At 45.8% G+C, this 57,671-nt stretch carries 50 protein-coding genes and 1 riboswitch (1 of these 51 running past the window's edge); of the genes, 29 read left to right on the top strand and 21 right to left on the bottom strand.

The window, feature by feature from the left end:
- Positions 1-61: 61 nt before the first annotated feature.
- Both clpA and clpS read right to left on the bottom strand, forming a co-directional pair.
- A complete protein-coding gene (gene clpA / locus RJ47_RS10145; protein WP_005470436.1) occupies positions 62-2,332 on the bottom strand; it encodes an ATP-dependent Clp protease ATP-binding subunit ClpA in 2,271 nt (756 codons plus the stop codon).
- Between the two features lie 42 nt (positions 2,333-2,374).
- Positions 2,375-2,695, bottom strand: coding sequence for an ATP-dependent Clp protease adapter ClpS (gene clpS, locus RJ47_RS10150; RefSeq protein ID WP_005470535.1), 321 nt, complete (start codon positions 2,693-2,695; stop codon positions 2,375-2,377).
- Between the two features lie 465 nt (positions 2,696-3,160).
- Between clpS and cspD the strand changes: the two genes are divergently transcribed.
- Positions 3,161-3,382 (top strand): cold shock domain-containing protein CspD, encoded by a 222-nt coding sequence (cspD, locus tag RJ47_RS10155; RefSeq protein WP_005470476.1) that lies wholly within the window; start codon positions 3,161-3,163, stop codon positions 3,380-3,382.
- A gap of 90 nt (positions 3,383-3,472) precedes the next feature.
- On the opposite strand, the gene RJ47_RS10160 is transcribed toward cspD, so the two are convergent.
- Positions 3,473-5,698, bottom strand: a complete 2,226-nt coding sequence (locus RJ47_RS10160) for an NADP-dependent isocitrate dehydrogenase (protein ID WP_039483634.1) — start codon at positions 5,696-5,698, stop codon at positions 3,473-3,475.
- 289 nt (positions 5,699-5,987) lie between these two features.
- On the opposite strand from RJ47_RS10160, the gene RJ47_RS10165 reads away from it, so the two are divergent.
- Entirely contained in the window at positions 5,988-6,683 is a 696-nt protein-coding gene (locus RJ47_RS10165; RefSeq protein ID WP_039478473.1) for a pseudouridine synthase, read from the top strand.
- Between the two features lie 13 nt (positions 6,684-6,696).
- Here RJ47_RS10165 and RJ47_RS10170 read toward each other — a convergent pair whose 3' ends face one another.
- Both RJ47_RS10170 and aspS read right to left on the bottom strand, forming a co-directional pair.
- A complete protein-coding gene (locus tag RJ47_RS10170; RefSeq protein ID WP_039483636.1) occupies positions 6,697-7,731 on the bottom strand; it encodes a GGDEF domain-containing protein in 1,035 nt (344 codons plus the stop codon).
- 125 nt (positions 7,732-7,856) lie between these two features.
- Positions 7,857-9,635 carry an aspartate--tRNA ligase gene (gene aspS, locus RJ47_RS10175; RefSeq protein ID WP_038192007.1) on the bottom strand — a complete coding sequence of 593 codons (1,779 nt, stop codon included), beginning with the start codon at positions 9,633-9,635 and terminating at the stop codon, positions 7,857-7,859.
- Between the two features lie 275 nt (positions 9,636-9,910).
- Here aspS and RJ47_RS10180 point away from each other — a divergent pair, with 275 nt between their 5' ends.
- The 6 genes from RJ47_RS10180 to RJ47_RS10205 all read left to right on the top strand — a co-directional run bounded on the left by RJ47_RS10180 (position 9,911) and on the right by RJ47_RS10205 (position 16,163).
- On the top strand, positions 9,911-10,792 hold the full coding sequence (locus tag RJ47_RS10180; RefSeq protein WP_039483638.1) for a DUF72 domain-containing protein: 882 nt from the start codon (positions 9,911-9,913) through the stop codon (positions 10,790-10,792).
- Positions 10,793-10,903: 111 nt separating this feature from the next.
- Complete coding sequence (cmoA, locus tag RJ47_RS10185; RefSeq protein WP_038138861.1) at positions 10,904-11,641, top strand: carboxy-S-adenosyl-L-methionine synthase CmoA; 738 nt, start codon at positions 10,904-10,906, stop codon at positions 11,639-11,641.
- Positions 11,642-11,699: 58 nt separating this feature from the next.
- Positions 11,700-12,671, top strand: coding sequence for a tRNA 5-methoxyuridine(34)/uridine 5-oxyacetic acid(34) synthase CmoB (gene cmoB, locus RJ47_RS10190; protein ID WP_039483641.1), 972 nt, complete (start codon positions 11,700-11,702; stop codon positions 12,669-12,671).
- A 241-nt stretch (positions 12,672-12,912) separates the two neighbouring features.
- Positions 12,913-13,653: an ATP-dependent zinc protease gene (locus RJ47_RS10195; protein WP_038192013.1), complete on the top strand. Its 741-nt coding sequence runs from the start codon at positions 12,913-12,915 to the stop codon at positions 13,651-13,653.
- Positions 13,654-13,664: 11 nt separating this feature from the next.
- Positions 13,665-15,170: an inactive transglutaminase family protein gene (locus RJ47_RS10200; protein WP_038212959.1), complete on the top strand. Its 1,506-nt coding sequence runs from the start codon at positions 13,665-13,667 to the stop codon at positions 15,168-15,170.
- A gap of 3 nt (positions 15,171-15,173) precedes the next feature.
- Complete coding sequence (locus RJ47_RS10205) at positions 15,174-16,163, top strand: alpha-L-glutamate ligase-like protein (RefSeq protein WP_039483643.1); 990 nt, start codon at positions 15,174-15,176, stop codon at positions 16,161-16,163.
- Positions 16,164-16,302: 139 nt separating this feature from the next.
- Here RJ47_RS10205 and mukB read toward each other — a convergent pair whose 3' ends face one another.
- The 4 genes from mukB to cmoM are packed head-to-tail and all read right to left on the bottom strand — an operon-like array spanning position 16,303 to position 23,600.
- Positions 16,303-20,760 (bottom strand): chromosome partition protein MukB, encoded by a 4,458-nt coding sequence (mukB, locus tag RJ47_RS10210; RefSeq protein ID WP_039483751.1) that lies wholly within the window; start codon positions 20,758-20,760, stop codon positions 16,303-16,305.
- Between the two features lie 2 nt (positions 20,761-20,762).
- Positions 20,763-21,488, bottom strand: a complete 726-nt coding sequence (mukE, locus tag RJ47_RS10215; RefSeq protein WP_038138875.1) for a chromosome partition protein MukE — start codon at positions 21,486-21,488, stop codon at positions 20,763-20,765.
- Positions 21,469-22,806, bottom strand: coding sequence for a chromosome partition protein MukF (mukF, locus tag RJ47_RS10220; protein WP_039483645.1), 1,338 nt, complete (start codon positions 22,804-22,806; stop codon positions 21,469-21,471). The genes mukE and mukF overlap by 20 nt, the downstream gene beginning before the upstream one ends.
- A complete protein-coding gene (cmoM, locus tag RJ47_RS10225) occupies positions 22,806-23,600 on the bottom strand; it encodes a tRNA uridine 5-oxyacetic acid(34) methyltransferase CmoM (RefSeq protein ID WP_005470554.1) in 795 nt (264 codons plus the stop codon). Before cmoM ends, mukF begins: the two co-directional genes overlap by 1 nt.
- A gap of 113 nt (positions 23,601-23,713) precedes the next feature.
- On the opposite strand from cmoM, the gene elyC reads away from it, so the two are divergent.
- Complete coding sequence (elyC, locus tag RJ47_RS10230) at positions 23,714-24,520, top strand: envelope biogenesis factor ElyC (RefSeq protein WP_039483647.1); 807 nt, start codon at positions 23,714-23,716, stop codon at positions 24,518-24,520.
- A gap of 49 nt (positions 24,521-24,569) precedes the next feature.
- Here the strand turns inward: elyC and torR are convergent, their stop codons facing one another.
- On the bottom strand, positions 24,570-25,283 hold the full coding sequence (gene torR / locus RJ47_RS10235; protein ID WP_039483649.1) for a two-component system response regulator TorR: 714 nt from the start codon (positions 25,281-25,283) through the stop codon (positions 24,570-24,572).
- Between the two features lie 235 nt (positions 25,284-25,518).
- Between torR and torD the strand changes: the two genes are divergently transcribed.
- The 5 genes from torD to RJ47_RS10260 all read left to right on the top strand — a co-directional run bounded on the left by torD (position 25,519) and on the right by RJ47_RS10260 (position 29,584).
- A complete protein-coding gene (gene torD, locus RJ47_RS10240; RefSeq protein WP_039483652.1) occupies positions 25,519-26,166 on the top strand; it encodes a molecular chaperone TorD in 648 nt (215 codons plus the stop codon).
- A gap of 215 nt (positions 26,167-26,381) precedes the next feature.
- Entirely contained in the window at positions 26,382-27,389 is a 1,008-nt protein-coding gene (purR, locus tag RJ47_RS10245; protein ID WP_005470597.1) for an HTH-type transcriptional repressor PurR, read from the top strand.
- Positions 27,390-27,534: 145 nt separating this feature from the next.
- A riboswitch (cyclic di-GMP riboswitch) is annotated at positions 27,535-27,621 on the top strand.
- Positions 27,622-27,822: 201 nt separating this feature from the next.
- On the top strand, positions 27,823-28,416 hold the full coding sequence (locus RJ47_RS10250; protein WP_038138885.1) for a TfoX/Sxy family DNA transformation protein: 594 nt from the start codon (positions 27,823-27,825) through the stop codon (positions 28,414-28,416).
- A 170-nt stretch (positions 28,417-28,586) separates the two neighbouring features.
- Positions 28,587-29,282 carry a TVP38/TMEM64 family protein gene (locus tag RJ47_RS10255; protein ID WP_039483654.1) on the top strand — a complete coding sequence of 232 codons (696 nt, stop codon included), beginning with the start codon at positions 28,587-28,589 and terminating at the stop codon, positions 29,280-29,282.
- The gene (locus tag RJ47_RS10260; RefSeq protein WP_039483656.1) at positions 29,279-29,584 is read left to right on the top strand and encodes a putative signal transducing protein; all 306 of its coding nucleotides are present in this window, start codon (positions 29,279-29,281) and stop codon (positions 29,582-29,584) included. Before RJ47_RS10255 ends, RJ47_RS10260 begins: the two co-directional genes overlap by 4 nt.
- Here the strand turns inward: RJ47_RS10260 and RJ47_RS10265 are convergent.
- The 5 genes from RJ47_RS10265 to topA form a co-directional block, all read right to left on the bottom strand.
- A complete protein-coding gene (locus RJ47_RS10265; RefSeq protein ID WP_039483658.1) occupies positions 29,581-30,384 on the bottom strand; it encodes an alpha/beta fold hydrolase in 804 nt (267 codons plus the stop codon). The genes RJ47_RS10260 and RJ47_RS10265 overlap by 4 nt on opposite strands.
- 167 nt (positions 30,385-30,551) lie before the next feature.
- On the bottom strand, positions 30,552-32,012 hold the full coding sequence (gene glgA, locus RJ47_RS10270) for a glycogen synthase GlgA (RefSeq protein WP_038212934.1): 1,461 nt from the start codon (positions 32,010-32,012) through the stop codon (positions 30,552-30,554).
- Entirely contained in the window at positions 32,002-33,219 is a 1,218-nt protein-coding gene (gene glgC / locus RJ47_RS10275; RefSeq protein WP_038138894.1) for a glucose-1-phosphate adenylyltransferase, read from the bottom strand. The genes glgA and glgC overlap by 11 nt, the downstream gene beginning before the upstream one ends.
- A 387-nt stretch (positions 33,220-33,606) precedes the next feature.
- Complete coding sequence (locus RJ47_RS10280; protein WP_039483660.1) at positions 33,607-35,304, bottom strand: GGDEF domain-containing protein; 1,698 nt, start codon at positions 35,302-35,304, stop codon at positions 33,607-33,609.
- Positions 35,305-35,500: 196 nt separating this feature from the next.
- Positions 35,501-38,134 carry a type I DNA topoisomerase gene (gene topA / locus RJ47_RS10285; protein ID WP_039483662.1) on the bottom strand — a complete coding sequence of 878 codons (2,634 nt, stop codon included), beginning with the start codon at positions 38,132-38,134 and terminating at the stop codon, positions 35,501-35,503.
- Positions 38,135-38,501: 367 nt separating this feature from the next.
- On the opposite strand from topA, the gene RJ47_RS10290 reads away from it, so the two are divergent.
- On the top strand, positions 38,502-38,750 hold the full coding sequence (locus tag RJ47_RS10290) for a YciN family protein (protein ID WP_038138902.1): 249 nt from the start codon (positions 38,502-38,504) through the stop codon (positions 38,748-38,750).
- Positions 38,751-38,826: 76 nt separating this feature from the next.
- Here RJ47_RS10290 and aroA read toward each other — a convergent pair whose 3' ends face one another.
- On the bottom strand, positions 38,827-40,107 hold the full coding sequence (gene aroA / locus RJ47_RS10295; RefSeq protein WP_038212928.1) for a 3-phosphoshikimate 1-carboxyvinyltransferase: 1,281 nt from the start codon (positions 40,105-40,107) through the stop codon (positions 38,827-38,829).
- Positions 40,108-40,265: 158 nt separating this feature from the next.
- Complete coding sequence (locus RJ47_RS10300; RefSeq protein ID WP_039483752.1) at positions 40,266-40,721, bottom strand: glycine zipper 2TM domain-containing protein; 456 nt, start codon at positions 40,719-40,721, stop codon at positions 40,266-40,268.
- 16 nt (positions 40,722-40,737) lie between these two features.
- On the opposite strand from RJ47_RS10300, the gene aat reads away from it, so the two are divergent.
- The 3 genes from aat (at position 40,738) to infA (ending at position 42,453) form a co-directional block, all read left to right on the top strand.
- Positions 40,738-41,466, top strand: a complete 729-nt coding sequence (gene aat / locus RJ47_RS10305) for a leucyl/phenylalanyl-tRNA--protein transferase (protein ID WP_039483665.1) — start codon at positions 40,738-40,740, stop codon at positions 41,464-41,466.
- Positions 41,456-42,154, top strand: a complete 699-nt coding sequence (locus RJ47_RS10310; RefSeq protein ID WP_039483667.1) for an arginyltransferase — start codon at positions 41,456-41,458, stop codon at positions 42,152-42,154. Before aat ends, RJ47_RS10310 begins: the two co-directional genes overlap by 11 nt.
- Before the next feature lie 80 nt (positions 42,155-42,234).
- On the top strand, positions 42,235-42,453 hold the full coding sequence (gene infA, locus RJ47_RS10315) for a translation initiation factor IF-1 (protein ID WP_001040192.1): 219 nt from the start codon (positions 42,235-42,237) through the stop codon (positions 42,451-42,453).
- Positions 42,454-42,802: 349 nt separating this feature from the next.
- On the opposite strand, the gene RJ47_RS10320 is transcribed toward infA, so the two are convergent.
- Positions 42,803-43,381 (bottom strand): thymidine kinase, encoded by a 579-nt coding sequence (locus tag RJ47_RS10320; RefSeq protein ID WP_039483669.1) that lies wholly within the window; start codon positions 43,379-43,381, stop codon positions 42,803-42,805.
- A gap of 75 nt (positions 43,382-43,456) precedes the next feature.
- Positions 43,457-44,839: a cysteine--tRNA ligase gene (cysS, locus tag RJ47_RS10325; protein WP_038192910.1), complete on the bottom strand. Its 1,383-nt coding sequence runs from the start codon at positions 44,837-44,839 to the stop codon at positions 43,457-43,459.
- Between the two features lie 203 nt (positions 44,840-45,042).
- Between cysS and RJ47_RS10330 the strand changes: the two genes are divergently transcribed.
- The 4 genes from RJ47_RS10330 (at position 45,043) to RJ47_RS10345 (ending at position 48,139) form a co-directional block, all read left to right on the top strand.
- Positions 45,043-45,537, top strand: a complete 495-nt coding sequence (locus tag RJ47_RS10330) for a peptidylprolyl isomerase (RefSeq protein ID WP_038138919.1) — start codon at positions 45,043-45,045, stop codon at positions 45,535-45,537.
- Positions 45,538-45,590: 53 nt separating this feature from the next.
- Positions 45,591-46,322: a UDP-2,3-diacylglucosamine diphosphatase gene (lpxH, locus tag RJ47_RS10335; RefSeq protein WP_038192913.1), complete on the top strand. Its 732-nt coding sequence runs from the start codon at positions 45,591-45,593 to the stop codon at positions 46,320-46,322.
- A gap of 93 nt (positions 46,323-46,415) precedes the next feature.
- Positions 46,416-47,630 carry an EAL and HDOD domain-containing protein gene (locus RJ47_RS10340; protein WP_039483671.1) on the top strand — a complete coding sequence of 405 codons (1,215 nt, stop codon included), beginning with the start codon at positions 46,416-46,418 and terminating at the stop codon, positions 47,628-47,630.
- 14 nt (positions 47,631-47,644) lie between these two features.
- Positions 47,645-48,139, top strand: coding sequence for a YchJ family protein (locus RJ47_RS10345; protein ID WP_039483674.1), 495 nt, complete (start codon positions 47,645-47,647; stop codon positions 48,137-48,139).
- Between the two features lie 36 nt (positions 48,140-48,175).
- Here RJ47_RS10345 and RJ47_RS10350 read toward each other — a convergent pair whose 3' ends face one another.
- The gene (locus RJ47_RS10350; RefSeq protein WP_038138929.1) at positions 48,176-48,460 is read right to left on the bottom strand and encodes a YeaC family protein; all 285 of its coding nucleotides are present in this window, start codon (positions 48,458-48,460) and stop codon (positions 48,176-48,178) included.
- Between the two features lie 105 nt (positions 48,461-48,565).
- Here RJ47_RS10350 and RJ47_RS10355 point away from each other — a divergent pair, with 105 nt between their 5' ends.
- Positions 48,566-49,393, top strand: a complete 828-nt coding sequence (locus RJ47_RS10355; protein WP_038212910.1) for a DUF2989 domain-containing protein — start codon at positions 48,566-48,568, stop codon at positions 49,391-49,393.
- A 39-nt stretch (positions 49,394-49,432) separates the two neighbouring features.
- On the opposite strand, the gene msrB is transcribed toward RJ47_RS10355, so the two are convergent.
- Positions 49,433-49,837 (bottom strand): peptide-methionine (R)-S-oxide reductase MsrB, encoded by a 405-nt coding sequence (msrB, locus tag RJ47_RS20830; RefSeq protein ID WP_038192921.1) that lies wholly within the window; start codon positions 49,835-49,837, stop codon positions 49,433-49,435.
- Positions 49,838-50,172: 335 nt separating this feature from the next.
- On the opposite strand from msrB, the gene gap reads away from it, so the two are divergent.
- The 6 genes from gap to RJ47_RS10385 form a co-directional block, all read left to right on the top strand.
- Positions 50,173-51,168: a type I glyceraldehyde-3-phosphate dehydrogenase gene (gene gap, locus RJ47_RS10360; RefSeq protein WP_006878169.1), complete on the top strand. Its 996-nt coding sequence runs from the start codon at positions 50,173-50,175 to the stop codon at positions 51,166-51,168.
- 125 nt (positions 51,169-51,293) lie between these two features.
- A complete protein-coding gene (locus tag RJ47_RS10365; protein ID WP_039483675.1) occupies positions 51,294-52,169 on the top strand; it encodes a D-hexose-6-phosphate mutarotase in 876 nt (291 codons plus the stop codon).
- A 194-nt stretch (positions 52,170-52,363) separates the two neighbouring features.
- On the top strand, positions 52,364-54,115 hold the full coding sequence (locus RJ47_RS10370) for a sensor histidine kinase (protein ID WP_039483677.1): 1,752 nt from the start codon (positions 52,364-52,366) through the stop codon (positions 54,113-54,115).
- The gene (locus tag RJ47_RS10375; RefSeq protein ID WP_039483680.1) at positions 54,102-55,460 is read left to right on the top strand and encodes a sigma-54-dependent transcriptional regulator; all 1,359 of its coding nucleotides are present in this window, start codon (positions 54,102-54,104) and stop codon (positions 55,458-55,460) included. Before RJ47_RS10370 ends, RJ47_RS10375 begins: the two co-directional genes overlap by 14 nt.
- A gap of 222 nt (positions 55,461-55,682) precedes the next feature.
- Positions 55,683-57,125: an SLC13 family permease gene (locus tag RJ47_RS10380; RefSeq protein ID WP_039483683.1), complete on the top strand. Its 1,443-nt coding sequence runs from the start codon at positions 55,683-55,685 to the stop codon at positions 57,123-57,125.
- A gap of 73 nt (positions 57,126-57,198) precedes the next feature.
- On the top strand, positions 57,199-57,671 hold the beginning of the coding sequence (locus tag RJ47_RS10385; protein ID WP_039483684.1) for an NAD-dependent malic enzyme. 1,225 nt of this gene lie beyond the right edge of the window; only the first 473 of its 1,698 coding nucleotides appear in the window; its start codon is at positions 57,199-57,201; the stop codon falls past the right edge of the window.

A 57,671-nucleotide genomic window follows, 5' to 3' on the forward strand; every position in this document is an offset into this window, starting at 1 on the left:
TTAAGTGAACGGCATTAGAGTAAATACTCTGGCTTTTGCCTTACGCTTAAACAGCTACGTTTTAGTGAACAGCCGCTTCTTTCTCGCTCAGATACTCAAACTTGAGTTCTTCACCTTTCAGATTGACTTTCACTGTACCGCCATCGACTAAGCAACCAAACAGCAACTCATTCGCCAACGGCTTCTTGAGTTTCTCTTGGATGACTCGTCCCATTGGTCGGGCGCCCATCGCTTTGTCGTAGCCTTTCATCGCCAACCAGTGGCGAGCATCATCTGAAACTTCCAGTGACACACCGCGAACATCCAGTTGAGCCTGCAACTCGACAATGAACTTATCCACCACCTGATGAATAACATGCTCATCTAGGCTATTAAACCAAATGATGTTATCCAAACGGTTACGAAATTCCGGTGTGAACACTTTCTTAATTTCTGACATCGCATCATGGCTGTGATCTTGCTGGATCAGACCGATCGATTTCTTCTCAGTCATTTGTACGCCAGCATTGGTTGTCATCACCAATATGACATTACGGAAATCAGCTTTACGTCCATTGTTGTCTGTAAGCGTACCGTTATCCATAACTTGAAGGAGCAAGTTAAAGATGTCTGGGTGCGCTTTTTCGATCTCGTCTAGCAACACGACGGCATGAGGGTTCTTAATGACCGCATCAGTCAGCAAACCACCTTGGTCGTAACCGACATAACCTGGAGGCGCACCGATCAATCGGCTTACAGAGTGGCGCTCACCATACTCAGACATATCAAAGCGCAATAGCTCGATGCCAAGCAGTTTGGAAAGTTGTACCGTCACTTCCGTTTTACCCACCCCTGTAGGGCCAGCAAACAAGAAAGAGCCGACTGGTTTATTCTCGGCACCCAGCCCCGCACGGGTTAACTTAATCGCCTCACTTAGCACATCAATCGCATCATCTTGCCCAAATACCAACATCTTCATCTTCTCATCAAGATTTTTTAGGATCTCTTTGTCTGATGAAGACACTGACTTCTCGGGGATACGCGCCATTTTAGCGACCATGGCTTCAATATCAGCGACGCCGACCGTTTTCTTACGACGACTTGCTGGCGCTAAACGGCTACGAGCTCCCGCTTCATCAATAACGTCGATAGCCTTATCCGGCAGGTGGCGTTCATTAATGTATTTGGCAGACAGCTCAACCGCGGCACGAAGTGCTTTGTTGGTATAACGAACTTCGTGGTGCGCTTCATACTTGGTTTTAAGACCCATCAAAATCTTGGTCGTGTCATCAACCGAAGGTTCAACCACGTCAATCTTTTGGAAACGACGGGACAACGCACGCTCTTTTTCAAAGATGTTGCTGTATTCTTGGTATGTAGTCGAACCAATACAGCGGAGTTTGCCACTACTTAGAAGAGGCTTGATTAGGTTTGCTGCATCGACTTGCCCGCCTGACGCAGCACCCGCACCAATGATGGTATGGATTTCATCAATGAAAAGAATCGCATCGTCTTCTTTTTCTAGCTGCTTGAGAATCGCTTTAAAACGTTTCTCAAAGTCACCACGGTATTTCGTACCTGCGAGCAAAGAACCGATATCTAGCGAGTAAATTACGCTATCTTGGATGATTTCAGGTACTTGCCCTTCTACAATTCTCCACGCTAAACCTTCCGCAATGGCAGTTTTACCGACCCCAGCTTCACCAACCAAAAGTGGGTTGTTTTTGCGGCGACGACACAAGACTTGAATTGTTCGCTCAAGCTCTTTATCGCGACCAATCAATGGATCAATTTGGCCTTGCTTAGCCACTTGGTTTAGGTTTGTAGCAAAACTTTCTAAACGCTCCTCAGAGCCGCTTTCTTCAACATTATCACTGCTGAATGAGTCATGGGATGAGGCATCATCGCCTGCACTAGAGGCCTTAGTGATGCCGTGGGAAATGAAGTTAACGATGTCTAAACGACTAACATCATTCTTCTTGAGTAAGTAGGCAGCGTGAGACTCTTGTTCGCTAAAAATAGCGACCAAAACGTTAGCGCCAGTCACTTCGCTTCGACCAGAAGATTGGACGTGGAAAACCGCTCGCTGTAGCACACGTTGAAAGCTCAGCGTTGGTTGGGTTTCTCGAGTCTCATCATTTTCTGGGATAAGAGGCGTTGTTTGGTCAATAAAAATATCGAGCTCATTTCTGAGAGCCTCAATATCGGCCTGACAAGCTTGAAGAGCTTCTCTAGCTGCATCATTTTCCAGCAATGCTAGCAGGAGGTGCTCGACAGTCATAAACTCATGTCGCTTGTCTCGAGCTCGAGAGAACGCACTGTTCAGGCTCGACTCTAATTCTTTATTTAGCATAAGTACCTCCTTCAACAACAACTCAGGTTGTACGAACAAACCTCACGCTTGTTCCATTGTACAAAGCAAAGGATGCTCATTTTCCTTGGAATACATCGTGACTTGGGCCACTTTGGTTTCAGCAACTTCTGCAGTATATGTGCCACAAATCGCTTTCCCTTCATAATGCACTTGGAGCATCACCTGGGTTGCTTTGTCCGCATCCATTGAAAAAAAACGTTCCAGAATTTCAATTACAAAGTCCATCGGCGTGTAGTCATCGTTATTTAGTACGACGTTATACATGGATGGTGGTTTAACTTTTGTTTTTTCTAACTCCAGTAAATCTGAGTCTGGAGTCACCCATTCAAAATGCTTGCTCATGATCTATCAACGTTGATGTACGACTTGCTTTAATTTTACCACTATAGTGAGCAGAAGTTTTGAATTTAGCTCTTAGATTTTGGGGCATAAATCGATAAGAAACGTTTTGCCCTTACTTAGAGACTAATGCAGCAATTGAGTGGCTGCAAATAAAAGATTCTTCCGGTTTGGATTTATCTATCTAATTGATTAAAAAGAAACCAAAAACCATTCAAGACAAAAATGGGTTACACGTGAATATCGCTCACATAGTTATAAAAATGTAAATCTCAAAAGTGATTTGTTTGCAAATATGTAGAGTCTAAGACCTTTTTCTTATTGACTGTGCTCAATCATTGGCTAAATTGGTCAAATAGTGACTGAAAATTTGGCAGCGGCTGAATGGAAATTCACTTTTTGTTCACAATGGAAGAACTGTGAACGTTCAAACAACATCAGTAACAAAATGCATGAGGGATGTATAGCATGGCTACAGGTACAGTAAAATGGTTTAACAACGCCAAGGGATTTGGTTTTATCTGTCCAGAAGGTGAAGACGGGGATGTGTTTGCACACTACTCCACAATTCAGATGGATGGTTATCGTACTCTGAAAGCAGGCCAACAAGTCAACTTTGAAGTGGAAGAAGGTCCAAAGGGTTCTCACGCAAGTGTTGTAACACCAGTGGAAGCTCAACTAGCTAAATAACCGCTGCCATAGTGAAATAACCACTAAACACATATATCAGTAAAGAAAAAACCCGCTAAGTAGCGGGTTTTTTGTTGTTCTAAACCACCATTATCGATTGATGATGCTGTTTAGTGTTGTGCTTGGACGCATTAGTGGCGCTGCTTTCTCAAATTCAGGCGCGTAGTAACCACCAAGGTCTGCCGCCACCCCTTGAGCATCGTTTAGCTCGGCAACGATCTTTTCTTCATTCGCTACAAGTGCTTCTGCAATTGGAGCGAACTCAGCCGCTAGATCTGCGTCAGCGGTTTGACTTGCAAGTGCTTGCGCCCAGTAAGTTGCTAAGTAGTAGTGGCTACCACGGTTGTCTAGCTCACCAACACGACGCGATGGCGACTTGTTGTTATCTAGGAAATCACCGGTCGCTTTATCTAGTGCATCAGCAAGAACTTGCGCTTTCGGGTTGCCAGCGACTGTGCTCAGATGCTCTAGTGATGCCGCAAGAGCTAAGAACTCTCCAAGAGAGTCCCAACGTAGGTGGTTTTCTTTTTCTACCTGTTGAACGTGTTTCGGAGCAGAACCACCAGCACCCGTTTCAAATAGACCACCACCGTTCATTAGCGGAACGATAGAAAGCATCTTCGCCGAAGTACCCAGCTCTAGAATTGGGAACAAGTCAGTTAGGTAATCACGCAGTACGTTACCAGTGACTGAGATAGTGTCTTTACCTTCTTTGATACGAACAAGAGAGAACTGACACGCTTCTAGCGGAGCCAAGATCTTGATTTCTAGCCCTGACGTATCGTGCTGTGGAAGGTATGCGTTTACTTTCTTGATGAGCTGAGCATCGTGTGCACGGTTTTCATCGAGCCAGAAAACGGCTGGTACACCAGTTGCACGAGCACGTGTCACCGCTAGCTTAACCCAATCTTGGATTGGCGCGTCTTTCACCTGACACATACGGAAGATATCGCCTTCTTCTACCGATTGCTCAAGTAGCACTTCGCCAGACGCATCAACAACACGCACTGTGCCCGCAGCATCTAGAATGAACGTCTTATCGTGTGAACCGTATTCCTCAGCTTTTTGAGCCATTAGACCCACGTTTGGCACACTACCCATTGTGGTTGGGTCAAAGGCACCGTTTTCTTTACAGAAGTCGATAACCGCTTGGTAAATACCTGCATAGCTGCGATCTGGAATCATTGCTTTGGTATCTTTCTGCTTACCATCTGGTCCCCACATTTGACCAGACGAACGCAGCATTGCCGGCATAGAAGCATCAACGATGATGTCGCTTGGTACGTGTAGGTTGGTGATACCACGATCAGAATCAACCATCGCTAATGGTGGTTGAGTTTCGTAAACAGCCTGTAGCGCCGCTTCGATTTCTTCTTTTTGAGCGGCAGGAAGGGCTTGGATCTTAGCGTATACATCGCCGATACCGTTGTTTACGTCAACGCCTAGCTTGTCAAATAGCTCACCGTACTTCGCGAATACGTCTTTGTAGTAAACCTTAACCGCATGACCGAAGATAACTGGGTCAGACACCTTCATCATGGTCGCTTTCATGTGAAGTGATAAAAGAACGTCTTGCTCTTTTGCTTCAGCGATTTGCGTTTCAAAGAACTCGACCAACGCTTTCTTGTTCATGACTGAACAGTCGATGATTTCTTTGTCTTGTAGTGGGAAAGCGCCCTTTAGCTCTTTGACTGCACCATCCGCGCCAACGAATTCAATCTTAACTTCTGTTGCGCCGTCTACTGTGTGTGATTTTTCACTGCCAAAGAAGTCGTTGTCAGACATGCTAGAAACGTGAGATTTAGAATCTGCAGACCATGCGCCCATTGAATGAGGATTTTTCTTCGCGTAGTTCTTAACTGATAGAGGTGCACGACGATCTGAGTTACCTTCACGTAGAACTGGGTTTACCGCACTGCCTTTGATTTTGTCGTACGTTGCTTTGATCGCTTCTTCTTCGTACGTGCTTGGCTCTTCTGGGTAGTTCGGCAGGTTGTAACCCTTCTCTTGCAGCTCTTTGATCGCAGCTTTCAATTGAGGAATTGAAGCAGAGATGTTTGGCAGTTTAATGATGTTTGCTTCTGGAGTTTTCGCAAGCTCGCCAAGCTCTGATAATGCATCGCCGATGCGTTGCTCTTCGGTTAGGTGCTCTGGGAAGTTAGCAATAATACGCCCAGCTAGAGAGATATCACGTGTATCAACGTTAATACCTGAAGAAGCAGTAAATGATTGGATAATCGGCAGTAGTGAATAAGTTGCTAGCGCAGGTGCTTCATCGGTAATTGTATAGATAATTGTAGGTTTTTCTGTAGGCATGAAATTTCCCTATTGTTCTGACTGGACCGTTGGTGATTGGTCCTATGTGTGTGTTCGCTAACAAGTTATGAATAATCCCCTCACTTGTTGCGCTTTGCCCGTCTCTTTATTTTTTCGTCGCCAGCGTGCGACATCCTTGAGAGCGTTTCGTTATAATTAAACAAATTTGGCAGAATAGTCTATTATCTTGTTCGCCAATCCTGTTTTTGGGCGCGCAAATGGTAGCTTATTCCGCACTTGGTTAAAAGTTTTACCCACACTTCATTTACATTTTTGCAAGGTAGTTAACATGTCACCACGCTCACGTCGTGAGTCTAGCTCTTCGTCCGTTCGGAATGGAAAACCCGGTTTTAAACGTCCATCTAGTCACAAAACAAGCACTAAGCATTCTTCGCGCAATCGCAAAAAAACCGCCAGCAGTAAACCCAAAATCGCGCCAGAGGATCGCAAGGTGATCGCGTTTAACAAGCCATTTGATACCTTAAGCCAATTTACAGATGGAGACGGGCGCAAAACCCTAGCTGACTTTATTCCAGTGAAAGATGTTTATGCCGCGGGCAGACTGGATCGAGACAGTGAAGGATTGTTGATTCTCACCAATGATGGCGTTCTCCAAGCGAAATTAACTCAGCCGAAATCCAAATCTCCAAAAACGTATTGGGTGCAAGTTGACGGCGCTCCGTCAGAAGCCGATTTAGACAAACTGCGAAAAGGGGTAGAACTAAAAGATGGTATGACACTCCCCGCTCAGGTCGAGGTGATGGAAGCCCCTGAAATTTGGGAGCGTAACCCGCCAGTGCGTTTCAGAGCGAACATTCCAACCACTTGGTTAGCGATCACCATCATTGAGGGACGAAATCGACAAGTTCGTCGTATGACCGCCAATATCGGCTTCCCTACGCTGCGTTTGATTCGCTACTCGATGGGGGACATCAAGTTAGGTGATTTACAACCTGGTGAATGGAAAGAAGTACACGTCGAGTAAGAGTTAAACACCGTCAAGAAAGCACTTCTCCTTGATAGTAAGTGCTTCTCTTGCCCGCTTTTTTTGCAAGATAGAGATCGTGATCCGCGTTCGACAGAGTCTTATCTAACCCTTTATTTTTCAAGTACTGATCAATGCCAGCGCTAAAAGTCACCTCAAGTTCGTTACCCTGAAAAAGAATTGGTTTTGCAACGATGCAGCCCTGCAACTTGTGTGCAAGAGTAGAAAGCCCTTGATGCTTGACGATCTTATTAGGGAGCACCAAGACAAACTCTTCACCTCCCATACGAAAAATATTTTGCTCTCCAACCAAGCTCGATAAACGGCTAACGACTTGTTTTAGTACATCATCCCCCGCCGCATGACCGTAACTGTCATTGATAACCTTAAAATCATCAATATCCAACGTTAATAAATAACTTCCATTGAGTTGTTCCCCTTTTTGGTCAAAGGTGGTGACAAGTGACAGACGGTTCTGTGCCCCGGTCAAAGCATCTTGATGGGCAAGAGAGTTCAGCCTATCCACGCCTTTCACCCTGCTATCTTCATAGACATGGGATATGGTCCAGACAAAAACATAGGCAAGGACAAAGTTGAGGAAAACGGCAGGTCGCATCAATTGCGAGTCAGTCATTGCGCTGTTAAGCACCAAGAGTTCGATAAGAAGACAAATCAAGCTCCAGTAGAAGCCAACACGCAACCCAAGAGCTAAGTAGAAAACGGTTGGTAACGCTATTGCCCACAAGTAAACGGAGCTCTCTATACGACTGGCATAAGTGCCGTAGCAGATCAAAGCGGTGAGGACCGCGCAATGAAAGACAAGAAACCAACTTGGCGGCTCATTCCTCCAGACATACCAAAGCATTGAAAACGATGCAATCGAGTAAACAATTTCGATCATGCCCAGCGTATTGGCTCGAGCGTCAAAATAGAAAAGATTCGCGAGCCCAAACAACAAACCAACGATTCCAAGAACGACACACATACCGATTAGTACTTTGCGCCTCAATTGATGCGTGGCATTACAGTGAACTGGGTGGTTACTCATGTTTTTATCATTACTTGTATAGCGTTACGTATCTTTTAACACATCAGCAACAAAACTCCATACTTCAGAGACAAAAAAACCGCTTCAATCGAAGCGGTTTGTCACAAAAAGTTTCAATGAGAAGCTTACTCTTCGTCTTTCTTCTCTGCAGCTTTTACGGCAATCGCTAGCTCTTCTAGAGCCGCTGGGTTAGCAAGGCTTGGTGCGTCTGTTAGTAGACACGCCGCCGCTGTTGTTTTAGGGAACGCGATAACATCACGGATGTTCTCTGTACCACATAGCAGCATCACTAGACGGTCTAGACCGAAAGCAAGGCCAGCGTGTGGAGGCGTACCGAATTTTAGAGCGTCCAGTAGGAAGCCGAATTTCAGTTGTTGCTCATCAGCTTCGATACCCAGAATGTCAAAGACTGCCGCTTGCATTTCTGCATCGTGGATACGAACAGAACCACCGCCCACTTCGTAGCCGTTTAGAACCATGTCGTAAGCGTTAGAGTTTGCCGCTGCAGGGTTCGCTTTTAGCTCTTCCGCAGTCACACCTAGAGGTGATGTGAATGGGTGGTGCATTGCGTGTAGGTTGCCTTCGTCGTCTTCTTCGAACATTGGGAAGTCTACAACCCATAGCGGCGCCCATGCGTTCTCGTCTGTCAACTCTAAATCTTTACCTAACTTAAGACGAAGTGCGCCTAGAGCTTCAGCAACGATGTTCGCTTTGTCTGCACCGAATAGGATGATGTCGCCAGATTCCGCTTGAGTGCGATCCAAGATACCGTTGATCACGTCTTCGCTTAGGAACTTAGCAACTGGAGATTGGATACCTTCCAAGCCTGCAGCGCGGTCGTTGACCTTCATCCAAGCTAGACCTTTCGCACCGTAGATGCCTACAAACTCACCGTAACCGTCGATTTGCTTACGAGTCAAAGATGCACCACCAGGAACGCGGATTACCGCAACGCGACCTTTCTCATCGTTTGCAGGGCCTGAGAATACTTTGAACTCAACGTCTTTCACTAGGTCAGCAACGTCGACTAACTCTAGCGGGTTACGTAGATCTGGCTTGTCGCTACCGAAACGACGAATTGCTTCGCTGAACGGCATTACTGGGAATTCACCTAGGTCGACGCTCAGTAGCTCTTGCCACATATCGCGAACCATTTTCTCAGTCGTTGCACGAACTTGGTCAGCCGTCATGAATGACGTTTCGATATCGATCTGAGTGAATTCTGGTTGACGGTCAGCACGCAAGTCTTCATCACGGAAACACTTAACGATTTGGTAGTAACGGTCAAAACCAGACATCATTAGAAGCTGTTTGAATAGCTGTGGAGACTGAGGAAGCGCGTAAAAGCTGCCTTTGTGCACACGACTTGGTACTAGGTAGTCACGAGCGCCTTCTGGTGTCGCTTTAGTTAGTACTGGTGTTTCGATGTCTAGGAAGCCGTTGTCATCTAGGAAACGACGAACAAAGCTAGACGCTTTAGCACGTAGCTTGATGCGGTCGCTCATTTCTGGACGACGTAGATCTAGATAACGGTACTTCAGACGCTGCTCTTCTGAGTTCTTCTGGTTGAAGTCCAGAGGTAGCACATCTGAGCGGTTGATGATCTCAAGGCCTTTAGCGATGATTTCAACTTCACCGGTTGCCATGTCTTTGTTTACTTGGCTGTCTGGACGAACGCGAACTTCACCCGTTAGCTTGATACAGAATTCATTACGCAGTGTGTTAGCCACCTCATACGCGTCTGCCATATCTGGATCGACAACTACCTGAACAACGCCTTCACGATCTCGCATATCGATAAAAATAAGACCGCCTAAATCACGACGACGGTTAACCCAGCCGCAAAGTTCTACAGTTTGTCCTGCAAGGGACTTGTTCAGGTGACCACAGTAATGGGTACGCATAATGAAATTCCCAATCTCTTAAAATTTGTTGATTACTATCTATCGATGTTAACGTTATCGATAGAGCAAAAGTCCATTTATACGCTGAAAGTGGGATGAAATCGACCACCTAGCGTACAATTTATTGCGATTTATTATCCATTGATGCTTTTTAAACCAATAACGGCTTAAAACAGTCGCAATATGGAAAAATAGCTGCAGATTATAGCCTTATTGCAAGCCTCTGGGCAAAGCTCTGATGAGCTAAAAATAGACACTCACAACGATAACGAGATATGGACAGTTTACCCCTTCGACTTGGCCTCACAATGTGGTCGCACAACAACTGGCAACAAAGCTTTTACGGCAGCGGTACCAAGCCTGCCGAACGCCTTGAAAAGTACGCGCAGGTATTCCACACCGTTGAGGGGAATACCACCTTTTACGCTACGCCAAGTTCAAGTACGGTGAACAACTGGAAAGCCGCCACCCATGAAGACTTCCGTTTCACCTTTAAATTGCCGCAAGCGATAACCCACCAACACATGTTGAAAGGCTGCCAAGCTCAGTTAAAAGAGTTCATGCAAATTATGGCACCTCTACACGAGCGCATAGGTCAGTGGACGATTCAACTGCCAGCCGCATTTGGCCCACAAAACTTGGATACACTGAAACGTTTTTGCACCTTATTCCCACCCAATTTTCCAATCGGTATCGAAGTACGTCACCCCGATTTTTTTGCCAAAGGGGACGCAGAAAAAGCACTCAACCAGTGGTTAATAGAGCAACAATACGACCGGATTATTATGGATAGCAGGCCTGTTTTTTCAGAGCAAATCACGCCCTCGCATCCGCACTATGAATCGCTATTGGACGCGCAAAAGAAAAAACCCAAAGTCCCTGTACACGCCATAGCCACATCCGACCATCCAATGATTCGTTTTATTGGCCACCCTGTAGACGAGAAGAACGATAGTTTTTTCTCACCTTGGCTAACGAAACTTCCTGAGTGGATAGCGCAGGGAAAACAGCCGTACTTATTCATCCATACATCGGATAACTTGATCGCCCCAGAGTTGGCTCTCAAACTCTATCAACGATTGCAGCAACACTGTCAATTACCCAATTTAACTCGCTTTCCAGCAGACGATGGCAACACTCAAATACAGATGTTCTAAACTGAATGACCGCAAAGCATGACATAGGCGCGAATTTCCCCTAAAATACGCGCCTTTTTAATGTCTGTAGACCACGCAAACTTCGTGTTTGTGCCTGATGAGAAATGATTTATGAACCCTAAGAGCAATCCAGATACTATTTTTTCGGCTCCAATCGATAAAATTGGGGATTTCACCTTCGATGAGCGTGTGGCGGAAGTCTTTCCTGACATGATTCAACGTTCAGTGCCGGGTTACAGCAACATCATTTCTGCAATTGGCATGCTGGCAGAACGGTTTGTAAAACCACACTCAAACATTTATGACCTTGGTTGTTCGTTGGGTGCGGCAACACTTTCAATGCGTCGCCATATCAAACAAGAAGGTTGTCAGATTATTGCTGTCGATAATTCTTCAGCGATGGTAGAGCGTTGTAAGCTTCATGTGAATGCCTACCGCAGCGACACGCCGGTCAATGTCGTGGAAGCTGATATTCGCAATATTGATATCGAAAATGCGTCCGTTGTCGTCTTAAACTTCACCCTTCAGTTCTTATCACCAGAAGATCGCTACACGCTGTTAGAAAAGATCTACGCAGGCCTGCGCCCTGGCGGTATTTTAATTCTATCTGAAAAATACGTATTCGAAGATCAGGTCTCAAATGAGCTCCTTATCGATCTTCACCATGATTTCAAACGCGCCAACGGATACAGTGAACTCGAGATCAGCCAAAAACGGAGCGCAATTGAGAACGTCATGCGCCCAGACTCGAAAAAAGAGCACAAAGAGCGTTTCGCTCAAATTGGCTTCAGCAGCTACGATGTTTGGTTTCAGTGCTTTAACTTTGGCTCGATGTTCGCTATCAAATAGAAACAGAACACAGCCCGCTCTTTGCTATATTTTTTAATTACTTACTCAGTGAAAAACTATGTTTAATTTTGCTAATTTTTATCAGTTAATCGCGCAAGACACGCGTCTTCAGCCGTGGCTAAATGTACTACCTCAACAATTAACCGATTGGGCAAACGCAGAACATGGCGATTTTGGTCGCTGGGTAAAAGCACTCAACAAAATCCCTGAAGGGTCGCCTGATCAGATCGACATCAAGAACTCCGTCACCATCGCCAATGATGTACCATTCCACACTGGTGAATTAAAAAAGCTGGAGAACCTGTTGCGCACTTTTCATCCATGGCGTAAAGGTCCTTACACCGTGCACGGCATTCATATTGATACTGAATGGCGCAGTGACTGGAAATGGGATCGCGTGCTGCCGCATATCTCACCTCTTAAAAACCGCAGCGTATTGGATGTTGGCTGTGGCAACGGCTACCACATGTGGCGCATGCTCGGTGAAGGCGCTCGACTCACTGTCGGTATCGACCCTTCTCACCTATTTCTTATTCAGTTCGAAACCATTCGTAAATTGATGGGGGGCGATCAACGCGCTCACTTATTACCCCTTGGTATTGAGCAACTACCTAAACTTGAGGCATTTGATACCGTCTTTAGTATGGGCGTGCTTTACCATCGAGTCTCTCCTCTTGAGCACCTTATCCAACTTAAAAACCAACTCGTATCTGGCGGAGAACTGGTACTTGAGACGCTCGTCATCGAAGGAGATGAGAATGCGGTGTTGGTCCCAGTCGATCGCTACGCTCAGATGCGTAATGTCTACTTCTTCCCTTCAGCGCGTGCGTTAAAAGTCTGGCTGGAAAATGTTGGCTTTGAAAACGTACGCATTGTCGACGAAAACGTCACCACGACGGGTGAGCAGCGCACGACGGAGTGGATGACTCACAATTCGCTTCCCGACTACCTTGATCCAAACGATCCAAGTAAAACCGTCGAAGGGCATCCCGCACCTCGCAGAGCTGTCTTGGTTGCAAACAAACCATAATGATAGCTTGAGATTCACAGCCGATGATTTGACAAAGAGTTAACCCATTTTCAGCGATTAAAGGTTACTCTGCGCAAACATCGATATTTCCTAAATAGGGGTGCGTTGCGCCCTTATTTTTTGTAATCACTTATCAATCCTTACAGGATGAGAGCTCTGTCTCAACTGTTGGTTGTGAGGGATTCGGTTAATACGCTAAACTTCTTATTTCAAACTACTTTAATCAATGTCAGGTTTATTCATGCTAACCAGATTGACTCCCGTTGTCGCATTAGTCTTGCTTTCAGGCTGCGCGCTGACAAAAGGCGAGCAGTACCACAATGAAACGCTCGCAGCCATTCAAGCTTCTGAATCTAACTTCTCGAACAAAATGGAGAGCCTCTCGCTCCAGATCAATAACCAAAACGATTACATCGAAAGCCTTGAAGCTCAGATTGATACGCTCGATCGTGAGTTGGCCACGTTTAAAGATGAAATCATGGCGGAAGTAAAAATTAAAAATAAACCCGTCGTTATTCCAGCGCCTGCTCCTGTAAAAGCGACGCCAACACATCAGATTGTCCTTGGGGAAGTAGAAAAGGTGACGATAGATGCTATCAAGCAGTCATTCGATGCACGTGTTGATACTGGTGCGGCAACATCGTCGCTCAATGCTGTGGATATTGAAGAGTTTGAGCGCAACGGAAAAAACTGGGTCCGTTTCCACTTATCTGATGGTGAAACACCGCTTACAGACGAGAACTGGATTGAGTCCCCTATTCTTCGTTATGTAAAAATACGCCAATCCACCAACGAAGAAGTCGAAAGACGCGCGGTGATTGAATTGTGGGTGAAGCTAGGAAAACTCCATGAAAAAGCGCAATTTACCTTGGCAGATCGCTCTCAAATGAGTCATCCTGTGCTTCTAGGCCGCGAGTTCATTCGCGACATTGCAGTGGTTGATGTAAGTAAAAAATACATCCACACGGACGTCCAAAAATAATAAGGTAGCTTATGACATCCAAAGTCCCTTTTTATATATCGGTTGTGCTACTCATTTTAGCCGGTATAGCGCTCAGCATGTTCCGTCATCAAACATACGGTGTTCCTTGGACTCCAGGTGAAACCCGTCAAGTGTGGGATATTGAAGCGCGAGTTGAGTTCAATGCCCAAGCCAAGCCAGTTAAGGCATCATTGGCAGCACCTCATACCCAAAACGGCTTCACATTAATTGATGAATCCTCCTCTTCTCCAGGCTACGGCGTCTCTTACGTCAATACCGATTCTGGTCGTCGCGCAGAATGGTCTATTCGCCAAGCGACTGGCGCTCAAACCATCTACTACAAAGTGAAGTTTCTTGTTGACCCGCAAGCTAAGGTCGACGCGATTCCGCCAAGCCAAGAAATCACTCAACCCACTTTCGATGGACCAACAGAAGCCGCTGCGATTGCCTTGATTGAACGAGCCAATCAGCGTTCAGCCGACGATGTCACTTTTACTCGTGAACTGGTCAAGACTATCAACGATTCAGAAAGCCAAAATGCTTCTTTGATCCTTAACAAGATGTCGAAAGTCGAAGCGATTGATAAGATGCTGGCTTACGCCAAGGTTCCAGGAAAGGTTGTTGGTGTTATCGAGCTGGAAGATGGTCGCCGCCGTCAATCCATTCAGCACATGAACCAAGTATGGGACGGAAAGCAGTGGGTTCTGTTTAACCCAGAAAAGGCAGACCAAGTTATTGCAGAAAATATCTTAGTTTGGGATGAGTCAAATGTGTCGCTGCTTGATCTTATGGGTGGGCAAAACAGCCAAGTTCACTTCTCGATGATTGCTCAAGAGGTTTCCCCGCAGCAAGCAACCAACGACAAAGTCTCAGCCGATGGTTTGATCAACTTCTCGATCCACAGCTTACCGCTTGAAGAGCAAGCGATGTTTAAGACCATCATGCTCATTCCTATTGGTGCTCTTATCGTGGTCTTCTTGCGTGTCATTATTGGTCTGAAAACATCTGGCACCTTCATGCCTGTTCTGATAGCGGTTGCTTTTGTTCAGACTCAGCTGATCACGGGTATCGTCGGATTCTTGCTGATTGTGGGCACTGGCTTGGTCATTCGAAGTTATCTATCAAGGCTTAACTTACTACTCGTTGCTCGGATTTCGGCGGTGATAATCACGGTTATCATGATTATCTCTGTCTTTACTGTGGTGGCGTTTAAGATCGGCTTAACCGAAGGTCTATCGATTACGTTCTTCCCAATGATCATCTTGTCATGGACCATCGAACGTATGTCGATTCTATGGGAAGAGGAAGGCGCCAAAGAAGTGGTTCTGCAAGGTGGTGGTTCACTACTGACTGCTGTACTGGTTTACCTAGCAATGACTAACCCGTACATCCAGCACTTAACCTTTAACTTTATTGGTCTACAGCTGATTGTACTATCCGGTATTTTACTACTTGGTACCTACACCGGTTACCGTTTGACAGAGCTACGCCGCTTTAAGCCACTTGCGGAGGACTAAACGATGTTCTCACGTTTTACTTCGCAATTTACGTCGCCGGGCAAACTCCGCCATAAGGGAATCATGGGCATGAACCAACGTAACCACAGTTACATTGGTCGTTACAATGATCGTGCAAAATACCCTTTGGTGGACGACAAACTAAAAACCAAAATCATCGCCCAACAACATGGTGCGACCACACCCGAGCTTATCGGCGTGATCAGTAATCAGGCCGAAGTCAAAACCATTCACAATATGGTGAAAGACTGGCCAGGCTTTGTGATTAAGCCAGCCCAAGGAAGTGGTGGTAAAGGCATTTTAGTTATCACATCGCACAAAGATGGTATCTATACCAAACCTTCTGGCTCGACCATTAACCAAGAAGATGTAGAACGCCATATCAGTAACGCGCTCGCTGGTCTTTTCTCGTTAGGGGGTAAGAACGATGTGGCGGTTGTCGAGAACCTGATTAAGTTCGATGACTGCTTCGACGGTTTCAGCTACGAAGGCGTACCTGATGTTCGGATCATCGTTTTCAAAGGCTACCCTGTCATGGCGATGATGCGCTGCTCGACGGCGGCATCTGATGGGAAAGCCAACTTGCACCAAGGCGCTGTCGGTGTGGGCATTGATATCGCGACAGGACGTGCTGTGCGAGCCGTTCAGTTTGATCAACCCATCACCCATCACCCTGACACAGGAAAAGAGCTCGCCACACTGCAAGTCCCCCACTGGGAGCGCCTATTGGTTCTCGCTTCCAGCGCTTGGGAGATGACCGGGCTTGGATACATGGGCACCGATATGGTTTTGGATAAAGAGGAAGGTCCCATGGTACTTGAGCTCAACGCAAGACCGGGGCTAGCAATTCAAATTGCCAACGGCGCAGGATTATTGCCAAGACTGCATCATATCGAAAGTTTAGGATTAGGCGCAGACTACCCTAAACCCGAAGAGCGAGTCGCTTATGCTGCCAAACAATTCGGTATTTTTGCCAAAGAGCTGACCACATAACCACTCCCAGCAATCAAAGCCCGCTTAACTAGCGGGTTTTGTCATTTAGATAGTTCGACCATTACTCGAAACTACACAATAAAAAAATCCCGCAGCTTATCACTGCGGGATTTTTTAATGAAAGACTTGAAGTACAGTTCTAGAGCGTTTCGATTAGCTCTTGCACTTCACTTTTAGGTTTCTCAGTTTGACCAAAACCACGCAGACCCACTACGTGTACGTGCTCATGGTCTTTAAACACCTTACGCACCAGTTTGTAGGTCGTACCTTTTTCTGGGCTGATGTTTTCTGGTGCTGCGATAAGAAGCTGCATATCCAGACGGTCACACAGTTCGAATAGCGTTGAGATAGACTTAGCATCCAGACGTGCTGCCTCATCCAAGAAGAGCAAACGACAAGGCACGATGTCTTTACTGCGCAGACGGCGTGATTCTTCTTCCCAGCTTTGAACAACCATCAGTAGGATTGACTGACCAGTACCGATCGCTTCACCCGTTGATAACGCGCCAGATTCTGCTTGTAGCCAACCGTCAGAACCACGGTTCACTTCCACACTTAGCTCTAGGTAGTTACGGTAATCCAGCAGCTCTTCACCCAGAACCTGAGGAGAACGTTGACCCATATCGATGTGTGGATTCACGCGTTGGAACAGCTTCGCCATTGCTTCAGAGAAGGTAAAGCGAGTCGATTCAAACAGATCTTTGTGCTGCTCTTGCTGTGTAGCCAGACCGTTCAGTAGCACTTCGTGACTTTCACGGATCTTCACGTTTAGACGAACGCCCTTCACCTGACCGAACGAGATGTTCGACAAACCTTGGTTCAGCATACGAATACGGTTTTGCTCACGCTGAATCGTCTTCTTGATGATGCTCGCTACTGACTCAGAGCTGATCGCTAGGCGGTTTTCACGTTGCGTTAGCTCTTCCGTTAGACGTGCTAGCTCTACTTCCATCTCTTCGATCGCTTCAACTGGATCATCAGTACGGATGATATCCTGACGAATACGCTCACGAAGGTGCTGGTATACCGCAATGTAGAACAGAACTTTACGCTCTGGACGTGCATTGTCTTCTGACAGGCGCAGCGCATCACGCAGGTCGTCATTGTTCGCAACCGCTAGACGCAGCGCACCCAATGATTTATCCGACATCGAACGCAGTTCATCCGCGGACATGTAAGCCAGTTCACGCTTGTGTAGACGACGCTCAACATCGTTCTCGCGCGCCAGACGAAGTACCGAGCACCAGCCAGCTTTCGCTGCAACAACGAAAGTACGCAGCTCAACGTATTCTTTCTGAACTTTCTTCAGACGTTTCGCCAAGCCTTTCATCTCTAATTCAGTAGAGGTGATCGTGCGCTCGTATTCGCTCTTACGGCTACGAGACGTGTGTAGACGCTCATGCAGTTCGTCGCGACGACGCATTGCACGCTCTTCTGCACCTTCGTCCGCGTTCACGCCAAATTCTTGAAGTTCTTGTTTGAACTCTTGAACCGTTTCCAGTTTCGCTTGGTGTGAGCTCTTCAATGATGCCAATACTTGGTTGTATTGGTTCATTTGACCTTGCGACTGTTTCAACTCTTCACGAGAGCGTGTACGCATTTGTTCAGCTTGAACCAATTTCGCTTTTAGCTGCTCGCTCAGTTCACTGCTCTTGTTCAGTAGATCTACTGAATCTGAGTAAGCGAAGTAGTGACGACGTTCAACAAGATCTGAAAGTGCAAAGATTTGTTTCTTAAGATCTTGTAGCTGTTCGTCTGCCGCTTTGTATTCTGCTTCTAGCGCATCGAATTGCTCTGGGTCAGCATCTAGAGCAACTGCGACTTTTTCCAGTTCCGCCACCGCTTTCGCGTGGTTATTTAGGAAAGCTTTTGCTTCTGAAAGCTGGGCGATTTTCTCTTCCAACTCGTCAAAGCGCGCTTGCAGCGATTCATCTTCAATCAACGCAATGTTTGGTGCTAGCTTGTCTAGAGAAGACAACGCTTGCTTGCTGGTTTGAAGCTGAGAACGTTGTTGTTGCTCTTTCGCATCCAGGTCAGCCAGTACGCGAGCAATTTGGTTACGCTTGTCGCGAATGGTTGCCAATGATTGCTCTGGGTCTGCTTCAAATGCTACTTGAATGTGGCTTGCCACAAACTGGTTGAACGCTTGGTATAGACGCTGCATTTTTTGCGAATCGAAGGCTGCTTTCGCGTGCTTCTCAACCACTTCTTCACGTTCGTTACGCAGTAGCTCTAAACGCTGCTCACGTGCCGCACGACCGAACAGTGGGATTTCAGGCAAGCGAGAGTAACGCATTTGGCGATCGTTCATACGAACGCAAACCGCGCCTTCTAGTTCTTCTGCGTCGAATGAGCTGTCATCAAAGGCATCGATGTCACCTTCAATGATGTACAAGTCTTCTGGACAGTCGTCTAGCTCTACCAGTTTCTCTTCGATACCAGATAGGTCAGAAACAACGATAGCGTGACGAGCCGGACCGTACATCGCACTGAAGTAAGGCGCGTCATCAATCGTGATGTCATCGTAGATCTCAGACAGCAATACGCCGCCTAGAGTATCTGCCAAGCCTTTCAGGCGAGGGTCGTTCGAACCACCAGGAGAAGCAAGACGCTCAATCTCAGTGTCGAGTTGGCTGCGACGCTCTGCCAGTTTGTCTTTCGCCAGAGAAAGAGTTTTCTCTTGCTCAAGCACCACTTGCATTTGGCTCATGACTGACTGGCTATCTTCTAGCTCAGCGCCACTTTGTTCACGCAGTTTTTCTAGCGCATCGTTCGCCGCAATCCAAGTTGGAGCAATGGCTTCTAGCTTGTTGATTTCCGCGGCCGCATCTTGCTCTAGACGACGCTGTTCGCTGCGTTGCTCACGCACGTCTTCCTGCGTCATTTCTAGCGAGTCAATTTGCATCGCGTGACGCTCACGTTCTTGTTCAAACGTGATTTCGTCAGTCAGTTCAACATGGAACTGCTTCTGGTATTCGTTGACTAGCTCGCGCACTTGACGTTGCTGGTTAAGGCTACGTTCAAGATCACGGTGCTGTGCACGCCATTGTTGTTCGTTTTGCGCAACTTGCTGAGATTCACGCGCTTTCGCAATTGCGGTTTTCGCATGTTCAGACGCGTCTTTGCGCTCAACTTGACCAACGATGCTTTGTACCAGTTTAAGTGCCGTTTCGAACTGCTCTGCTGCTGCAGAAGACATGTCCAGTTTGTGCTTAACCGATAGCAACGCGTTGGTGCTTTCTAATTCTTTGCTCTTAAGCTCAGAGACAAGCGCTTGTGCCGATTCTGCCGTTAGGCTGTCATCGCCAAGTAGCTGTTTCGCTTTCTCCAGCGCTTGAACCGCTTGTTGGTATTGAAGTGCACGAGTTTGCTGAACGTCGAGTGCTTGTTGGTAGTCCGCCAGTTGCGTCTTAAGGCTATCCACCTCTTCTTCTGCAACGGTCGCTTGCTCTTCTACCATCATCACGCGTTCTTGCGCTTCTTCCACTACCATCACCTGTTCTTCAAGACGCTCACTTAGCTCTTCAAGATCTTCTTGGTAGCGTTCGATCTTCTCTTGCTGGCGCAATGCGTTTTGCACCAGTTGCAAGTGATCCGAAGCCGCTTGGTAATCTTGCTCTAGTGCAGATTCCGACTCAATCAACAGTTCTAACTCTTCTTGAACGCGGTTAAGCAGGTTGTTTTGCTCAACGAGTTTTTCACGAGAACCGAACAGCTCTGAACGCAATGACAGCGTTTTATCCAGCTTGTTACGACGATCGTTCGCGTGACGCATGTAGTCCGCAGCCACGTAGTTGGTCGACTCTGTGATCAAGTGTTTGAACAAGTCACGGTCTGCTTGCGTGGTTTTGATCGCTTCTAGCGTCATGCGGTTTTCACGCAGTGCTGATTCCATATCTTGGAACGCTTTCTTCACGCCGCCGTTTTGTGGCAGAAGGTAGTCACGAAGCGAGCGTGTAATCGCACTTGAGATACCACCGTAAAGCGATGCTTCGATCAGGCGGTAGAACTTAGAACGGTCACCAGAGTTACGCAGTTTCTTCGGAATCACACCGAATTCAAACATTTGTGCGTGGTAATCCACGATAGAAGAGAACGCTTTGAATTGAACACCTTCAAATTCTGCGATCGATTCTTTTACTTCGTTGATTTGACGTACACGAGCTTGAGTCGCTGATACGCTTTCAATCAAGATATCCGTTGGTTTCACATGGCTTGGAAGACCTTGGATAACAAACGGTTTGATGTCTACTTTCTTATCACGACCCGCAACTTGCTGCAGTTTTACTGCGAACAATAGGCGTTGGTTACGTGAGTTCACCACGTCTAGCGCCGCATAACATGCGCCCGGCTGTAACTTACCGTACAGACCTTTATCGCGAGACGATTGGCTGCTGCCTGCTTCTGTGGTGTTACGGAAGTGCAGTAGCGTTTGGTCAGGAATCAAAGCGGTGATGAACGCCGCCATTGTGGTTGATTTACCGGCACCGTTACCACCTGATAGCGTGGTAACCAGACCATCGATGTCAAACGTACGGGCAAAGAAGCCGTTCCAGTTGACCATGGTCAGCGATTGGTATTTACCGCGTTCAATCATGCTCATGCTTCACCCTCTTCTGTTGTTTCTTCTTGGGCTTGGTCGTCTTGATCTTCTTCAGACAATAGGCTGCCTTGGCTTGGCTCTTTGGTGTGCACAACCGCTTCACCGTCACGGATCAGACGCAACTGCGCTTCACGCATATCATCGCCAACACGTACATCGGCACCAAAACGGAATACCGACTCACTGATGCTGAACTTACCGGTTTCACCGATGTTGATGATCATCCCTAGACGACGCAGACGACGAAGTGACGTACGCACTTTTTCAAACAGCTTTTCTTTATCTAGGTCAGAGCCGGTAGCACGGTTGGTTACTAGCTTCATCAACTTCGCTTCATCGGCAAGCGCCAACAGCTCTTCATAAAGTTCTTGGTTAGTGAAGATGCCTTCGTGCGCAAGACGTTCTGGGCTCAGGTAAAGGAAACACAGTACCTTACCCACCAGCATATCCAACTCGGAAAGCACGCTACGGCCAATCAAAGAGGTTGAACGTGGACGAAGGTAAAAGAAACCTTCTGGCGCTTTCACCAATTCGGTGTTGTAACGCTGGTAGAAAGAAGAAAGCTCTACCTCAAAATCAGAGAGTAGTGCGTGGTTATCCAAGTCTTCACTTGAGATATGACGCCCTGCTCGAAGCATACTGTCGAGTGCTGGGAACAGAGGGTTAGAGAGTGCTTTGACCAGATTCTCTGGCATGTATTCATTAGTATCTGTCGATGACATTTGCTTGTACCTTTGCCCCAAAATCGTTGATGGCTTGCCAATCTGGCTGAATCGCTTGGTAATCCGATTCTGAATAACCAAGGCGGACGGCTTGGTCTACAACGATTCGGGCTAAATCGAAATGATGAGTGCGAGGATGCTGTGCGAGGTAATCGCGTAACACAACCCCAAGATCAATCGGTGAGCCTTGCTCTTTGTGCGCTTTGAGCATGTCACCAATACGCTCAGACAGCTCATCATTGACTTGTTGAAATTCTTCGTATTCCACTTCCAATGGCACTTGACCGGTAACCTCGTCATCACGTAGGACTAACGCTTCATCACGCAGGTCAGTTAAACGCTCAGCATCGGCATAGGTGAGATACCAAGGCGCGTCAAAATAGTCTTTGACCGACTGGCGCAGACGCGAGCTAAACGCACGGTTCTTATCCATATCAATAGCGGTACGGATAAACTTGTGCACGTGACGGTCGTAACCAATCCAAAGGTCGATCGCTTGCTGGCCCCAGCTTGTGATTCGGTCTAGTTTCATCTGCAGACCAAACAAGGCTTCTTCGATGAACTCAAGCTCAGGATCGCCGTAAACAATTTCTTGAATATCTAGGATCTGAGTTTGCAGTTCATCACTGGCCGCTTGCAGCGTATCTTGAAGTTCACGCAACGTGCTGGATGTTTCTGACAGTAGCGCTTCACAGTTGTTGATTGCTTCACGCCAGTCTTTGTTTAACAGGTCTGCGATTTGTTGTTTCACAGACTGTTGCTGCTCATCCATCACACGTTGGTTGAGGTCGATTTGATCGAAGATTTCGCCTACAGAATATTTCAAGATCCCGTATACGTTTTTCTTCCAGTGGCCCGGTGTGCCACCCTTTTGTGCCGCCTCAATCGCTTTCGCCATTTCATCCGCGACCATAGACAGCTGGATAGAAAGACGCAGTTTTGAAAACTCACGATGACGTACGTAGTAGTCGGTAATACCTACCGCTAATGGAGACAAGCGGTATATGGCGGCTCCGTCAGTAATCTCACTGACAAAACGGCTAATAAGACGCTGCTTAACCATCTCATTGATGGCATTGTTGGCACGAAACGCGGAAGCGTCTCCTGTCTCTTCAAATAATCGAGTGACGATTGTAAACGCATCATGCAGTTCACCTTCACCCAATTCTTCATCAAACCTTTCGTTACTGAGTACCGCGATAGCAATCAAAAATGCCAACCGCTCTGTCGTCAGGTTTAATGAGAAATCGTGCTGCTTTACCCAGCCCACCAATTCATCGATTGGTTGCTCTGCAGCATTGAGAGTTATCTCACTCATTATTGTTCCTGTTTCTGTTTCTTTTTGGCCCATACATGAATGTAACGGCCTAATGAGAGGTATGGCTCTTGTCGACACAATTGTTTTTCTAAAGCCAATACATCTTCATACTGGTAATCCCCTGTGTATTCCATATTCCCTATGTAATCACTAAAACAACGAATTCCAGATTTGCCACAGATTTCAAACCCAGCATCTTCTATCCATTGGTAGACGTCTTCTGGTTTTAAGCCTTTCTGTGGCTGTAATTTAAATCGTTTCCGATGTGGCATACCCTCAAGAACATGAGGAATATTGCCACAAACCACATTTTTGTAGACCAAGCCGTGATGGTTGTAGAACATGATGGATGCCGCGCCATCAGATTTCACTTGCTCTAGTACTTTTTCTAGCGCCGTTTTCGGGTCGACTAACCACTCCATCACCGCATGGAACATCACCATATCAACTGGACTATCGAGATGTTGACCAATTTCTTGGACTGGAGAATGAATCAAGCGATACTGCTCAAGCAAGTTATTTTTTTCAATATCCTGTTTCGCCAGTTGCAGCATTTCCGAAGATAGATCACATAACGCGACTTGGTGTCCGAGCTTGGCAAGCTTTTGCGACATTTGTGCTAATCCACCACCTGCATCCAATATCGTTAATGCACGTTTGTCACCGTCAATAGAAGACAGGAGTTGCTCTAAGTCTTCCCAAACAATGACTTGGCGAATCTCTCCTTTATCGGAGCCGTAAATATTTTTTGCAAATTTGTGGGCAATATCGTCGAAATTACGGTCTTCAGTCACAGCAGCTTAGGGTATCATGTCCAATCGTGCTGCTATTCTGTCACAAGAAAAGCAGGAATAAAGAGGGTTTCTCTTAAAAAATAATCAACTGATGTTTTTTCGGACTATTTAGTATGTTTGAGCTGAAAAAAGTGGTCTCTTCTCTTCTGATGCCGCTACCGGCAATGCTTATCATCGGCCTATTGGGCTTGATGTTGATCATGTTCACTCGAAATCAAAAGACCGGCTGTTTTATCGTTCTTTTCTCTTTTATTGGTATGTTCCTTATTGCGTTTCAGCCAGTCTCCTCACGGCTATTGATGCCACTTGAGCGTCAATATTCTGCGTTCTTTCCCGTTGACGAGTCGATTGATTACGTGATGGTACTAGGCGGCGGCCATGTGGTGGATGACAAAATCCCACCAACGTCCGAGTTGAGCCGTACAGGTTTGATGCGCCTTGCTGAAGGCATTCGTGTTATGCGTATTTATCCTGGTTCGAAGCTCATATTGTCGGGTTATTCGGGAGGATCAGACATAAGCAATGCTCGCATGATGGCCAAAGTGGCGCTCGCTCTCGGCGTGTCTAAATCTGATATTATTTTGCTTGAGACGGCAAAAGACACATGGGAAGAAGCACGACAAGCTGCCGCCTTTGTGAAACATAAGAAAATGGTCGTGGTGACTTCCGCCAGCCATATGAAACGAGCATTAAACGAGTTTCACTCGGCGGGCTTAAAACCCTACCCTGCACCAACAAACTACTTAGCTCACGATAACGTTACAGAGCCTTGGTCTAAGTACACGCCTAAGGCCGTCTACCTAGAGCAAACAGAACGCTACTGGCATGAGACATTAGGAATCTTGTGGCAAAAGCTCAGAGATTGGGCGTCGGAGTATGAGGAACAACACGTTATCGAAGCTCCAGAAAGCCAACTATAAAACAAAAAAACCGAGGCACAAGCCTCGGTTTTTTTAATCAATTCAAGGGTTAGTCCCCAGCAAACATGTAACCTTCACCATGAACCGTCACAAAAATTTGAGGGTTCTTAGGATCAAATTCCATCTTAGCGCGCATGCGACGAATGAGAACATCGATCGTACGATCGTTTGGTGCATCCACTCGATGGCTAATCATGTTCAGAATGCGCTCACGGCTCAATACTTGATTTGGGTAAGACGACAGCGCAACAAGCAGTTCATACTCAGCTTTAGTCAACTTAACTGGTTCACCAGCACGACTTAATGCTCGTCGTTGAACATCAAATGTCCACTCGCCAAAGCGTACTATGTTGCCATCTTGTTTGTCCGCATCGACCGTGCCTGTTGAATTTCGCGCCGCCGAAATACGCCATAGCAAATTTTTGACACGAACTAACAACTCTCTTAGCTCAAATGGTTTTGTGACATAATCGTCGGCGCCCATTTCTAGACCGACAATCTTATCAATGCTATCCGTGCGTCCTGTAACCAGGATAATCCCAATGTCTGACTGACTGCGAAGTTCGCGTGTTAGCATCAAACCATCCTCTCCAGGAAGATTGATATCCAACATCACTAAATCTATCGCATTGTTTTGTAGTGAATCACGCATTTGCTCGCCACTTTCGGCTTCGCTTACGTGGTAACCTTCATTCTGAAAGTAACCAACTAGCTTGCTGCGAGTTACTGCGTCATCTTCTACAACTAATACGTGATAGCTCATTTACACCACTTATTTACATTGGTCATCGTTCTAACGAGTATTCTATTCATAAACAGTAACATTTCTAGTATTTGTTACTTTAAAACCAAGAAAGATGATTTTTTCTTGATTCAAGACAAACCTAGGTCATCTGTTCATATTTTTCCATTTTTAGACTCAATTCTATACAGCTGACATTATCGCTGTTCATCTTTATTGGGTACACTAAGCGCAGTTATTTTAGGAGCCTGACCTAATGCAAGAAATTAAATCATTCAATGAAAAACGCGCAGAAATCTATTGGTGGCTATCGAGCTTATTGGCGAAAGAGCTCACTCAAGAGGCGTTAGACCAATACCATTCAGCCGAGATTCGTTCGTTTCTCTCTGGGCTTGGCGACAACCCAGATCTAAAACCTTCTGTCGACAACTTAGTTGATGCACTAAATCGACTTATGGACCGTGAAGACGCGCAGCTTGAATTAGCCGCAGATTTTTGTGACTTATTCCTTAAATCAGACAGAGACTCTGCCCTTCCATATGCGTCGATGTATGTAGGCAAAAGCGGACTGCTTAACGATGAGCCGGCGAGAGAAATGGAAGCACTAATGCAAAAGCATGGCGTCCAAGTTGATGAAAACCTAAATGAACCTGCGGATCATATCGCGATTGAACTCGACTTCCTTGGTAATCTGATTATTCGCTCGAATGGACTTGAAAGTGATGTTGAAATGGAAAACGCACTTGAAGAGCAAGACAAGTTCATCAACCACGCACTACTTAATTGGGTGCCAAAGTTCGCCGCTAAGTGCAAAGCTCTAGATGATTTCGGATTCTACTCTGCCATTGTGACGTTAATGGTTGCGTTTATGGAACTTGACTCTCGCTACCTAAAAGGCGAATAAATACGAGCTTTTGTGACCACGAGCAGGGAACAAAAACCTTTTTATTTGCGCTTAGTTTGTTTGCGGTCTAGAATCGTGACCGCAAACGATAAAAATGAACGAATTAAATACAAACCGCTAATTATAAGCGGTTTTTGTGTTTCTGATACTTTCTGCCAGATTATCCTACACTTAGGAATATTGTTTCGTGGCAGTCATCGACAGGACAAAACCTTATGGCCACCATAAAAGACGTAGCGCGCTTAGCCGGCGTATCAACAACTACTGTATCTCACGTAATTAATAAAACGCGTTTTGTTGCCGAAGCGACCCAAGAAAAGGTCATGGAAGCAGTAACAGAGCTGAACTATGCGCCTAGTGCCGTTGCTCGAAGCTTAAAGTGTAATACAACACGAACGATTGGCATGCTGGTGACTCAATCAACAAACCTCTTCTTTTCAGAAGTTATTGATGGTGTTGAGAGTTACTGTTACCGCCAAGGTTACACGCTGATTTTGTGTAATACCGGCGGCATCTATGAGAAGCAACGCGACTATATCCGCATGCTTGCAGAAAAGCGCGTAGACGGCATCTTGGTCATGTGTTCTGACCTCACAGAAGAACTCAGCGAAATGCTTGACCGTCATAAAGACATTCCTAAAGTGGTCATGGACTGGGGCCCTGAGAGCTCACAAGCTGATAAGATCATCGACAACTCAGAAGAAGGCGGCTATCTAGCGACTAAATACCTGATTGAGCGTGGCCACAAAGATATTGCTTGTTTGAGCGGGCACTTCGAAAAAGCAGCATGTCAGGAGCGTATCGCAGGCTTCAAGCGAGCAATGAACGAAGCGAACTTGGCAGTTGATGAAGACTGGATCCTTGAAGGTAACTTTGAATGTGACACTGCAGTCCTAGCCGCAGACAAGATTGTTGCAATGGATAAACGCCCGAGCGCCGTTTTCTGCTTCAACGATACGATGGCACTGGGTCTAATGAGCCGCCTACAACAAAAAGGTATCCGCATTCCAGAAGATATGTCCATTATTGGTTACGACAACATCGAGTTAGCGGAATACTTCTCTCCACCGCTCACGACTGTTCACCAACCGAAACGACGTGTCGGTAAGAACGCGTTCGAAATTTTGTTAGAGCGTATCAAGGACAAAGAACACGACAAGCGAGTGTTTGAGATGCACCCTGAAATTGTCGAGCGCTGTACCGTGCGCAACCTCAACAAATAACATCATCACTCAGCGCCTGACTCTTTGATTAATTATCAGTCAGGCGCATATAACCCGCCAAATTACTGAACTAAGATCACATTTACTCACTACAAGTGTGATACTTACCTCAAATATTATTTATTCTTAACTTGTTCGATCAATGCCACGAACAGGGCAAACCATTTCGAAAGGATGGGACGCAAAGCCTCCGGCCTTAAGTATACTTATACAAGGTAGCGGGGTTGCCGATGGCAAAAATGCAAAACTAGTACATTAAGCTTTCTCGTAAACTGGACGCGTCTCAATACTGAGTATGAGCAGACATGGAATTCGTCGAGATTTTACGAAGTGTTTTCTTGTATGACACCTTACTGACAAAATTTCTGCATTATTTTGCTAATCTCTCGGACCTGAATTGGTGGCGTATACATATACACCGAGAAAATACAGCATGGATAAACCAATACTTAAAGACTCAATGAGACTATTTGAGCAACTTGGTCAAATTAAGTCTCGTTCAATGTTTGGCGGCTTCGGCATATTCGCAGATGAGACGATGTTTGCTTTAGTGGTCAACGATAAGCTTCATGTAAGAGCGGATGCTCAGTTAATCAAACAGTGCAATGCCCTTTCTTTGGAACCCTACGTCTACAAAAAACGTGGTTTTCCCGTTGTGACTAAATATTTTGCTTTGAGCGATGACATTTCCTCAGACAATGAAAAAACACTGGCATTGGCAAGACAAGCGCTGATCGCAGCAAAAGAAGAGAAAAAAGTACAATCGAAAGCGAAACCAAATCGCTTGAAAGACCTACCCAACCTGCGCTTGGCAACAGAAAGAATGCTAAAGAAAGCGGGGATTGACGATGTCGAGTCACTGGAAGAAGCGGGCGCTGTTAAAGCGTACAAGGCAATTCAATCGACACACTCAGCAGAAGTGAGCGTTGAACTGCTGTGGGCACTAGAGGGAGCAATCAAGGGCACACATTGGTCTGTTATACCGCAAAGCCGAAGACAAGAACTACTGAATAAATTGAGCAACTAGCTCAATCAATCGATGAAAAAGCCAGCACTTGCTGGCTTTTTTAGTCTCTAAGGAAATATTTTCTTCTCGCTCTCGTTCTTATTGTCTATATCAATCATTCCCTATACTAACTTAAGTATGTAACTATAGGGTCAGAGTTATCCTTGCGAAGAGTATTAAAGGACGCGATTATGAATAAAAAATTGATCTTGGGGATAGTCTTAGTTGCGCTTATCGCCTTTCTGGCGATGAACTTTGGGCAATACCTGACGCTCGAAAACGCGAAAGCTCAGCAGCTTGCACTCTCAGATTACATCAGCAAAAACTTCGTCTTCGCCGCATTGACTTACTTTTTCGCGTACGTCGCCATAACCGCGTTTTCCATTCCTGGAGCAGCCGTTGTTACGCTTCTGGGCGCTGCGCTCTTTGGGTTTTGGACAAGTTTGCTGTTGGTCTCTTTTGCCAGCACCATTGGTGCCACGCTCGCCTTTTTAAGCAGCCGTTTCCTATTGCGAGACTGGGTGCAAGGAAAGTTTGGCGATAAGCTGAGTGCGATTAACCAAGGTGTAGAGCGTGATGGGGCGTTTTATCTATTCTCACTAAGGTTGATTCCTGTCTTCCCTTTCTTTCTTATTAATTTACTCATGGGATTAACGCCTATTTCGGTAGCTCGATTCTATTTTGTCAGCCAACTAGGTATGTTACCCGGCACCGCCGTTTACTTAAATGCGGGTACTCAGTTAGCGCAAATTGAGAGCCTGTCTGGCATTGTCTCGCCTTCCGTCTTAGCGTCATTTGCTTTACTGGGTCTTTTCCCAGTCATTGCGAAATGGGTCATGAATAAAATTAAGTCATCGCCATCCGCACAAAATGGCTCGACGTCATGAAAATCTACTCAGCGAGTAATCCCCCCGAAGCTCACATTGTCTGTGAGCTTTTAAAGTCTCAAGACATCAGCTGTGAGGTTCGTGGTGAAGGGATATTCGGGTTGCAGGGAGAAGTCCCATTTGGTGAAAACAGCGAGCCTTATGTTTGGCTTTTAGAACCAAATAAGCGCAATAAGGCGAATGAGATCATCGACCAATTTAGGACAACGCAAAATGGTAGCGACTGGCACTGCAGTCAATGTGGAGAAGTCAACGAATCACAATTTGGGGTTTGCTGGCAATGCGGCACCGCGGCAGATTAAGTCGCCTTAATTTGCTGTTGTATAAAGGCAATCGAATGCTGATTGAACTCTTCCGGACGCTCTACATTACACACATGTCCACAATCAGGAATCTCAAGCAATTGACTCTGCTGGTGAACGGCAACCATCTCTTTCACTGGCTTAATAAACATGTAGTCTCGCTCTCCCATTAGATACAGCGTCGGAATTGGCAATTCTCTATCTTTGAAATACTTCATTAATGGGTTTACTTCTGCCGTGAGTATAAACCAGCGCTTAAACTCTTTCTGACACAGTTTTTTAGCTTCGCGGATAAACAGGTGACGTGATTCTTTCTGTGTTCGCTGTGGCATCACAATATAAGCAAACAAGCTGTATAACCACATATAAGGCACGATGTGTTTACATAAGTTGCCCAGACGCACCAATACTTGTGAACGCGTGTTCAGGCGTGTTACTGCCCCACCCAGCACCATGGATTTCACTCGCTCCGAAGCAAGCTCTGCGATATTTCTTACGATGATCGTTCCTAAAGACATCCCAACGAAGTGTGCTGACCGAATCTTGAGATGATCCAGAACTTGGAGAATGTCTTGCGTGACCGCCTTAAACGTGTAGCTGTTCGCCATGATCTCCTTTAGTAGCTGATTTGATCGTCCGTGCCCTCTTAGGTCTATGAGCAACAAATTGAAGTGCTGCTTGTACGCTTTGATTTGTTTGAACCAAATAGACGAACTGCCTCCGGCTCCATGCACAAAAACCACCCACTCATTGCTTGTTGGGTGTTCAAATGTTTTGTGAAATAGCATTTCAGAGTTCATAGTGACGTTCAGAGTTTCTTACTGGAATAACTTGGAAGCAGAAGATTAGCACAAACTAATGCAATTTTAATTCAGCTTATGTCATTTCGTGTTACTTATCTTGTCTAAAACTGAAAAAATACAAAAAAAGGCGTCATACGACGCCTCAATATGCTTAGCTTGTTCCCTTACCCATTGAGCGCACTGTGGTAAAGCGTCAAATACTCATCTGCCGCTTTGCTCCAGCAGAAATTTTGCTCCATTGCGTATAGTTGCACGCGTTTTACTTCGTTAGGTTGTTGTGCGTAAAGTAACAGCGAGCGCTGTAAAACAAGAAGCAACGCAATCGGTTCAGGTTCATCAAATACAAAACCCGTTGCGATCGCAGGGTTCTCATCGTAGTCGTTAACGCTATCTTTCAACCCTCCAACACCTCGGACGATAGGCAAAGTGCCATAAGCCATACTATAGATTTGGTTTAAACCACAAGGCTCAAACTCCGAAGGCATCAAGAAGAAATCCGAACCCGCTTCAACTAAGTGGGCTAACCCATTGTCATAGGCCTCGACAAACTTGAATTTGTCGCTGAACAGCGCTTCCACCTCTTTCAGGCGCGAAGCCAATACTGGGTCACCGGTACCAACAATGACAAGTTGAACATCGTGCTTCAAAAACTGTGACAGGATAGGCAATAGGTAATGCACACCTTTTTGATTGGTAAGGCGACACACCATTCCATACATAGCGACATCTTTTTCAGCCAGTCCTACCGTTTCCTGCAAGCTGCGCTTACACGCTCGCTTCCCCCTAACCATACTTTGGCGGTTAGCTCGATAGTTGGCAGGCAGGTATGCATCCGTTTCAGGGTTCCAAGCAGAATAATCACATCCGTTCAAAATCCCCACTAGATCATCCGCACGACGCTGAAACTCGGCGGCCATGCCATGGCTACCCAGTTCAGTTTTCAGTTCGTTTGCGTAGCTCGGACTCACAGCATTAATTTTATCTGCATTTAGCACCCCAGCTTTTAGCATGGTGACGTGCGAAGGGCTCACCGCCGCATCAGGTGCGTAACGAGCATGAAACTCAGGTAGGCATTGCAACTCATCATAGCTAAACACACCTTTAAAGACTGCATTGTGAATCGATAAAACACTTTTAGTTTTAGCGAAAAATGGACAAGAGCCATAACGATGTGTAAGCAAAAACGGGACCAGTCCAGTGTGCCAATCATTGGCGTGAACAATATGCGGTTGAAAATCAAGCTTTTGCAGCATATCTAGAGACGCAGCGCTGAAAAAGGCAAATCGCTCACCATTGTCGGAGTAAGCTTGGTTATTCTCAGCGTACATTTCAGGACGGTCAAAATATTGCGGACAATCGATCGCATAAACAACGACACCAGAAATCGACAGTTCACGAACTTTATACGAGGTATGCGGCCAGTGCTCTAGCTGTGTTTCCAGAATGACTTGCGCTTGCTCTATCCCTTTTACATTTCGATAAGCGGGTAACGCTAAACGAACGTCTTGATTGAGTTCTCGGAGCGCTTCAGGAAGCGCCTTGGCCACGTCCGCCAAGCCGCCACTTTTGATCAATCCTTCGACTTCCGATGCTACGAATAGAATAGATAAATTCTTAGTAGCCAACACGAGCTCCTTTTGGAATAACTACGATGCCTTCATCGGACACATGGAAGTGCTTTTTATCTTCTGTAAGGTTCACACCAATTTGAGTGCCCGGTGCGATATCAGCATCTTTATCGACAATTACACGACGCAATACACAGCCTTCGCCGACTTTCACGTCGCCCAGAAGGATACTTTCACTGATATCACACGCCGATGCAATATTACTGCGGAAGCCAAGCACACACTTCTCGATTCTTGAACCACGCACATAGCTGCCGTTACATACTAGACTATCGATGATTTGCACACGCCCGTTATCTGAGTCAGTGAACGTTGCGGGTGGTAATGGTGGGTAGTAAGTGTGTAGCGGCCACTTGCGGTTATAGAGCGAGAAAGGTGCATCTTTTTCCAACAAGTCCATATGTGCTTCCCAGTACGCGCCAATCGTACCTACATCACGCCAATATACTTCTTCCTTTTCACCCGTGATTCGGTTGGTGCTAAAGTCGTAAACGTAAACGTCTCCGCATGGGAACATTTTTGGAATGATGTCTTTGCCGAAATCATGGGACGAATCTGGGTTGTCCGCGTCTTCAATTAACTCAGAGAACAATCGATCCGCTTCAAAAACGTAGTTACCCATTGAAACCAATGCGTGCTCTGGGTCCCCTGGGATTGACTTTGGATTTTCTGGTTTCTCTTGGAAGCCGACCATACGTCCTTCTGCATCGACTTCAATTACGCCAAACTGCGAAGCTTCAGACAATGGCATACGAAGCGCAGAAACGGTCAAGGCCGCTTGCTTTTCTTTGTGGAAATCGAGCATCTGCTTGATGTCCATTTTGTAAATATGGTCAGAGCCAAAAATACAGACTTGATCCGGTTCTGCCAATTCCATAAAACGTAAGTTTTGATAGATCGCATCGGCTGTCCCTTCATACCAACGCTTGCCGGTGCGCATCTGCGCAGGAATAGGGTCGATAAAGCGATCTGTTATTCCATTAATGTTCCAGCCTTTCTTCAGGTGGTGGAACAAAGATTGTGATTTAAACTGAGTCAGTACGTAAATGCGCATCAAATCTGCATTAACAAAGTTATTCAATGCAAAATCGATCAATCGGTAACTGCCGCCAAATGGCACCGAAGGTTTACTACGAGACTCGGTCAATGGACGCAAACGCGAGCCTTCTCCACCAGCAAGGATCATACCTAAAACACCAGCCATTCTATTCTCTCCATATAATATTTTTTCGGATAAGCATATTTTTTTATTGGGGGGCTTATCTCATTTCCTAAGAGCGCACGACACGAAAAGCATGCCACTCTACAACCTAACGTCGTTAGCAATCCCTACACAAAAAATGTGCAAGAGGTTTATTATAAGTTATCGTATTTCAAAAAGATTACAATTTAAAATATGCTGTACTAACAGCCGCACACGCATTACTTTTCATCACTCTGGGTTAGCTCACACAATGCCCTCCAACTGGTACAACTCCGTAACAGATTAACTACAAATTAGTGATACTTGCATGAATAAGTGAGGCATTACTCGACTTTTAGAACAATTGAGATTGTAAATATATGATTAAAAAAGGATTACAGATGCATGTTATGCAATTTGATCCGCAGGTGCTCGACAATGATGAATGTAGACCTTTTCGCCCGATTTTCCCTTAGCAAGATAAAGCGCTCTGTCTGCCATGGCCAAAGCCTCTCTTTCTGAGGAACCAGGATGAATAACGGTCCCTCCTATGGCCAAGCTGTCGGTTAGGCGTTGAAGGTGCTCGCTGTCCATTTGTTCTGATAAAATGCAAGATTTAATTCGTCCTGCAAGCTGATTCAAACTGCACGGGTACTTTGTTCGTACCAAGACTATAAACTCATCGTCCTCCCAACGAGCAGCTTGGTCATAGACTCGGATGGCGTGACAAATCCCTCGCCCCGCGGCTGACAACGTAGATTCAAAACTTGCCGAGGCCGTTTCGATCGTTTCGTCATCTGTTAACCCCAGATCTATCCAAATAAGGCCAAAGGCAGTTTGCTCTCTTTTAGAGCGTGCAATTTCCATTGCCAAGTCCTTCTCCAACCCCTTCTTATTCCACAACTGAGTCACAACATCGACCGTGGTTAATTCATCCAGCGCAGCCGTGCGCGAAACCACCATTTTATGGAGTGAATGGCGACTTTTCGTCAGTTCTTCTTCTATAACAGACAAATGGTTTGCCAAGTCGCTACTGCGTTCACTAACAAAATAATCACTCTCCTTCGCGAGTTTGTGAATTCGCTGGGCAGAGATTTCAAGGGGCTTAACCCAAACATTCAGCCAGTAATAGTAAGAGAACCCTCCAAACAGCAGCGTGATCACGACAAAGATGTAACCCAGATTGCTGTACGTCCATGGTGGCAACATACTTTCTACATCAACAAACGTGAGCTCATACCATCCCAACTCTTCGATGTAGTTGATGGAGACAACCGCTCGTCCTTGATTTTGCTCGATCATCAGGGACTCCGCCTCTTGACCGTATTTTTGCTTGCGCATGAATTGGGTCAGCACCTCCAAATCTTGGCGATTAGGGATCATCGATGCCAATTTGGGCTTCTCAAACTTCGCCTTTCTCAGTGGATAATCGAATTGGCCAGATTCTAAAATCAGTTGAACTCTGTGCTTCTCATCGACAAAAAACGTTCTTAATGAAGAGGTATCAAGATGCGCTAACTGACTCGTAAAGAGATCAATATCCATCCCAGTCCCTACGATGCCGAGAAACTGACCTTTGTCGAGAATAGCTTGGTTGATCCAAACCTTGGTTCGATCGATATGGATGTCTTTCGCGATGTTGACTGAAAGGCGTTGACCTTGCGCTTTTTGGTCAAAATACCAAGTGTCAGTCACAGAGGTTGGCTCTAAATAGTAGCGAAGATATGATGGCTGGCGAATGCTGGGGACATCGTTGTAGTGATACGACAAGTCACCGTCAAGCGCGATAAAGAAATTCTTGGATTTGAATTGCCAACGATATCGTTCCAAAACAGCTTCTGCGGTACTACGATAGACTTCATCGCTCGCATTTCGGCCCCATGACACGATGTGCGGGTCTGTGGCAATCTTTTGGGCAAGTGCGACTTCTTCTAATATTGGTGCTAGTGTTTGCTCAATGTCATGCTGTGCAGCCACTTGACTGTACTTCCAAATCAAATCTTGTACGACGCTATCGACAGCTTTCTTTGATACGGTATACGCGGTTACAGCAAACACACCACTGACCAGTATTAAGAACAGCAACAAGGTTTCTCTTAATTTCATATTATTATCCCAACTAACACTTAACCAATAGAAGCTACTAACTAAGTTGTCAAAAGAGATAATCATGAAATAAGCAATAAACACCTTGAATGCTCAAAAAGCATACATTCATTGCAACTATCTACTACTTTAGTGATATGACGCGTATTAAAAAAGCAGCCAATTGGCTGCTTTCGTTGTTTTGAGCGAAAAGTCGTTACTTTTTCTTCGCTGGCTTTTTACGCTTATCCGTAATTTCCCATTTACCGTCAATGTAGAGCGCCGTGTAGCCTGATGGCTTACCATCTACTTCAGAGCGAACATAATTCTCTTTCGTTTTACGGCTAAAGCGCACAACCATCGGCAAGCCATCTGGGTCTTTCTCTGGCGCTTCAGTTAAGTAGTGGAACTTAGGTGAAATACGCTCTTTAAATCGAATCAGCTCTTCTACTAATGGTGCTCGAGTCTCGCGCGATTTAGGGAAAGTGCTAGCGGCTAAGAACAAGCCCGATGCGCCATCACGCAACACAAAGTAAGCATCAGAGTTTTCACACTCTAGCTCAGGCAGATGCACTGGATCTTCTTTCGGTGGAGCCACTTCGCCATTCTTTAGGATTTTACGCGTGTTTTTACACTCTTCACTCGTACAATCCATGTATTTACCAAAACGACCGTTTTTCAGCACCATGTCGCTGCCACATTTGTCACACTCGACAACGGGGCCATCGTAACCTTTTACTTTGTACTCACCATGCTCGACGACATAGCCTTCACAATTTGGGTTATTACCACATACATGAAGTTTACGCTTGTCATCAATCAGGTAAGCGTCCATTGCCGTTTCACAAATTGGACAACGTTTTTTCGCACGAAGGGCAGCGGTTTCGACGTCTTCTTCAAGAACGTTGATAATGCCGTCTTCATCACCAAGGTTAATCGTTGTTTTACAACGCTCTTTCGGTGGGAGTGCGTATCCAGAACAGCCTAGGAACACACCGGTCGATGCCGTACGAATGCCCATTTGGCGAGAACACGTCGGGCATTCAATATCGGTATAAACGATATGATTTGGCTTCATACCGCCTTCTGCTTCATCCAGTTCCGCTTTCGCTAAGTCGCCAGTAAAATCCGCGAAGAAGTCATCGAGTACATTCTTCCAGTCCGCATTACCTTCAGCAATCTGGTCGAGCTTTTCTTCCATGCGTGAAGTGAACTCATAGTTCATTAGGTCGTCAAAACTGCCGTCTAAGCGGTCAGTCACAATCTCACCCATCTTCTCTGCATAGAAACGGCGTTGTTCAACTTTTACGTATCCACGATCTTGGATCGTTGAAATAATAGAAGCGTAAGTAGAAGGTCGACCGATACCACGTTTCTCAAGCTCTTTAACAAGTGCAGCTTCAGTAAAGCGCGCTGGTGGCTTGGTAAAGTGCTGCTTAGGCTCAAGTGCGACCAGATCAATTTTATCGCCAACTTGAACCGCAGGAAGAATCTGGTCTTCATTTTTTCCCATAGGACGCTGAACACGAGTCCAACCATCGAACTTCAGAATACGCCCTTTGGCTTTAAGGGTGTACTCTGCCGCTTTCACGCTAACCGTTGTTGAGTCGTATTTCGCTGGCGTCATTTGACATGCAACGAACTGGTTCCAAATTAATGAATACAGTTTGTGCGCGTCAGCTTCCATACCATTTAGGTCTTCGGCTTTGACGGAAACATCAGAAGGTCGAATTGCCTCGTGCGCTTCTTGTGCTCCCTCTTTGCTTCCATAAACGTTCGGCTTAGCGGGTAAGTACGCATCACCAAACTCGCTACCAATGAAACCACGCACAGCATCCACGGCTTCTGAACTCAAGTTAGTTGAGTCGGTACGCATATACGTGATGTAGCCCGCCTCATAGAGTCGTTGAGCTAACATCATGGTTTTCTTAACGCCGTAGCCTAAACGCGTGCTGGCGGCTTGTTGAAGCGTCGATGTGATGTAAGGTGCTGATGGCTTACTAGACGTTGGGCGATCTTCACGTTTACAGACTTCGTATGCCGCTTTCTCAAGCACTGACATCGCCGATTTGGTTTCTGCTTCGTTAACTGGCTTAAACGCAACGCCGTCTTTTTGCGCCACTTGCAAGCGGAAATCTGTTTTGTCAGCCGTTTTAGTATCAGCATGAATGTCCCAAAACTCCTCAGGAATGAAGGCTTTGATTTCGCGTTCACGTTCTACCAATAACTTTACCGCTACCGATTGAACACGACCTGCAGACAAACCGCGCGCTACTTTTTTCCAAAGTAAAGGAGAGACCATAAAGCCAACAACACGGTCCATAAAACGGCGCGCTTGCTGAGCATTGACACCCGGCATGCTTAACTCGCCCGGTTTTTCAAAAGCTTGTTGAATTGCGTTTTTGGTGATCTCATTGAACACCACGCGCTTGTATCGCTCTTCATCGCCACCGATGATCTCACGAAGGTGCCAAGCGATGGCTTCTCCTTCGCGGTCCAAATCGGTTGCGAGATAAACGCTGTCAGCGTCTTTGGCTAATTTTTGCAACTCAGCGACCACTTTTTCTTTGCCCGGAAGCACTTGATAGTTTGCTTCCCAGCCGTGGTAAGGGTCGATACCCATTTTTTTGATGAGCGCTTTGCGATCTTTTTCTTTTTTGATTCGCGCTTTTTCTTCAGCACTTAAGCCTTTGGTTGATACCGCAGCTGCTTTTTGACCCGTGCTTTGGCCAGCGGTCGGCAGATCACGTACGTGACCCACACTTGACTTTACAATAAAGTCTTTACCTAAATACTTATTGATGGTTTTCGCTTTGGCTGGCGACTCCACAATAACCAGTGACTTACCCATAATTGACTCAAGTGTCCTATAATGACGGCCAAACGACATTAGCGTATGGCATGCTTAATGCTTCAGTTCTTTTTTTACTATTGAGCGAGATTACAAGAAGATCAATATCTTTTTCAAAAATAAACTTTAACTGCTCGACAATTCGACGAAAGTCGATGGACTAGAAAGGGTCACATACTAAACGTCTGTTAATCCTAGATGCTAGTTTCTCAATAGTTTTTATGCCTCTTGTCACAAAACCAATCGTACGAGGGATTCCAAGCAGCTCGGTAAACCCTTGATCTAGACCATTTGCAATCCAACAGATTAATCTTAGAATCACCGCATTATTTCTTAGTGTTAACCATGATCACAAACGAGTACGACTATGAGCGATAAGAAAGTTATCTCGCAGTTTGAACTGCTGATGATTGCGAATCACATCATCCAAGAACACGACGACTACATTGAAGGGATGCGCGCGGACAGCGTAGAAGAAAAAGACGGTGTGTTGGTTTTTAAAGGCAATTACTTTCTTGATGACAATGGGCTCCCAACCCCAAATACCACAGCCGTATTTAACATGTTTAAATACTTAGCTCATCACCTATCAAAAGAATTCACCTTGGAAGGTTGAAGATAAATAGAACAAGGGTTGGTATTTTGTACCAACCCTTGTTTCTGTTATACCCTATCGAATATGACGATCAAACTTAAGAGCTCAACCCCGCCAACTTATCAAAGTAGTCAGGGAAGGTTTTTGACGTACACTTAGGGTCGTTGATTGTCACTGGCGTATCGCTTAATGCAACCAATGAAAAACACATCGCCATACGGTGGTCATCATAAGTATCGATCGCTGCGTGAGTGAGCTTCGCTGGCGGATTGACGATGATGTAGTCTTCACCCTCTTCCACTTCTGCCCCAACTTTTCGTAGTTCGGTTGCCATTGCAGACAGACGATCGGTCTCTTTTACACGCCAGTTATACACGTTACGAATTGCCGTGGTCCCTTTTGCAAATAGAGCCGTCGTAGCGATCGTCATTGCCGCGTCGGGAATGTGGTTGAAATCCATATCAACGGCTTTCAGCTCGCCAACTCGCGAAATAACATAGTCGTCACCCCATTCGATCTGTGCACCCATTTTCTCTAGCGCATCCGCAAATTGAATATCGCCTTGAATGCTGTTTTTGCCGATACCAGTGACTTTAATTTCCCCACCTTTAATCGCGGCGGCAGCAAGGAAGTAGGATGCAGATGACGCATCGCCTTCAACCAAAAAATCCCCTGGCGCTACATACGATTGACCTTTGCGGATAACAAACTCTTGGTAGTTATTGTTTTCAACGTTAACACCAAACTGTGCCATGATGTGCAGAGTAATATCGATGTACGGTTTCGAGACTAAATCGCCCACAATTTTAATCGTTACATCATCTTGCGCGAGTGGCGCAGACATCAAAAATGCTGTTAGAAACTGGCTTGAAATCGAACCGTCGATTTCGACCGTTCCACCTTTTAGCCCCGTACCGTGAATTTTAAGTGGCGGGAAATTCTCGTTCTCTAGGTACTCAACTTCTGCACCCGCTTGACGCAGGGCATCAACCAAATGGCCAATCGGGCGCTCCTTCATGCGAGGCTCACCAGTTAATACGTATTCACCTTGGCCAAGACATAGCGCTGCAGCCAAAGGGCGCATCGCAGTTCCGGCATTACCAAGGAAAAGCTCTAACGCTTGTGCAGACTGAAAGGGCTGACCCAAGCCTTCGACTTCACATACTGTCTTATCTTCGGAGAGTTGATAGTGAACACCAAGCTGAGTCAGTGCGTTCAACATATGACGAATGTCATCACTATCAAGTAGATTGGTGAGTCGAGTCTTGCCTTTAGCAAGAGCGGCCAGTAGCAGGGCGCGGTTTGATACACTTTTTGAACCAGGCAGGTTCACTTGTCCAGAGACTTTATTGATTGGTTGTAACGTAAGGCTTTCCATTAAAATTGATATTCCTTGCTCGCCCAGCGTTACTTACCAGGCGATGAAAAATTCTTCGTACTTGCAGACTATCTAAAATCCCCACGTAAAACCAGTCCAAAACGGGGATTAACACTGAATAATTATGTCATCCAAGCTCATGATAGAAAACAAGATGCTCAATAGGTTTTATCAACTCTGACGCCTTCATCAAAATAGAGAATTCGGACGTCATCCCCTCGTTCGAATAACATCTGATTATCAACGTCTTGAATCACATCGATGAGCTGACCTTTCTCTGTTTTGATCAGAATTTCAACCAATCTATATTCTATTCGATACTCTTGGTTGGCGCGGTTTCGAGCAACGCCCGCTCCAGCGATTGCGCCCACCGCAGTGGCCACTTCCTTCCCACGTCCATCGCCAAATTGATTGCCGATAACCCCGCCAACAACGGCACCCAACAAGGTTTCCCAACCAGAACTTTGAGCTTTTACAATATCTTGCTGACTGATGTAACGGACTGTTTCAACTTTGCCAAACACGACATCATTAACCGGACGAGCCGTATTTCGCTGATATGCTGCATTGGCAATTAGCGGAAAAACCAATATGATCCACAATAATTTTTTCATTTTCATACCCTATTTCATGACGCTCTATCTTACCGAACTTGATCCTGATGAGATTTGGTTCCCTTCGCCACAAGATGCCTTGGACGACCCCAATGGTTTACTTGCTATCGGAGGCGACCTCCGCCCTGAGCGGCTTGTCTTTGCTTATCAAAACGGCATTTTCCCTTGGTATGGCCCCAATGAGCCCATCCTATGGTGGAGTCCCTCGCCAAGAGCGGTGTTTAACCCTAAGACATTCAAACCCGCCAAAAGTCTCAAAAAGTTTCAACGTAAACACGGTTACTCAGTCAGTATAAATAGAGCAACAGAGTTAGTCATTGACCAATGTGCAGCGCTAAGGAGCCCAGAAGAAACTTGGCTGAATCCCGATATGCGGGTTGCCTATAAACGCCTTGCCAGTTTAGGTTATTGTCACTCTGTGGAAGTTTGGTTAAACGATGAGTTAGTAGGCGGTCTCTACGGTTTATCCATTGGCCAGATCTTTTGTGGTGAGTCGATGTTTAGCGTAAAAACCAACGCGTCCAAAATAGCACTTTGGTTTTTCTGCCAACACTTCAAAGAGCATGGTGGTCAATTGATCGATTGCCAGGTGATGAATCCACACCTTCAATCGTTAGGCGCGTTTGAACTTGAAAGAGAAGAATTTGCTCAAAGCCTGCTATCATTTAATCAACACCCCGTAATGAAAGATTGTTTTAAACAACAGTGGCTAAAGTCACCAACTGAGGGAATAAATGAGCTCTGATCTACAACAGATCCGAATTGGACTCACAGACAGCCATCAATGCAGTTATTTAACCGACAGACAAGAGCGTGTCGCCGTTGCGCTCGATCCATCAATGCATTGTGGTTCGAGTTACGAAGTTCTGCTTGCCAACGGATTTCGTCGCAGTGGTGACACCATTTATAAACCTCACTGCGACAACTGCAGTGCTTGTCATGCGTTGCGAGTTTCTGTCCCTGACTTTCAGATGTCAAAGAGTCAAAAGCGACTGTTAAACAAAGCCAAATCCTTTGAATGGACGCTCAAAGAAAGCATGGATGAGGATTGGTTTGAGCTTTACGCCCGTTACATTGAGGCGCGCCATCAAGCGGGCTCCATGTACCCTCCCAGGAAAAATGAATTTTCCTCATTTTCTGCTTGTGCGTGGCTGAATACTCAATACTTTCACGTCTACGATGATGGAAAACTGATCGCTGTTGCCGTGACCGACATTTTGTCCAATAGTGCCAGTGCTTTCTATACCTTCTTTGACCCCGACTATGACCTCTCTCTCGGTACGTTAGGCGTGTTGTTCCAGCTTCAATACTGTCAACAACAAGGCAAACAGTGGCTCTATTTAGGCTATCAAATTGATGAATGCCCAGCGATGAATTACAAAGTCCGCTTTCAACGCCATCAAAGGCTAGTAAATCAGCGTTGGCAAGGGTAGAATACGCCCCAACTTTACATAATTCATTTTTAGCGGCATTATGCGCTGGTAAAAATTGCCCATTTTGAAAAGAGGATTAAATGGCTAAAGAAGACGTAATTGAGATGCAAGGCACTGTCCTTGATACTCTTCCAAACACAATGTTCCGTGTTGAGCTAGAAAACGGCCACGTAGTTACAGCTCACATCTCTGGTAAAATGCGTAAGAACTACATCCGTATTCTTACTGGTGACAAAGTAACTGTAGAGATGACTCCATACGATCTATCTAAAGGTCGCATCGTCTTCCGTGCTCGTTAATCTCCGACTGCCTCGCGCAATCAGAATTAGTCGAATACAACAAAAAAGCGAAGCCTAGTGCTTCGCTTTTTTGTATCTCATGATTATCCTGTTCTCAGCCAAGTAAATAGGTATTGCTTCTACAAGCCGCTTGTTCATGATAAATAATCCCCCGATAGAACAGCAGGTACCGCATGCTTGTTCACAATACCCATTTATGCGCCCGTCTCGTCAGATGAACATGATTGGGCTTCTGAGTAGGTATTATGCAACATGCATGCGCCAAATTCGGATCACTCATCACTAGGTGGCAATATCGATTTAGCGGCTTGTGGAATAATACCTACTTAGGCGCCCTCTGACTCTTAAGCTATTTACCCAGTGCTTCTTTGTAGTGCTCACGGCATACAGACACGTATCGGTCATTGCCACCAATCGCAACTTGATCACCTTCCGCAATCGCCACGCCATGCTCGTCGGTACGGATAACCATGTTTGCTTTACGACCACAGTGACAAATGGTTTTTAGCTCAACCAGTTTGTCTGCCCATGACAGCAGATATTTACTCCCCTCAAAAAGCTCCCCGAGAAAGTCCGTTCTTAAGCCGTAGCAAAGTACAGGGATATGGAGTTTATCCACCACTTCCGTAAGTTGATACACCTGCTCTTTCGATAAAAACTGGCATTCATCCACTAAAATACAGTGACGTTTTTCGACTTCGTTAAGAGCAGAGATTTCTTTGTAAAGATCCGTTTCACCATTAAATAGCTGCGCGTCTGACTGCAAACCGATTCGAGAGCTAACTTTTCCAACTCCGTAACGATCATCGAGTGCTGCAGTAAAGATGACTGGTGTCATACCGCGCTCTTGGTAATTAAATGATGATTGAAGAAGAGTGGTTGATTTACCCGCATTCATTGCCGAGTAATAGAAGTACATCTGAGCCACTGGGGTTTCCTGTTTAGAAATATATAAAAACTAAAGAAAAGGGCTGAATGAACAGCCCTTATAAATGCTTAACGCTTACTTACGACGCCAAGTCGTTCCTTCTGGGCCATCTTCAAGTACGATACCCATTTCAGTAAGCTTATCGCGCGCCATATCAGCATTAGCCCAATCTTTTGATGCACGCGAATCGTTACGCAGCTTGATGAGAGCTTCAATTTCAGCTACTTCATCGTCATTGCCTGCATCACCTTTTAGGAAGGCCTCTGGATCTTGATGGAGAATACCGATCACGTCAGCGAGTTCACGCATTAATGCGCCCAATGCACTCGCTGCTGTGAGGTTTTCTGTTTTAAGACGGTTGATCTCACGAGCCATATCGAACAGAACTGAATACGCTTCTGGTGTATTGAAGTCGTCATTCATCGCATCCGTAAAGCGTGTCACGTACTCTTCACCGCCAGCGGCGTCTACAGATGCATCTAAACCACGAAGTGAAGTATATAGGCGTTCTAGAGAAGCGCGGGCTTGGTTAAGGTTCTCTTCGCTGTAGTTCAATTGGCTACGGTAGTGGCCAGACATTAGGAAGTAGCGAACCGTTTCGGCATCGTAATGACCTAGTACATCACGAATTGTGAAGAAGTTACCAAGTGACTTAGACATCTTTTCACGATCGACCATCACCATGCCACTGTGCATCCACGTGTTCACGTAGTCTGTACCATGAGCACAGCAAGATTGAGCGATCTCATTTTCATGGTGCGGGAACTGAAGGTCTGAACCACCGCCATGAATGTCAAAGTGGTTGCCCAGAATAGACGAGTTCATGGCTGAACACTCGATATGCCAACCAGGACGACCTGCACCCCAAGGCGACTCCCACGTAGGCTCTCCTGGTTTAGACATTTTCCAAAGCACAAAATCTAGCGGGCTGCGCTTCGCCGATTCCACATCGACACGTGCACCCGCTTGAAGCTGGTCAAGGTCTTGCTTCGATAGCTTGCCGTATTCGTCAAACTTTTTCACTTCAAACATCACATCACCGTTGCTTGCAACGTATGCAAAACCACGCTCAATCAGCTTTTCAACCAGCTCGATGATTTCTGCGATGAACTCCGTCGCGCGAGGCTCTACGTCTGGACGCTTCATGTTTAGCGCGTCAAAGTCAGCGTGCATTTCGCCGATTAAACGCTCGGTTAGCGAGTCGCATGACTCACCATTTTCATTCGCACGCTTAATGATTTTGTCATCGATGTCGGTAATGTTGCGAACGAACGTAAGATCGTAGCCCAAGTAACGTAGGTAACGCGAAACCACATCAAATGAAACGAATGTGCGACCATGACCGATATGACAGAGATCGTAGATGGTTACCCCACAGACATACATGCCTACTTTGCCGGCAGTGATTGGTTTGAATTCCTCTTTCTGTCTCGTGAGTGTGTTGTATATCTTTAACATGATCTCTATCTAATAATTAGGTGAAATAAAATAGTGTGCCAGTATATCAACTAGTCTTCGCTAAGGTAATCCCTCGAATGCGCAAAAAGCCGTCAATAACACCGATACTCAAGTCTCAACCCTCACTTTTCACGTATTAATGTCATAAAAGTTAAGATAGAATCTTGGGTTCAAATCAAAAACCATATGTAAAGGACATAGTCATGATCACCCTTCACACTAATTTTGGTGACATCAAAATTCAGCTAAACGAAGAGAAAGCACCAGAAACAAGCGCGAACTTCCTACAGTACTGCCGTGATGGTTTCTACGACAACACTCTTTTCCACCGTGTTATCGATGGTTTCATGATTCAAGGTGGCGGTATGGAGTCTGGCCTTCGTGAGAAAGCAACTCGCGCTCCAATCAAGAACGAAGCAAATAACGGTCTGAGCAATAAAGTGGGTACACTAGCAATGGCTCGTACTATGGAACCGCACTCAGCAAGTTCTCAGTTCTTTATCAACGTAAACAACAACACATTCCTAGATTTCCGTAGCGAAAGCCTAGATGGTTGGGGTTACTGTGTATTCGGTGAAGTGGTTGAAGGCATGGACATCGTTAACAAAATTAAAGGTGTTAGCACTGGTTCATACGGCATGCACCAAGACGTACCTCTAGAAGATGTGCTAATCACAGGCACAACTATCGAAGAATAACGGTAGTTAGGAAGAGCCTCGCGCTCTTCCTTTTCTTTTAGGTAAGCTCACCCATGACAACACTATTTATCTCCGACTTACACCTGTCCCCTTCTACTCCTGAGATCAATGCTTGTTTCCGCAAATTCATGCGAGAAGAAGCGATTCATGCAGAAGCCCTATACGTATTGGGCGATTTGTTTGAGTTTTGGATTGGCGATGACGACAAGTCCGACTTTGCCTCCACCATCCGCGAAGAATTTAAGAGGCTCACAGAGAACGGTGTTCCTGTCTTCTTCACACAAGGAAATCGTGACTTTCTCGTGGGGAAACGCTTTGCTAAACAAACGGGTGTTACTCTGCTTGGTGATGAAACGACGATAGACTTATACGGAAGAAAGGCCGTTGTCCTGCATGGCGACACATTATGTACCCGCGATGTCAATTACCTAAAATATCGAGAGAAAGTTCACCAACCTTGGCTCCAATGGGTGTTCAATCGCATTCCGATGTTCATCAAAAAGAAGATCGTGTCTAAGGTTCAGTCAGATATTAAAGATGACAAGCAAACCAAATCGTTAGAGATCATGGATGTGACTCAAAGTGAAGTCGCACGCGTAATGGCAGCTCATGGTGTTGATCTGATGATCCATGGCCATACTCACCGCCCTATGGTTCACACATTTGATAGAAGTGGTACGACAAATACTAGAATTGTATTAGGGGATTGGTACACTCAAGGTTCCGTGTTGAGCTACGATAAAGAATCCTTCGAACTGCAAACTAGACCGTTCAGCACCGACTAAACGATTGATTTTTCTCAATCAGCTCTGATATTTTTTATGCAGCAGAATATCTGCTGCGAGTCGTAAACCTATTCATTGAGCGCGGCATTAACCTTGAAATATTCGTACATTGCAAGACAACCTATACTTGATAAATCCAAAAAAACGGTTGGTTACGAGCTACTTTTTAGGGACGGACCCAAAAATACATTTCCCGCGATTGACCCTGAGCACGCAACCAGTCGATTACTCTCCGACCACTTTCTCTCTACGCATTACGCCACCTTAGGCGACAAACTTGGGTTTGTGAACTTTCCCTATCAAAGTTTGATCAATAAGGTGCCAACATTGTTCCCTGCGGACAGTTTGGTGATTGAGATTCTTGAAGATTGCGAACCTACAAGCGACTTGTTAGACGCAGTCAAAGAGATGGCTGCGCTCGGCTATAAAATCGCACTCGACGATTTTGTTCCCTCCAAAGAATGGCGAGCTTTTCTGCCTTTTGTATCCATCATAAAGTTTGATATTCAAGCGATTTCGCTGGACAAAGCACAGCTGTTTATTGATCGGTTCTCAAATAGCAACATTCAATTCTTGGCTGAAAAAGTAGAAACCCACGAGGAATTCGCTAGAGCCAAGAAAATGGGTTTTGACTACTTTCAAGGATACTTTTTCAGCAAGCCTGAGATGATTCAAAGAAAGTCGCTTGAGCCGTCATTTATGACTGTTGTGCAACTGTTGACGGAAATTTCCCATCAAGAGATCAACTATGCCAACGTCGAATCACTGATCAGCACAGACGTCACCTTGTCTTATAAACTGCTCACCTACGTCAACTCTTCTGCACTTGTTAGCAACAAGATTCAATCGTTTAAGCAGGCATTGGTTTACCTAGGAGAAGACAAGCTTCGCAAGTTCATCTCATTGGTGGCGCTGGCTTCTACCCAAGAACACAAACCCGATTACTTGTATGGATTGTCAATTCAACGGGCTCGTCATTGCGAATTACTTTCCCGCTCATTAAGCCCAAAGCTCGAAGCTGGACAAGCCTTTTTGATGGGGATGTTTTCTCTACTCGATAGCTTACTTGATCGCCCAATCGAGCAAATCATTAATGAGGTTCCCGTCGAGGAGTCAATCAAACTCGCATTGACAGACGGTGCCGGCGAACTTGGGCAACTACTTGGGCTAATCCGTGCTTATGAGAGAGCACAATGGGATGACGTCTCTCAGTACTGCTCCGTGCTAAAATTAGATCAACCTGCACTGAGCGAAAGTTACGAGAAGTCCGTTAAATGGACCGCTGAACTTCTCGCCGTACAACGATAAAACTTGGAGTAAACATGTCTCTATGTCCTTGTGGCAGCATGCAAGAGTACGCGCAATGCTGTGAGCCTATTCACCTTGACCCAAGCCTTGCACAACAGCCTGAACAACTGATGCGCTCAAGGTACTCTGCTCACGTGAAACAATTGGTCGACTTCGTGGTTGACACCTACCACCCTAGCTGCAATGCGCAATCCCAGCGAGATGAAATAGCAGAATCGGTATACGGGGACTGGCGAGGTTTGGAAGTCATATCAACCGAGCTAGGTCACAACGAGGATGAAGGCTTTGTCACTTTCAAAGCACGGTTTTATCAGGATGGTCATGAATACTGCATGGAAGAGCGTTCACGCTTCCTGCGAGAAAATGGCCAGTGGTATTACATCGATGGCACCTTCCCAGAAGAGGAAAAAGACGAGCGTCTCTCTCAGACAGTGTCTAGCCTTAAAGTCGGCCGCAATGACCCATGTCTCTGTGGTAGCGGGAAAAAATTTAAAAAGTGCTGCGGTTAATAATTTAAAAGGCAGGAACCTTCCTGCCTTTTTACACTACTGTTTATTGGGATTAACTCGCACAATGTCTTGTTGCTCGGGTTGAAACTGCTTTTTCAATTCTGATTTTGATTTAAAGCTAATTTCCCCACCTTGAGCCACTGTCATATGCTGAGCGTCACTATTGTGCTTTGACTGATACATCATCACTGCCTGCATGCATGAATCTCGTTGCTCTTGGGTTAATACCGTACCTTCAGGCCACTTTCCTGTTTCAACAGCAAAAAGTAGACGCTCATAAGCCTCAGGTGTGATGGCATCAATTAACTGCTTTGCGTCCATGGTGTATCCTTAATATAAATCGAACAGCAGTGAACATAGCGAGCTACACTCCTGAGTCAAGGAAAGAACAACAAATAAGTCTAACGGATCACAAGCGACCAAACTATGAAAAAACGATATGCTCTTACACTCAGCCTTTTAACCCTTCCCTTGGTTGGCTGTTTTGAAGGCCGACAAAATACAGAACAACTTTGTGAGAGCAACCCAGGGCTAAAATGCGAACGCTTAAACATGGACGATGGCCAATGCCGATTACCAAGAACTGATTTGATTTGGCATCGATTCGAAGTACTTAAGAATCCAACACCAGTAAACAAAATAAAAGAGTATGAACTGGTTGCGGAGTATAAAAAATGCTTAGAGCTCGCTTCTCAGATTCAAGCTATCGACCAAACAGAACTCAAACAAAGACGATTCCAAGCCCTAGTGAACGCGGGCAGCGATCTAGAGACTATCGCTGACGACCTATCAAAGTCCTCATCGCCAGATGCGCTCTACTTTTTATGGAGCCGGATAGGCAGTGACCAAGCAAAACGCGCGTTTTTGCAACTAGAAGGCAGCCCTCAACTCGATACCGCAGAGATGCAATATGCACTCGCGACCTTCTACACGAGCCGTGATCTATTCAAAACACGTCAATTGCTGCTGCGAGCGCTCGAATTGACTAATCGAACTAATATCAACAATGAGGTGTTCAAATCATTGGCAAGTATTACCTACCGAATGAACCAACGGGAAGAAGCTTATATTTGGGCGATGGTTGCCAGTGATTTTGGTGTTCCTATCGCAACAGAACAAGAACTGCAGCTTTTGTATGGTTTTGAGAGCGGTAAATACAAACAGTTGGAACAGATTGCAGAGCAACTTAAGGAATCGATAGAACAAGGCACCTTTAAAAAAGAGCAGGTGCCTAGATTCCAACAAGACAGTTGAAAGGATAAAACAAACGGCGGTGATTAAATCACCGCTTTTTTATGAATTGTTGAAAATTAACGACACTGAGTTTACACAGAATCGCTCACCGGTTGTCTTCGGTCCATCGGGAAAAACGTGACCTAAGTGGCTATCGCATGCTGCGCAGCGTATCTCTGTTCTCACCATTCCGTGACTTAAGTCTTCTAAATAGCGAATAGCACTATCATTTATAGGGGCATCAAAACTTGGCCACCCACAACCTGAGTCATATTTGTTATCTGACTGGAACAGAGGGGCTTGGCAACACGTACATGAATAGACACCTGTCTGTTTATTGTGGAGCAGTTTCCCAGAGAACGGCGCCTCTGTCCCCTGCTCTCTACACACACGAAATTGCTCTTCTGTTAAAGCCTCACGCCAGTATTCATCAGGCTTAACGACTTTTTCTACCTTATGTTTCACTGGATTAGATCTCCATGTTCTCATTTTTAGTTATGACTTTTTTCGCGAAAAACTTGCGAATAAACACTTTTGTAGCACATACTTTGACACCATAACAGGATGATTAAACTTTCAGCAGCGCTGTAAACATCTGAACTATTTTACGTCAACTGGTTAGGGAAAAAACCAGTAATCCGTTCAAAACATAACCATTTGCGACTAATTGTGAAAAAAAGCGACGCTTTTTTTTGACTTTAAACAAGTTAAGTCCGATTATCTGTTGCAGATTTTGACTGGATTCTGTAATTTTACTACCAGTTATCTTTAATCAGAAATTAAGTTGTGGAGCAACTATAATGACTATCAAAGTAGGTATTAACGGTTTTGGCCGTATCGGTCGTTTCGTATTCCGTGCAGCGCAAGAGCGCGCAGACATCGAAGTAGTAGGTATTAACGATCTTATCGATGTAGATTACATGGCATACATGCTTAAGTACGACTCAACTCACGGCCGTTTCAACGGTACTGTTGAAGTTGAAGGCGGTAACCTAATCGTTAACGGTAAAACTGTACGCGTTACAGCTGAGCGCAACCCAGAAGACCTAAAATGGGACGAAATCGGTGTTGACGTTGTAGCTGAAGCAACTGGTCTTTTCCTAACTGACGAGACTGCACGTAAGCACATCACAGCTGGCGCTAAGAAAGTTGTTCTAACTGGTCCTTCTAAAGACGCGACTCCAATGTTCGTAATGGGTGTTAACCACTCTACTTACGAAGGTCAAGACATCGTTTCTAACGCTTCTTGTACTACTAACTGTCTAGCACCTGTTGCTAAAGTTCTTAACGACAAGTTCGGTATCGTTTCTGGTCTTATGACTACAGTTCACGCTACTACAGCTACTCAAAAAACTGTAGACGGTCCTTCTGCTAAAGACTGGCGCGGTGGTCGTGGTGCTTCTCAGAACATCATCCCATCTTCAACTGGTGCTGCTAAAGCTGTAGGCGTTGTTCTTCCAGAACTAAACGGCAAACTAACTGGTATGGCTTTCCGCGTACCAACAGCTAACGTTTCTGTAGTTGACCTAACAGTTAACCTAGAGAAAGGCGCATCTTACGAAGCTATCTGTGCAGCAATGAAAGAAGCTTCTGAAGGCGAACTAAAAGGCGTTCTAGGCTACACTGAAGACCAAGTTGTTTCTCAAGACTTCATCGGTGAAGTTCAAACTTCAGTATTCGATGCTAAAGCTGGTATCGCTCTAACTGACAACTTCGTTAAAGTTGTATCTTGGTACGACAACGAAATCGGTTACTCAAACAAAGTTCTAGACCTAATCGCTCACATCTCTAAGTAATTATTACTTTAAGATAAGCGTTTAGCGCAGAATCTTGTAAAAGGCGGCTCTCGAGTCGCCTTTTTTGTATCTGGAATTTGAGAGCATGCTTTCAAGCTAAGCTCTCCCTGCGATAGGAAACATACATGGATTTGAAAACTCTCCCTGCCCTTACTGTACTATCGGACAACGTCACGATCGTTGAAGTTGACCAAGTTAAAGTTGTTCGCGTCATCCATGAAAAAGCAACAGCTGGTATCGCTTTACACGGCGGGCATGTCATTTCATTTAAGCCTGAAGGTCAAGAAGATCTGATTTGGATGAGCGAACAAGCAATCTTTGATGGAAAGGCGGCTCTTCGAGGTGGTATTCCTGTCTGCTGGCCTTGGTTTGGACGCATTGCAGCACCCGCTCACGGCTTTGCACGCAACAGCGAGTGGACGTTGCTTGAACACCGAGAAAATGAACACGGTGTGATTATTGAACTCGGTTTGATGACATCAGAATCCACTTTCTCTGTTTGGCCGCACCAGTTCCAAGCTCACTTATTGGTTGAAATCAGTGATGAGTTAAAAGTAACTCTAGATGTCATTAACACCGACGAGCAACCCTGGACATTCTCTGGCGCACTTCATACCTACCTAAACGTTGCTGACATTGAAACAACTAAAACCACAGGTATGGGCGCAGAGTACATCGATAGCCTTCTCGACAATAAAGTTTGCCAAGGCGGTGACGAACTAGTCCTGACTGATACCATCGACCGCGTATACACCAAGCCTGAATCGGTAATCAATGTTGCTGATGGTACCCGTACAATCAGCGTTGAAAACCAAGGTCATAACTCTGCTGTACTTTGGAATCCATGGGCGGCAGGCGCAGAAAGCATGGGTGACATGCAAGACGATGGCTATAAAACCTTCCTATGTGTGGAATCGACTCTGCATGCTCCAAGTCTCGAGCAAGGTAAGACTTTACAGCCTGGTGAGCGTCATCAACTAATCACCAAAATCTCAGCATAATCTTTTCCTTGATTGGCAGGTCGAACAACCTGCCTTTCTTTTCCACCAAGCTCATTCTCAAGACGTAACAATATACGCCTATCTTTTTTTCGCGTTCCTCTTTATATTCTTGTCATTATACTTTGCCTCAATATAGGTTACCTGTTCCGTATATCCAGGTGCCACTTTTCTTATATTCGGACGGATTCGAATGAATGTATAAGCCACGTAAGCTCTATAGCTGGATTGCCCTTTTATCATTAGGGTTGGTCCTTGTATTGATTATTACCGCTTTTGCCACAGAGCGATATTGGGTACAGCGTTTGAACCAACAGGTTTCAATGGAAGCTATCAATGTTGGGCAATACTTCAACACTCAACTCGAGCGTTATGAGCACATTCCTGATCTGTTGACTAGCCACTACAGAATCCGGCAAGCCCTACAGCAGGACACCGCTGCTTTGGCGCTGAGCAAAGTGTTAAGCGACATACAGAAAACCAGCGGCGCGAGCGATGTTTATGTGCTCAATGCCGCTGGCGATGTGATTGCCTCAAGTAACTACAACTCAAACGACAGCTATATTGGTTCCAACTACGCTTTTCGCCCCTACTTCTATCGAGCGATGCAAGGAAAACGTTGGGTCGACTACGCTCTTGGGCTTCGTTCTGGAGAGCGAGGTATATTCTTCTCGGCTCCGATTTACAGCGAGGAGGAAATCATCGGAGCGATTGCGGTCAAAGTCGATATCGACAAGTTTGAGCAAGATACTGAATGGCTTGCTGGTGAAACCAGTACCAAGTTTATGGTGTTCGGCCGAGATGAAGTCGTGTTTATCTCTAACCACCCCTACTGGCGGTTAAAACAACTTAGGGAGAGCGAAGATTATTCTTGGAAAGACATTCAAGCGACCTATCGATACCTTGACCTCAAGCAGCAACGAATCCCAAATTCCCAAGAATCCACCGCCTACCTTGATGGTAACATATGGTGGCTTGAGCACTCACCAAACACTCAATCCCGGTACGTATTTGGCGAAACACAGCTAGATTTACTCGACTTCACGTTAGTGGTGTTGAGACCGATAAGCCAAACTCATCAAAAAGTACAAGTCGCTTTGATACTCGCCACACTCAGCTATTTCACAGTGATAGGAGTCGGCATTTTCGTTTTTCGCCGATTGGCGGGCTACAGACAACTTATTTATACCCGCAACTCATTGGAGAAAGAGGTCACTCAACGCACCCACCAGCTAGAACAAGCCCATCATGCACTGGTTCAATCAACCAAACTGGCGACCATTGGCCAACTATCGGCGAGTATTAACCACGAAATCAATCAACCTCTTAGCGCGATGAGCACCTACTTAGTTAGCACCAAACGGATGCTAAGCAAGGGTATGGTCGAACCAGCCTGTGAAAATATCGCCAAGCTTGAATCTCTAATTACACGAGTTCACCGCATCGTCTCCCAGCTCAAGCAATTTAGTCGTGCCAGTGAACATCAGCTAGGCTGGTGCTCACTACAAACCTGTATCAACAATGCCCTTATCGTTGTAGGCCCCAAGATTAACAATCAGAACGTTACGGCTGACATCGAACCCGTTAGCTATGAGGTTTGGGGTGAGACGCTCAAATTCGAGCAGGTGTTAGTCAACCTTTTCTCTAATGCCGTAGAAGCCATGGCTGAAAGCGATGAAAAAAGTATTACTCTTCGAGCCCAAGAAAATGGGGAGTGGGTAGACATAACCCTCTCGGATACTGGAACAGGTATCGATCTACAAACCATCGAGTCTATTTTCGAACCTTTTTTTACCACCAAATCCGACATTGGCCTGGGGTTAGGCTTAGCGATATCAAAGAACATTATCGAGTCATTTGGTGGCGTTCTCACCGCTCAAAACAACGCCGACCATCAAGGGGCAACCTTCACATTGAGGTTAAAAAGAAAAACAGATGCCAACGACTAAACAAGCCCACATCATCATTATTGACGATGAGCAAATCATTCGTGATTCTCTATCTCAACTTCTCAGCATTGAAGGCTACCTGACTCAAGCTTATGAGCGCGGTGAAGATGCGTTGAAAGCCATCAACAAAGATTTTGATGGTATCGTCATTACCGATCTCAACATGGCTCAACTGCATGGCTTAGACGTTCTAAAGCAGATTCAAACCATCGACGCCGATATTCCGGTGATAATGCTGACTGGCTATGCCGACGTGCAAATCGCAGTTACAGCACTTAGAGAAGGTGCTTACGATTTTTTCGAAAAACCAATCAATGAAACCTTGCTCGACAGCGTGAGCAGAGCGGTAGAAAAAAGGCAACTGGTGTTAGAGAACCGCCATTTAAAAAACTACCTAAAGAGCGCAAAAACGGGACCACAAATTCTCGGTGACACGCCCGAAATGCAAAAGATGATGCAACTTCTCAATACGGTCGTCGACACCCCGACTGATGTATTAATTCAAGGGGAAACTGGCGCAGGCAAAGAGATGGTCGCGCGTTATCTCCATGAGCATAGCGAGCAGCGCTGCAAAGCAAACTTTGTTGCCATCAACTGTGGAGCCGTGCCCGAGCACTTAATAGAGAGCGAGCTCTTTGGCAGCCGCAAAGGTGCCTACACAGGCGCGGATGCTAATCGCATTGGCAAACTTGAATTTGCCCAAGGAGGCACCGTTTTTCTCGATGAAATCGAAAGCATGCCACTGGCTATGCAAGTTAAGATCCTGCGGGTCATCGAAGAGCGCAAAGTGACCCCCGTAGGCAGCAACAAAGCGATCAATCTTGATATTCGATTTGTCGCCGCTACCAAGGTCGATTTATTAGCGATGGCAGGCGAAGGACTCTTTCGCTCGGATCTCTACTATCGCTTGAATCTCGTTACCATTCATATCCCGCCTCTCAGGGCACGCAAAGCAGACATTCCACTCTTGTTTAGGCATTTTAGCTCGATAGCCGCCGGAAGATTTCATAAACCATTAAGATCATTGAAAAGTGAAGAGCTTGAACAACTCATGCGCTACGACTGGCCCGGTAATGTACGCGAGTTAAGGAACATTGCAGAGAGGCATGTTTTACTCGGTCTACCACTGGAGCTAAGCCAAACCAGCGCGTTAGAAATGCCAGCGGATGATCTGTCGCTTGCAGAGAAGGTCGCCTTTTATGAATGCGCACTGATTGAGGAAGCCTTGAGTCAAACCTCAGGGTCAGTCAAAGAGGCGCTCTCGTTGCTAAAACTGCCACGGAAAACCTTCTACGATAAAGTGTCCAAATACGGTATAGAACGCAATAAGTTCATCACACCTTGAGTGTGGAAAAGGTGATAAATACACTTTTATATTTGTGTGAAAATCCGCACAAAGAATCGAAATCGACAAACCAAATGACACACAAGTACATGTTTTAATTAAAATAAATATTATTTTCACAATCTGGCAACACTCTTGCACTACAGGAGGTCTGCTCGGAAGCAGCAGCCTATTTAAAACCTCTCACCAAGTGCAATATTGGTGTTATTAAAGGATGAAAGAATGAGTGAAAATAATAAAAAAACACCATGGTTCATGTTATGCCTCGGACCTTTGGTTATGCTCGCGACCCTAGTGATGGAACCGCCTGTAGCAGGGCTAAGTGTCGATGCTTGGCGCACTGCAGGTTTAGCATTTTGGATGGCGAGTTGGTGGATCTCGGAAGCGGTCCCCATTCCCGCCGCCTCACTACTCCCTCTGGTTGTGGTCCCTATAGCTGGCATCGCCAGTATCAAACAGGTCGCCGCGCCTTATGCTCACCCGCTAATTTTCCTATTTTTGGGCGGATTTCTCATTTCTATCGCCATGGAGCGTTGGAACCTACACCGTCGAATAGCCCTCAAAACCATGCTCTACGCAGGCAGCAAACCCAGCATTCAGGTATTGGGGATTATGTTGGTCACGGCGTTTCTATCAATGTGGATGTCGAATACTGCAACCGCAGTGATGATGCTCCCTATCGCCCTGTCGGTGATTAAGATCGTTACCGACCGCGACCCGAACAACAATCAGTTCGGCAAAGCGATGCTCCTCGCGATTGCTTACGGCGCTAGCATCGGTGGTATTGCCACCCTCATTGGTACGCCACCAAACGCGTTGATGGCGGCTTACTTATCCGATAGCTACAACATTGAGATTGGTTTTGGCCAATGGATGATGCTTGGCCTGCCTCTTTCTATAGTGCTGCTGGTATTCACTTGGCTGTGGTTGACCAAATTTAGCTACAAAGTCGATCAAACTGGCGAGGTAAGCTCTAAGTCCGTGTTTAAGGACCAACTCGACAAGCTAGGCGCAATGTCAGCGGGCGAGAAGAAAGTATTGTTCATCTTTGCATTCGCTGCACTCGGTTGGATTTTCCGTCCTTACATCGCGAAGGCAACGGGAATTGGTCTATCAGACACGGGAGTGGCAATGATGGCAGCGATCTTACTGTTCGCCCTTCCGGTCAAATCGGGCAGCAACCAACGTGTACTCGATTGGGAGTCGGCGAAAAGTGTGCCTTGGGGTATCTTAATTCTATTTGGTGGCGGTCTAGCTTTGGCAGCCAAAATTAAGTCATCTGGACTTGCTGAGTACATTGCTCTGCAAATTCAAGGCGCAGATACCATTTCACTGGTAATGGGCATATTGATTGTCACGGCTCTGATCACTTTCCTAACCGAAATCACCAGCAACACAGCAACTGCAGCAGGGTTTCTACCACTCCTTGGTCCTGTCGCGGAGTCGATTACTGGCACCCCGATGGTGTGGGTCATTCCGGCTGCGATCGCCGCAAGTTGCGCCTTCATGATGCCAGTCGCGACACCACCAAATGCGATTGTTTTTGGTTCGGGTCAATTGAAAATGGGCGACATGATTCGTGCAGGCTTCTTGCTCAATATCGTCGCCATCGCGCTGATCACTATTGCAAGTATCACGCTACTCCCACTGATATTTAACCTATAACAGCGAAATTGTCCCACTCAAGGTGCCTAGCGTTTCAGTTAGGCACCTTCCTAGCTCAAAGATGTAACCAACTATGACTGACAAACGCCCTCTCTACATTCCATTTTCTGGGCCCGCTCTGCTTGAAACCCCACTTCTCAACAAGGGCAGTGCTTTCACACGAAAAGAGCGCCAAGAGTTCAACTTGGTAGGACTCCTACCCCATACGGTAGAAACCATAGAATCTCAATCGGAACGTGCCTACCAGCAACTATGCTCGTTTCAATCCGCACTAGAGAAACACATTTATCTGCGCAACATTCAAGACACTAATGAAACCCTCTTCCACCACTTGATCAACCGACATCTCGAAGAGATCATGCCACTCATCTACACCCCGACCGTCGGAGAAGCGTGTGAGCAATTCTCAAAAATCTATCGCCGCAAGCGTGGCTTACTGCTCTCCTATCCCGAGCAGCACTTAATTGATGACATGCTCCAAAACGCGACCAAACGAAACATCAAAGTGATAGTTGTGACCGATGGTGAAAGGATTCTTGGATTAGG

It is taken from the genome of Vibrio sinaloensis (assembly GCF_000808535.1).
GTDB classification, from domain to species: Bacteria; Pseudomonadota; Gammaproteobacteria; order Enterobacterales; family Vibrionaceae; genus Vibrio; species Vibrio sinaloensis_D.

What these genes read in the sequence shown, in the direction of transcription:
- RJ47_RS10265 (WP_039483658.1), bottom strand. Translation starts at nt 30,384, where the DNA reads ATGAACTCTGAAATGCTATTTCACAAAACATTTGAACACCCAACAAGC.
- RJ47_RS10370 (WP_039483677.1), top strand. Translation starts at nt 52,364, where the DNA reads ATGTATAAGCCACGTAAGCTCTATAGCTGGATTGCCCTTTTATCATTA.
- RJ47_RS10255 (WP_039483654.1), top strand. Translation starts at nt 28,587, where the DNA reads ATGAATAAAAAATTGATCTTGGGGATAGTCTTAGTTGCGCTTATCGCC.
- RJ47_RS10200 (WP_038212959.1), top strand. Translation starts at nt 13,665, where the DNA reads ATGACATCCAAAGTCCCTTTTTATATATCGGTTGTGCTACTCATTTTA.
- lpxH (WP_038192913.1), top strand. Translation starts at nt 45,591, where the DNA reads ATGACAACACTATTTATCTCCGACTTACACCTGTCCCCTTCTACTCCT.
- glgC (WP_038138894.1), bottom strand. Translation starts at nt 33,219, where the DNA reads ATGGCTGGTGTTTTAGGTATGATCCTTGCTGGTGGAGAAGGCTCGCGT.
- cmoB (WP_039483641.1), top strand. Translation starts at nt 11,700, where the DNA reads ATGTTTAATTTTGCTAATTTTTATCAGTTAATCGCGCAAGACACGCGT.
- RJ47_RS10330 (WP_038138919.1), top strand. Translation starts at nt 45,043, where the DNA reads ATGATCACCCTTCACACTAATTTTGGTGACATCAAAATTCAGCTAAAC.
- cspD (WP_005470476.1), top strand. Translation starts at nt 3,161, where the DNA reads ATGGCTACAGGTACAGTAAAATGGTTTAACAACGCCAAGGGATTTGGT.
- torR (WP_039483649.1), bottom strand. Translation starts at nt 25,283, where the DNA reads ATGAGCTATCACGTATTAGTTGTAGAAGATGACGCAGTAACTCGCAGC.
- purR (WP_005470597.1), top strand. Translation starts at nt 26,382, where the DNA reads ATGGCCACCATAAAAGACGTAGCGCGCTTAGCCGGCGTATCAACAACT.
- aspS (WP_038192007.1), bottom strand. Translation starts at nt 9,635, where the DNA reads ATGCGTACCCATTACTGTGGTCACCTGAACAAGTCCCTTGCAGGACAA.
- aat (WP_039483665.1), top strand. Translation starts at nt 40,738, where the DNA reads ATGACGCTCTATCTTACCGAACTTGATCCTGATGAGATTTGGTTCCCT.
- RJ47_RS10260 (WP_039483656.1), top strand. Translation starts at nt 29,279, where the DNA reads ATGAAAATCTACTCAGCGAGTAATCCCCCCGAAGCTCACATTGTCTGT.
- RJ47_RS10250 (WP_038138885.1), top strand. Translation starts at nt 27,823, where the DNA reads ATGGATAAACCAATACTTAAAGACTCAATGAGACTATTTGAGCAACTT.
- cysS (WP_038192910.1), bottom strand. Translation starts at nt 44,839, where the DNA reads ATGTTAAAGATATACAACACACTCACGAGACAGAAAGAGGAATTCAAA.
- mukE (WP_038138875.1), bottom strand. Translation starts at nt 21,488, where the DNA reads ATGTCATCGACAGATACTAATGAATACATGCCAGAGAATCTGGTCAAA.
- RJ47_RS10380 (WP_039483683.1), top strand. Translation starts at nt 55,683, where the DNA reads ATGAGTGAAAATAATAAAAAAACACCATGGTTCATGTTATGCCTCGGA.
- mukB (WP_039483751.1), bottom strand. Translation starts at nt 20,760, where the DNA reads ATGATTGAACGCGGTAAATACCAATCGCTGACCATGGTCAACTGGAAC.
- clpA (WP_005470436.1), bottom strand. Translation starts at nt 2,332, where the DNA reads ATGCTAAATAAAGAATTAGAGTCGAGCCTGAACAGTGCGTTCTCTCGA.
- clpS (WP_005470535.1), bottom strand. Translation starts at nt 2,695, where the DNA reads ATGAGCAAGCATTTTGAATGGGTGACTCCAGACTCAGATTTACTGGAG.
- elyC (WP_039483647.1), top strand. Translation starts at nt 23,714, where the DNA reads ATGTTTGAGCTGAAAAAAGTGGTCTCTTCTCTTCTGATGCCGCTACCG.
- RJ47_RS10160 (WP_039483634.1), bottom strand. Translation starts at nt 5,698, where the DNA reads ATGCCTACAGAAAAACCTACAATTATCTATACAATTACCGATGAAGCA.
- RJ47_RS10375 (WP_039483680.1), top strand. Translation starts at nt 54,102, where the DNA reads ATGCCAACGACTAAACAAGCCCACATCATCATTATTGACGATGAGCAA.
- RJ47_RS10310 (WP_039483667.1), top strand. Translation starts at nt 41,456, where the DNA reads ATGAGCTCTGATCTACAACAGATCCGAATTGGACTCACAGACAGCCAT.
- RJ47_RS10355 (WP_038212910.1), top strand. Translation starts at nt 48,566, where the DNA reads ATGAAAAAACGATATGCTCTTACACTCAGCCTTTTAACCCTTCCCTTG.
- mukF (WP_039483645.1), bottom strand. Translation starts at nt 22,806, where the DNA reads ATGAGTGAGATAACTCTCAATGCTGCAGAGCAACCAATCGATGAATTG.
- RJ47_RS10165 (WP_039478473.1), top strand. Translation starts at nt 5,988, where the DNA reads ATGTCACCACGCTCACGTCGTGAGTCTAGCTCTTCGTCCGTTCGGAAT.
- torD (WP_039483652.1), top strand. Translation starts at nt 25,519, where the DNA reads ATGCAAGAAATTAAATCATTCAATGAAAAACGCGCAGAAATCTATTGG.
- RJ47_RS10290 (WP_038138902.1), top strand. Translation starts at nt 38,502, where the DNA reads ATGAGCGATAAGAAAGTTATCTCGCAGTTTGAACTGCTGATGATTGCG.
- aroA (WP_038212928.1), bottom strand. Translation starts at nt 40,107, where the DNA reads ATGGAAAGCCTTACGTTACAACCAATCAATAAAGTCTCTGGACAAGTG.
- gap (WP_006878169.1), top strand. Translation starts at nt 50,173, where the DNA reads ATGACTATCAAAGTAGGTATTAACGGTTTTGGCCGTATCGGTCGTTTC.
- RJ47_RS10170 (WP_039483636.1), bottom strand. Translation starts at nt 7,731, where the DNA reads ATGAGTAACCACCCAGTTCACTGTAATGCCACGCATCAATTGAGGCGC.
- RJ47_RS10345 (WP_039483674.1), top strand. Translation starts at nt 47,645, where the DNA reads ATGTCTCTATGTCCTTGTGGCAGCATGCAAGAGTACGCGCAATGCTGT.
- RJ47_RS10350 (WP_038138929.1), bottom strand. Translation starts at nt 48,460, where the DNA reads ATGGACGCAAAGCAGTTAATTGATGCCATCACACCTGAGGCTTATGAG.
- RJ47_RS10300 (WP_039483752.1), bottom strand. Translation starts at nt 40,721, where the DNA reads ATGAAAAAATTATTGTGGATCATATTGGTTTTTCCGCTAATTGCCAAT.
- cmoA (WP_038138861.1), top strand. Translation starts at nt 10,904, where the DNA reads ATGAACCCTAAGAGCAATCCAGATACTATTTTTTCGGCTCCAATCGAT.
- RJ47_RS10205 (WP_039483643.1), top strand. Translation starts at nt 15,174, where the DNA reads ATGTTCTCACGTTTTACTTCGCAATTTACGTCGCCGGGCAAACTCCGC.
- infA (WP_001040192.1), top strand. Translation starts at nt 42,235, where the DNA reads ATGGCTAAAGAAGACGTAATTGAGATGCAAGGCACTGTCCTTGATACT.
- RJ47_RS10365 (WP_039483675.1), top strand. Translation starts at nt 51,294, where the DNA reads ATGGATTTGAAAACTCTCCCTGCCCTTACTGTACTATCGGACAACGTC.
- topA (WP_039483662.1), bottom strand. Translation starts at nt 38,134, where the DNA reads ATGGGTAAGTCACTGGTTATTGTGGAGTCGCCAGCCAAAGCGAAAACC.
- RJ47_RS10180 (WP_039483638.1), top strand. Translation starts at nt 9,911, where the DNA reads ATGGACAGTTTACCCCTTCGACTTGGCCTCACAATGTGGTCGCACAAC.
- RJ47_RS10195 (WP_038192013.1), top strand. Translation starts at nt 12,913, where the DNA reads ATGCTAACCAGATTGACTCCCGTTGTCGCATTAGTCTTGCTTTCAGGC.
- RJ47_RS10280 (WP_039483660.1), bottom strand. Translation starts at nt 35,304, where the DNA reads ATGAAATTAAGAGAAACCTTGTTGCTGTTCTTAATACTGGTCAGTGGT.